Source organism: Streptomyces sp. NPDC043908, from assembly GCF_056435525.1.
On record NZ_JBWKEI010000008.1, the window covers coordinates 115,344 to 173,014 of the forward strand.

Genomic DNA, 57,671 nt, shown 5'->3' on the forward strand with positions numbered 1-57,671 from the left:
TCCTCGGCCAGCTCCTCCAGGACCCGCCGCCAGCGCCGCAGGACGAGCCCGATGCGGTCCCCGGCCTCCCGGTCCCGTACGCGCCGGACCAGCTCGGCGGCAGCCGGTTCACGGCCCCATGCCTCGCGCACCCGTTCGTCGGCGGCGGCTGCCGCGCAGGTGAGGAGTTCGGTGAGGCTCTCGCAGAGGGCGTCGAGGAGCTCGACGGAGCTGGCGTCCCGGGGGTACGCCCGCCAGCGGGTCAGCGCGTCCCCGGCGAGCACGCCCCCCGCCTGGAGCCTGCGCCGCACGCGCGCCCCTTCCCGCTCGTACGCCTCCTCCACCGCGCTCGTCATCCGTACGGCGGCGGCGTACTGGGCGGCGACGGCGGAGGCGAGCTCGGGCATACGGGCGTTGAGCGAGTCGATGACCCCGACGGCGGTACGGAAGACGGCCTGCTGGCGGGCGGCCGGGTCCTGGGCCCGGTGGGCGAGCCACTGGCCGAGCGCGGCCACCGCCGTGGCGGGCAGCAATCCACTCCCGCCCCCGGCCGATTCGGGCAGCTCGGGGATGGTGAAGCGGGGCACGTCACCGAGCCCGGCCTTGGTCAGGAGCGCCGCGTACTGCCGGGACACCTCGCCGATGACCTGGTGCGGCACCCGGTCGAGGACGGTGATCAGCATGGCGTCGTACTCCTTGGCGGTCCGCAGCAGGTGCCAGGGGACGGCGTCCGCGTACCGCGAGGCGGTCGTGACCATCACCCAGATGTCGGCGGCGCAGATCAGCCGGGCCGCGAGCAGACGGTTGCTGACGATCAGTGAGTCGATGTCGGGCGCGTCGAGCAGGGCGAGCCCGACGGGCAGGTTCCGCGAGGTCTCGACGCGCAGCGAGTTCTCCGCGTCGTTGCCCCCGATGCCCTCGTCGATGTCCGCCTCGTCGTTCTGCTGGGGCAGCCAGACGCGGGTGAGCTGGGGCAGGACGCGGATCTCGGTGAACCAGTGGTGGTCGTCGGGGTGGCAGACGAGTACGGGGGTGCGGGTCGTGGGCCGCAGCACACCGGCCTCACTGACCCGTCGCCCCACAAGGGAGTTGACGAGGGTGGACTTTCCGGCGCCGGTGGACCCGCCGACGACGGCGAGCAGCGGCGCCTCGGGATCTCTGAGCCGGGGCAGCAGATAGTCGTCGAGCTGTGCGAGGAGTTCGCCCCGGGTCTGCCGTGCGCGCGCCGCCCCCGGGAGGGGCAGCGGAAGACGCACGGCCGCGACCCTGTCGCGCAGGGCGGAGAGTGCGTCAATCAGCTGAGGCCGTACGTCCAAGGTCACCACATGCGAAGAATGCCCAATTTTGGCGGCTTTTTGAAGCGTATGGAGGCCTTCGCGCGCCGATCGGACACATGGGACAGACGGGAGGAGTGGGACGCAGGCATAACGAGTGCACAACACCCGGCCCCGCGAGCGTCAAAAGCGCTGCATGTTCCGCGCTCGCCTGCGATTATCGGTTCGCTTCACCGAACCTCCACATCGTGCCACGCAGGTGAAGCAACCGGGGCGAGGTGAGAGGAGCCCTATCCTTGTCCCCGGCAAGGTCACGGCCCGGAGCCGAACTCCGGATCACAGCCTTGCCCGCCCGGGGGCTCCAGGCCATCCGGCCCCCGTAGCTCAGTGGATAGAGCAGGCGCCTTCTAAGCGCTTGGCCGCAGGTTCGAGTCCTGCCGGGGGCGCTTCCGCCCATGCGGTATCCGGCCCTCCCCCTGGGAGGGCCTTTTTGCTGCTCGGCAGCACCGTAGCGAGGTGCCCGTAGAGACCGCGTAAGCCCCCGTCGCCAGCAGCCGGCCCGAGGCGTCCCGGCGTCGGCCGCACCACCGTCCCCGGGTTCTCAAGTGGCCGCGTGCCCGCAACCGGCCCCAGTCCAGCAGATACCACCTCATCCATCGGCGCACTGCCCCCGATCGGCGGCAACATATCGGGCGCGGACACGGCTCAAGATCCACCCTTCACGGGGACAAGTCACGAGTCGGCTCAGCCCATGGCGATGGCCGGTCGACGAGGGCGCTCGGCATACGAGGCAGTTCTCGGCACACTTCCTGCTGCCGAGATCATCGCGCGATTGGCCGATCATTCTGGACGCCAAAAACGAAAGGCGGATAAAGCCGCTGCGCTCATGAGTGGACAGGAGAAAGACGCCCACCGAGCAAGGGCAGAAGAGACTCTCACAACGTTTGACCTGTCGAGGCAAGACGCCGCCCAACCGAGCCAACTGCGCCCACCCCCAAGCCCGGAGGAGGCGGTACGCCGCCTGGAACTAACAGACATCAAGCGCATCCGGCAAGCGAGAAACAAGGCCGCAATTGTCGCAGAAATGGGATGCATTTACTTGCACGTCAGGGGGGGGTGTGGCTGACTTTGAGCCGATGGGTTCACGCGTCCTCGAAGCAAGTACCGAATACCTCATGGCGCACATGCTTCTTTATGCAGCTGCCCCGTTTATGCCACGCAGAAGTACCGCAAATGAAGAGCCGGGGCCACAGACGAACGCCTACTGCTGGAGCGGCTCGGTGGAGGACCAGAAATCCGAGTGCTCCCGTGGCCTGAGTTCCTCTTCCTTCGGTCCGCCCGGCTGCCCCGGTGTTCCCGGCGGGTATGTCATCGCCGAGTCCTTGGCGCAGCCGAAGCCCGCGCTGATGTGGACGTTGCCGATGCTGCCGACGCCCAGGTCGACTCCGAACCCGTCGGGGCTCTTGGCCCGGATGGAGGGCATGTCCTTGTCGGGGTTGACGCTTTCGACGGTGAAGCCCTGCCGTTCCCAGTAGCGCTGTACGACGCCCAGCAGGTTCCCGCGCCGTTGCGCTGAGATCACGGTGAGGACATGACGGGTGCGGTTGATGGTCGTAGTGCCGGTCGGCTCGTTGAGGCCGTTGCTGCAGGCCTCCCGCATGGGATAGCCGTAGGACCACTTCACGGGCGGCTGAATGGCCGCCAGCGTGCCGTCGAGGATCGCCTCCGCGCGCTCACCGGCCCGTTGCATGTCCATCGTCGGTACCTTCTCTTCCTTCTTCCCCTGGTCCTTCGTGCCGCTCTGCCCGCCAACGGCCCCGCAGCCGGCAAGCAATGCCACCAGGAGCATCCCGGTCAGCATCCGCACTGCCCCGCGTCGACGCGTCATCGCGGCGCCGCCTTTGTGATCTTGTTGCCGTGACCGGCGACCACCTTCACGATGTTCTCCAGGGAATCTCCACCCTCACGAGGGTCGAAGTAGAGCGAATGGGCCGGAAGGTCCCCGGTGACGAGCCCCGCCAGACCGGTGTCCTTGCCGGGGGCCACGCTGAAGCGATGGCCGCCGAAGTGGTCGTCGGCGGGGTCGGTCCCGAACCAGTTCTTCTTGGGACCGTACTCGCTCCCGGGCGCGAGGTACTCCAGCAGGTTGCCCGTGGGCAGGTTGGTCACCTGGTCGTTCTCGGCGGCTCCGACATAGACGTGGTCGGCGCCCACGCCGAGGTCGGAGGCCTTGTCGACGCCGGTTCCCGGGCTGCCGACGAGCACCACGTCGTCGGCCGGGATGCCACCGGGCCGCTGGGTGGCCTGGCCCACAGTCAAGGAGCCGTAGGAATGCCCGATGGCCGTCACATGCGGGGAACCTGACTCGTGGGTGGCCCGGATGCCGCTCAGGAAACGGTCGTACGCCGGGGCACCCGCCTTGGCGTCGTCGTCCCTCATGACGTCGGTGGCCGACCACGTGAAGCCGTCGAGCTGGGGTGCGTCGTAGCCGAGCCAGACGATGGACGCCGTGGTGGTGTCGGGGTAGTTCCGGTGCGCGACGTTGGCGACGTTCCAGGCCCGGTCGACGTCCTGCGACGCGAAGTGTCCGCTCAGCTTGGTGTTCAGGCCCGGCACATACGCGGAGACGTTCTTGGACGTGTCCGGATCCCCGAACGACACGATGGCCCGGCCGTGTCCCTCCGCGCCGATGCCGAGCAGATAGGGCCGGGGGTGGCGGTCCGTGGCCAGCTGCTGCTGGATGCCCTTCACCCCGTCGATCTTGTCCTTGAGCGCCTTCGCCTCGTCCCCGTCGGCCGCCGCGTAGTCCGCCTCAAGACTGTTGAGCAGCATGGGCAAATACACCCGGTTGGCCCGGTCGCGGTCGGCGGCCGGGATGCCGTCGCGGTTGCCGATCTGCTGCGCGTAGTCCTGGATCAACTCGGCCTGGAGGCTCGGGGAGAGTCCCGCCCACCATGTCCGGACCTCGCCGGGCGATCCCTTCTCGCCGGGCATGCCGAGCTCGGACAGCAGGTCGCGGTTGAGGCTGTTCGCCGTCGCCAGCTCCAGGAAGCCGGTGCGCCAGTCGCCCTTGGCGCACCGGCCGGCCGCGTCCGTGAAGAGCTTGACGGCCGCCGCGTACCGCTTGTCGGCGGCGTGCGCCGCGTGCAGGGCCGCCCCGATCCGGTCCGCGTAGTCCTGTGCACGGGTGGCCTGGTCCCGGTGCATCATCGCGACGTCACCCGGCGTCATGTGGGCGGTGTCGACGGTGGGCGCGGTGACCGTGCCGTCGTCGGCGACCTTGTACCCCGCCTCCGTGGCCTCGGCGACGGCGGCCTTGAGCCGGCCCTGCTCGGCGGCGAGTTCCTCACCACAGGCCCGGAGCACAGTGCCGACCCCATCGAGTTCCTGCTTGGCCACATTGAGGTCGCGCTGCATCCGGGCGAGCCTGTCCGCGGCGGACTCGGCGGCGAGCCCGCCCCAGTCCCCCTGCCCCAGGGGCCGGTGCAGGTACTTGCCACAGTCACCGGCATGCGTGCCGAACGCCTCTGCCAGCTTGTCCCAGGCGTCTCCGGCATCCGTGAGCAGCAGCGGCTTGGCGTCACGAAGTTGCGCGACCCGCATGCGTCAGCGCCCCCCGTTCACGCCGAACGGAAGGGGTACCCCCGCAGCGTACGGGCCGGAGGGGGCGGCGACGCCCGGCGCACAGGAGTCCATGTCTCGAGCCACGTTGCGCGCAGCTTCTCCCGCCCGCCGGACGTCACCCGGTCCGGTCCGGAACCCCCGCGTACCGCCGCCGATCGGCGTGGACATACCGCCGTCCCCTCACTCGCTGATCTTTCTCGCGGCAGGCTACCGGGCGGCTCGACCTCGGCCATGAGTACGCGTACTCACACGCGCCCCATCGTGGCGGCCGGTCGTCAAACATCCCCGTTGCGGCTCGCCCGCACCTGGGCGACCAGCTCCCTGGATTCCCTCCCCGGCCGGGCCGTCCCCCTCAGCCACCTGCACCCACCCCCGCCACCCGCGCCACCCGGACAGCCGCGGCCCCTACGACACGATGTCCTTCCTCTCGAACCCCCGGAACGCCAGCGCCACCAGCACCAGCGCGTACCCCACCGACACGCCCGCGCCCTGGGCCATGCCGCTCCACTCCAGGTGGGGCTGGAGCGCGTCCGCCCAGGCGAACTGCCAGTGGGCCGGGAGGGCCTTGCGCCAGTCGCCCAGGGCCGTGATCGCGTCCAGGACGTTGCCCACGATCGTCAGGCCCACCGCGCCGCCGACCGCGCCCAGCGGCGCGTCCGTCTTGGTGGAGAGCCAGAACGCGAGCCCGGCCGTGACCAGTTGGGAGACGAAGACGAACGCCACCGCGATGGCCAGGCGCGGCAAAGCCTCCCCGGCCCCGAGCGAGCCGCCGGTGGGGATCTCCAGCGGGCCCCAGCCGTACGCCGCCGTGCCCACCGCCAGGGCCACCAGCGGCAGCAGTACGATCGCCGCCGCGCTCAGGCCCAGCGCCACCACCAGCTTGCTCCACAGCAGCCGGGCCCGGGGCACGGGCGCGGCCAGCAGATAGCGCAGGGACGACCAGCCGGCCTCCGAGGCGACCGTGTCCCCGCAGAACAGCGCGACGGGCACCACGAGCAGGAAGCCCGCCGAGACGAACAGGGCGGTCGCCGCGAAGTTCGCCCCGGAGGCCGTCGCCGTGTCGATCAGGGTGATCCGGCCGTCCCGCCCGGACGGCGTGCCACCGATGGCGAACGCCGTGACCAGGATGAACGGCAGCGCGGCGAGGATACCGGCCATCACCAGGGTGCGCCTGCGGCGCAGTTGGCGCGCCGCCTCCACCCGCAGAGGCAGGGTGCGGCGCGGGCGGTAGCCCGGGGCGGTGGCCCTCAGGTCCGGCTCCCCGGCCCCGGTGTGCGTGGGCGCGCTCATGCCGGTCCTCCGATCAGGGTCAGGAAGGCGTCCTCCAGGCGGCGGTGCGGGCCCACGCCCGTCAACGGCACGTCGAGGCGGACCAGTTCGGCGATCAGACCGGTGGCCGAGGCACCCTCCAGGCGCACCAGCATGCCTTCGTCGGTGGGCGTCGCCGCCCCGACGCCGGGCAGCGCGGCCACCTTGTCGGCCAGCACCTCGGTGACCGGGCCGTCGACGGTGACCAGCAGCGTGTCGCTGCCGCCGGTGATCTCGGCGACCGGGCCCGCCTGGACGAGCCGGCCCCGGTCCATGACCACCAGATGCGTACAGGACTGCTCGACCTCGGAGAGCAGATGGCTGGAGACGATGACCGTGCGGCCGCCCTGGGCGTAGCGGATCATCACGTCCCGCATCTCGCGGATCTGCGGCGGATCGAGGCCGTTGGTCGGCTCGTCGAGGATCAGCAGGTCCGGCAGGCCGAGCATGGCCTGGGCGATGGCGAGGCGCTGGCGCATGCCCTGCGAGTACGTCCGCACGGCGCGCTGGAGCGCGTCGCCCAGGCCCGCGATCTCCAGCGCCTCCTCCATGTGGGAGTCCTCGGCGGGGCGGCCGGTGGCCTGCCAGTACAGCTCCAGGTTGGCGCGGCCGGACAGGTGCGGCAGGAAGCCCGCGCCCTCGACGAAGGCGCCGACCCGGGAGAGCACGGGCGCGCCGGGCCGGATGGCGTGGCCGAAGACGCGGATCTCGCCGCTGTCGGGGCGGATGAGGCCCATCAGCATGCGCAGGGTGGTGGTCTTGCCCGCGCCGTTGGGTCCGAGGAGGCCGAGCACCTGGCCCTTCTCGACGCGGAAGGAGAGGTCGCGGACCGCGTACCGGTCGGTCGACTTGGCGTACTTCTTCGTCAGGCCGGTGATCTGGAGCGGGACCTCGGCCAGCTCCGGGTCGGGGGCGGGGGCCGTGGCGCGGCGGGTGGCCAGCAGGCCGAGCGCGATCACCGCGCCCGCGAGCGGCAGCCCCCAGGCCCACCAGGGCACGCCGGCGGGCTCGGTCTTCACCCCGGGAGCCGTCGGCACCTTCAGCGAGCCGCCCACCAGCGCCACCTTGTACGTGCCGGGCGCGGCCGGGGAGGCGTAGCCGAGGTCGGTCGCGGCGACCACCAGGCGCAGCCGGTGGCCCGCCTCCACGTTGTGGTCGACGGCGGGCAGGGTGACCTCGACCTCCTTGCCCTCCTTGGCGCCGTCCACCCGGACGGGCGTGACCAGTTGGGCGGGGAGCACCTGCCGCTTGCCGTCGGGGCTCACGTCGTACACCTTCGCGAAGAGCACCGCGTCGTCGGCGCTGGAGGTGACCTTGAGCCGGACCGTGGGCGAGCCGGTGACGCGCAGGCCGGGCCTGAGCGGTTCGGAGTCGAAGCGCGCGTACTGCCCGGGGAAGTCGATGGACAGGCCGCCCACGCCGAGCGAGGACAGGCCCGCCAGTCCCCCGCCGACGCCGGGCACGGCCGAGATGGCGGGCGGGGCGGCGCCCGCCGGGTTCTCGAAGGTCTGCTCGCGGCCGGTGAGCCGCACCGCGCGCGTGCCGTCCGCCAGGCCCGGGTAGCTGCCGCTGGTGGCGCCGCGCAGCTGGGCGGCGCCGTCGGTGGAGCTGATGCCGCCGGTCCTGGTGACCCGGAAGGCGGGGCCGGTGGAGGCGTCCTCGTCGCCCTTGAGGTAGTGGTCGAACCAGGAGGTGATCCGGGGGGTGATCCGCCCGGACTCGCGGTCGCCGCCGTCGTGGCCGCCGGTGATCCAGTCGACCGCGACCGGGGCGCCGTTGGCGCGGATCCGGCGGGCCATGGCGTCGGCCTGGCCGAGCGGGAAGAGGGAGTCGCTCTGGCCCTGGACGATCAGCGCGGGCACCTTGATGCGGTCGCCCACGGCGGACGGGGAGCGGGCCGCCAGCAGGTCGCGCGCCTGGGCGTCCGGCCTGCCGCTGACCGCGACCCTCTCGTACATCTCGCAGAGCTGCTTCTCGAAGGTCTTGCAGCCGCCGCCGGTGGAGAAGAAGATCCCGGCCCAGAGCTTCTTGAAGACGCCGTCGGGGAAGAGGGCGTCCGCCAGGTTCCAGTACGTGATCTGGGGGGCGATCGCGTCGATCCGCTTGTCGTGTCCGGCGGCCAGGAGCGAGATCGCGCCTCCGTAGGACGCGCCGGTGACGCCGACGCGCGGGTCGCCCGCCGCGTCGAGCCGCACCTCCGGGCGCTTCGCCAGCCAGTCGACGAGCCGGGAGACGTCCTTCACCTCGAACGCCGGGTCGTTGAGCCCGATTTCGCCGGTGGAGGCGCCGAAGCCGCGCGCGGACCAGGTCAGCACCGCGTAACCCTCGCGCGCGAGGTCGCGCGCCTGGGCGCGGACGTCGTCCTTGCTGCCGCCGAAGCCGTGGCCCAGGAGGACGGCGGGGCGCTTCTTCTTGGCGTCCCCCGCCGTGAAGTACGACGTGTCGATCTTCGCCCCGGGCATCTCCATCATCCGGTCCTCCTGGTGCACCGCGGGCGCGCCGCCGGCGCCGGTGGCCGTCCACACGCCGGCACCGGCGAGCACCACGAGGGCGGCGGCCGCCCCGGCCGCCGCCCTCCCACGAGGTCTGCGCAGTCTCATGCCTCCACCGTAAGCGCCGGGTCCGACAACCGGACCTGCCGCCAGGTGGAGGCCGGGGTGTACTCGCGGCGTACGGGCGGCCGTTCCCGTACCGCGACGGCAGTACGGGCGCCGGGGCGGTGGCCCGGCGGGCGGTCAGCCGAAGGAGGCCCGCTCCAGCCAGAAGTCCAGGAGCGCGGCGTCGCCCAGGACCTCGACGCGGGGGCTGTCGGCGGGCAGCCTTCGGTAGAAGACGCTCAGGACGTCGGTGAGCGGGCCGCGCAGCGCCACCGTGGCCTTCTCGTGGGCGCGCCGCCAGCTCACCCCGTCCTCGCCGAGCTCGATCAGCCACTCGGCGCCGGGCGTGTCCGTGGCGTGCAGGTGGATGCTGCGGCCGGGGCCGCGCAGTTCGGCGGCGGCCGGGGCGAGCCTGGCGGCCTGGACGTACGTGACGATCTCCAGCCACTCGTCGATGGTGTCCGCGGCGACCTCCGGCGCGAGCACGTACTCCGCGCCCACGGTGAGCGCCGCGTCCGCGCGGTGGACCACCGTCTCGTGGGTCATCCGGCGCGCCCAGAACCCGGCGGTCGCGTCGCCCGTCCAGGACCAGGCGGCCTGGTCGGCGCCCGCGGTGCGCAGGACGTCGGCGCAGAGGGCCGCGCCCTCGCCCAACCAGGCGTCCAGCGCCTCCGGTTCGCCCTTCTCGGGGCCCTCGAAGGCGGGCACGCGCTCCTGCGGGACCGCGGCGGTGGACTTCGTACGGACGATCTCGGCGATCCAGCGGTGGGCGCCGCCGACGTGGACGGCGAGCTGGCCGAGGGTCCAGTCGGGGCAGGTCGGGACGGGAGTACGGAGATCGGCGCCGTCCAGGTGGGACCTCAGCGCGTCGGTCTGGCGCAGGATCTCGGCACAGTAGAAGTCGTGGTCGAGCGGCGTGGGCGCGGCAGTCATACCCCAAACCCTAGGCGCGGCCCGCCCGTTGCGTCCCGCGGACGGACCGCCGGATCCGGACAAGACCGCGCCCGCTGAGCCGCGGGCGCGGGTCTTGTCCGGATCCCGACGGCCCGGCCGCCGGGCCGCGTCAGGCCTGCTCGTCCTCCGGGATGCTCACCAGCCACCGCGTCTCGCGGCGCGGGCGCAGGTAGAGCGCCCAGTAGAGGGTGGCGACGGCCGTGATGCCGCCGGTCCACAGCAGGTACCGGGTCTCCTGCTGGGTGAGGATGTACGCGAGGACGGCGATCAGGACCACCGGGACGGCGGGCCACAGCGGCATCCGCCAGGCGGCGGTCTCCCGGTGCCCGCCGCGGCGGCTGAGCAGGGCGGCGACGGCGACCAGCAGGTACATGCCGGTGACCGAGACGCCGGTGACGCCGTACAGGGTGTCGAGGTTGACGAAGCAGAGGGCGGCGCCGGGGACGCCGACCAGGAGGGTGGCCACCCACGGGGAGCCGAAGCGGCCGAGGCGGGACAGGGCGCGGTTGACGGGCTCGGGCCAGGCCTTGTCGCGGGCCGAGGCGAACAGGACGCGGGAGTTCTGGATGACCATCACGATGCCCGCGTTGACGATGGCGAGGGCCACGCAGAGGCTGACGAAGGTGCCGACGGCCGAGTTGGACCAGGCGGTGACCATGCCGCTGATGTCGCCGGAGGTGAGCGCCGCGAGGTCGGGGGCGCCCACGGTGATGGCGACGACGGGGACGAGGATGACGGCGGTGGAGATGGCGAGGGTGGCGAGCACGGTCCGGGCCACGTTGCGGCGCGGGTGCTCCAGCTCCTCGGAGAGGTAGACGGCGGTCGAGAAGCCCTGGGTGATGAAGAGGGCGATGGCGAGGCCCGAGACGACCATCATCGCGGTGACCGTGGAGTGGCCGCCGCCGTCGGCGGCGACCGTGCCGTGCACGAGGGAGGAGCCGCCGCGCTCGCCGTGGGCGAAGCCGAGGACGGCGACCAGGGCCGCGGCGACGACTTCGAGGACCAGGAAGATCCCGGTGATCCAGGCGTTGGCCCGCAGGTCGAGCAGGCCGGCGAGGGTGGCGAGCAGCATCACGCCGCCGCCGGCCACGGGGGCGGGGATGTGGACGAGCGGCGCCAGGTAGTCGGCGGTGCCCATGGCGATGACCGGGGGGACGATCATCACGACGAGCAGGGAGAGGACGAAGACCAGCCAGCCCGCGAGCCGTCCGGCGAGGGTGGAGACCATCGCGTACTCGCCGCCCGCGCTGGGGATGAGGGTGCCCAGCTCCGAGTAGCAGAAGGCGACGCCGACGCAGAGCAGCGAGCCGATGGCGATGGTGAGCGCGGTGTAGGTGCCGAGGCTGGAGAACAGGTCGGGCACGACCACGAAGAGGGTGGAGGCGGGCGTCACGCAGGAGAGCGTCAGCAGGGTGCCGCCCACGACGCCGATGGAACGCTTGAGCTTCTTGGGGGCTTCGCCCGTGGCCGGGGAGAGGAGGTGGGGCGGGCTGAGCGTTTCGGTCATCGAGGTGCGTCCGATCGGCGGGATGGGGTTGTGAGCGGGGAGCGCTATCGACCTCCGGGTGGTGCTCCGGGGCCCGTCCGGCCCCGGTGGTGAGTGGTGGGTCGCTCCCGGGCCGCCATTTCAATCGCCACTCGATCCGCAGGTCAATAGGTGTTCACCTACGGAATTCGTCGCTCCGGCGCCCCTACGGCACTGATACGGCGTTAAGAGCGCAACAAAGGCGCAATGTTCGGCCGGTACGGGAACCGCAGCCGCCGCGCCGAAAAAGTTTGCCGGATCCCGCATACCGGAACGCCCTTGGCACCCCGTGCCAGGCCTGCGGTTACCCCCGGTCACCAGCCGGTGCCGGCCGGTGCGGCCCGCCGGGACCCGGCGGACGCTCGGCGGGCGCCCGGCGGGGGCCCGGCAGGCGCCCGGGCCGGGCCGGGCCGTACGGAAACGGCGGCGGCCCGCACGGTGGGGGAAACCGTACGGGCCGCTCGGAGGGCCGGACCGGGCCGGGGGCCGGCCGGGCCGTGGATCAGTGGTTGCGCGGGAAGCCCAGGTCGACGCCCGCGGGCGCGTCGGAGGGGTCCGGCCAGCGGGTGGTGACGACCTTGCCCCGGGTGTAGAAGTGCGTGCCGTCGTTGCCGTAGATGTGGTGGTCGCCGAAGAGCGAGTCCTTCCAGCCGCCGAAGGAGTGGTAGCCCACCGGCACCGGGATCGGCACGTTGACGCCGACCATGCCGGCCTCGACCTCCAGCTGGAAGCGGCGGGCCGCGCCGCCGTCGCGGGTGAAGATCGCGGTGCCGTTGCCGAACGGCGAGGCGTTGATGAGCGCCAGGCCCTCCTCGTACGACTCCACGCGCAGCACGCACAGCACCGGGCCGAAGATCTCGTCCCGGTAGGCGTCGGCGGACGTGGGCACCTTGTCGAGCAGCGAGAGGCCGATCCAGTGGCCGTCCTCGTAGCCCTCCACGGTGTACCCGGTGCCGTCGAGGACGACCTCGCAGCCCTGGGCCGCCGCGCCGGTGACGTAGGAGGCGACCTTGTCGCGGTGGGCGGCGGTGATCAGCGGGCCCATCTCGGAGGCCGGGTCGGTGCCCGGGCCGATCCTGATCTTCTCGGCGCGCTCACGGATCTTCGCGACCAGTTCGTCGCCGATGACGCCGACCGCCACGACCGCCGAGATGGCCATGCAGCGCTCGCCCGCCGAGCCGTACGCGGCCGAGACGGCGGCGTCGGCCGCCGCGTCCAGGTCGGCGTCCGGCAGGACCAGCATGTGGTTCTTGGCGCCGCCGAGCGCCTGGACGCGCTTGCCGTGGCCGGAGGCCGTGGCGTGGATGTGGCGGGCGATCGGGGTGGAGCCGACGAAGGAGACGGCGGCCACGTCCGGGTGTTCCAGGAGGCGGTCGACGGCGGCCTTGTCGCCGTGCACGACGTTGAAGACGCCGTCGGGCAGTCCGGCCTCGCTCAGCAGCTCCGCGATCTTCATCGAGGCCGAGGGGTCCTTCTCGGACGGCTTCAGGACGAAGGTGTTGCCGCAGGCGATGGCGAGCGGGAACATCCACATCGGCACCATGGCCGGGAAGTTGAACGGCGTGATGCCCGCGACGACGCCCAGCGGCTGGCGGATCGAGGCCACGTCCACCCGGCTGGCGACCTGCGTCGACAGCTCGCCCTTGAGCTGCACGCTGATGCCGCACGCCAGGTCGACGATCTCCAGGCCGCGCGCGACCTCGCCGAGCGCGTCGGAGTGCACCTTGCCGTGCTCGGCGGTGATCAGCTCCGCGATCGCGTCGCGGTTGGCGTCCAGCAGGGCGCGGAACGTGAAGAGCACCGCCGTCCGCTGAGCCAGCGAGGACTGGCCCCAGGTGGTGTACGCCTCGCGCGCGGCGGCGACCGCCGCGTCCACCTCCTCGACGGTCGCGTAGGCGACCCGTGTCGTCACGGCCCCGGTCGCGGGGTCGGTGACCTGGCCGTACGAACCGGAGGCGCCCGCAGCCCTCTCGACGGGCTTACCACCGATCCAGTGGTTGACGGTCTTCGTCATGGCAGGGAACTCCTTCAGAGATGGCGGCGTCGGGCTGCGACTTGCCGGTCGTACTCCTCGCGCGCCTCGACCGCCGACGAGCGGGTCGCGGTCTCGGCCACGGGAACATCCCACCACGCCTGCGCCGGGGGCGGGCCCGACACTGTGTCTGCCGTTTCGGTCTCGACGTAGACACATGTGGGACGGTCCGCCGCGCGGGCGCTCGCGAGGGCTTCACGCAGGTCACGAACGGTCTTGGGGCGCAGCACGGCCATGCCGAGGGAGGCCGCGTTGGCCGCCAGGTCGACCGGCAGGGGCTTGCCCGTGAAGCTTCCGTCGGGCGCCCGGAAGCGGTAGGCCGTCCCGTAGCGCTCGCCGCCCACCGACTCCGAGAGCCCGCCGATGGAGGCGTACCCGTGGTTCTGGAGGATCACCACCTTGATGGGGAGGTTCTCCTGCACCGCCGTGACGATCTCGGTGGGATTCATCAGATACGTCCCGTCGCCGACCAGCGCCCACACCGGCCGGCCGGGTGCGGCGAGCGCCACGCCGATCGCGGCCGGGATCTCGTAGCCCATGCAGGAGTAGCCGTACTCGACGTGGTACTGGTCGCGGGAGCGGGTGCGCCAGAGCTTGTGCAGATCGCCCGGGAGCGAGCCCGCCGCGTTGATCAGGATGTCGTCGCCGGTGACCAGGGCGTCGAGGACGCCGAGGACGTGGGCCTGGGTGGGGCGCGCGTCCTCGTCCCCGGCGGTGTAGGCGGCGGTGACGCGCTCCTCCCAGGCCGCCTTGGCCTCGCCGTAGGCGGCCGGGTACGCGGGCGCGACGCGGTGCCCGTCGAGGGCCCGTGTCAGGGCTTCGAGGCCGGCGCGGGCGTCCGCGACGAGCTGGAGCGCGCCGAGCTTGTGGGCGTCGGCGCCGTTCACATTGAGCCCGACGAACCGGACCGAGGGGTTCTGGAAGAGCGTCGAGGAGGCGGTGGTGAAGTCGGTCCAGCGGGTGCCGACGCCGAGGACGACGTCGGCCTCGCGGGCCAGCGCGTCGGCCGTGGCGGTGCCGGTGTGGCCGATGCCGCCCACGTCGCACGGGTGGTCGTGGGGCAGCGAGCCCTTGCCCGCCTGGGTGGCGGCGACCGGGATGCCTGTCTGCTCGGCGAAGCGGCGCAGCGCGTCCTCGGCGCGCGCGTGGTGGACCCCGCCGCCCGCGACGACCAGCGGCCGGCGGGCGCCGCGCAGCAGGCGGACGGTCGCGTCCAGCTCGTACGGGTCGGGCTCCTGGGCCCGTACGTGCCACACCCGTCGCCGGAAGAACTCCTCGGGCCAGTCGTACGCCTGCGCCTGCACGTCCTGCGGCAGCGCCAGGGTGACCGCGCCGGTCCTGGCCGGGTCGGTGAGCACGCTCATCGCGGCGAGCGCGGCCGGGATCAGCGCCTCGGGACGGGTGATCCGGTCGAAGTAGCGCGAGACGGGCCGCAGGCAGTCGTTGACCGACACGTCGCCCGCGTACGGGACTTCGAGCTGCTGGAGGACCGGATCGGCCGGGCGGGAGGCGAACACGTCGCCGGGCAGCAGCAGGACGGGCAGGTGGTTGACGGTCGCCAGGGCCGCCCCGGTGACGAGGTTGGTGGCGCCCGGCCCGATCGAGGTGGTCACCGCGTGGGCGGAGAGCCGGCCGGACTGGCGGGCGTAGCCGACGGCCGCGTGCACCATGGCCTGTTCGTTGCGGCCCTGGTGGTAGGGCAGGTCGCTGCCGGGCTCCAGGAGCGCCTGGCCGATCCCGGCGACGTTGCCGTGGCCGAAGATGCCCCAGGCGGCGGTGATCAGGCGCTGCTCGGTCCCGGCGCGGGAGGTGTACTGGCTTGCGAGGAAGGCGAGCAGCGCCTGCGCGGTGGTCAGACGCCTGGTCGTACCGCTCATCGGTAACCCTTCGCGTAGTCGGTGTGGCCCGGGTGGAAGCTGATGCGCCACGCGCGTTCCTCGCCCGGCCCCGCCATCACGTTCAGGTAGTACATGGGGTGTCCGGGGGCGGCGATGGAGGGCCCGTGCCAGCCGTCGGGGACGAGGACGGTGTCGCCGGTGCGGACCTCGGCGAGGACGTCGGCGCCGCCCGGGCGCGAGGGCGACACGCGCTGGTAGCCGAAGCCGTCCGGGCCCGCGAACTCGAAGTAGTAGATCTCCTCCAGCTCCGACTCCCGGCCGGGCACGTGCTCGTCGTGCTTGTGCGGCGGATAGGAGGACCAGTTGCCGCCCGGGGTGACCACCTCGACGGCGATGAGCCGGTCGCAGTCGAAGGCGTCGGCGGCGGCGAAGCCCCGGATCTCGCGGGCGGTGACGCCGGAGCCGCGCTGTTCGAGGGGTACCTCCGGCGCGGGGCCGCGGCGAGCGGGGAGTCGGCGCTCGCACCTCGCTCCTGCCAGGGCGAAGCGGCCTCCCGCGCCGGAGGCGATCTGGGCGTGGGCGTCACGCGGGAGGTACGCGAAGTCGGTGGCTCCGGCGAACACGCTCTCCCTGCCCCGCAGTTCCAGGGTCCGGTCTTCTACATGTACGGTACAGCCACCTTGCAGGGGCAGCAGGATCCACTCGCTGCCGCCGGTGGCGAGGGAGTGCTCCCCGCCCGGCGCCAGCTCCAGGATCCGCAGGCCCGAGTAGCCCCAGCCGGCCCGCTCGGGGCCGATGTCCAGGGCGTACGCCCCCGTGGAGGCGGATCCGGCCCGTACGAACAGCTCGTCCTTGTGCGCGTCCATGCCCGATCCCTACCCCTTCAGCAGCCCGGCCGCGATGTCGACCGCGCCCGCCACGTCGCCGTCGGCCGGATAGAGCAGGGTGCGCCCCGCCACCAGCCCCCGCACGGTGGGCAGACGCAGCGCGCCGCGCCACTTCTCGTACGCCGCCTCCTGTTCCCCCGGGGTCGTGCCGGTGTCCCCGCCGAGCAGCACGGCCGGCAGGGTGGTGGTCGCCATCACCCGGGCCATGTCGTCGGGTTCGTCGGTGACGGGCACCTTCAGCCAGGTGTACGCGGAGGTGCCGCCCAGGCCGGAGGCGATGGCGAGCGAACGCGTCACGGCGTCCGCGCCCAGATCGTTGCGCAGCCGTCCGTCGCGCCGGTGACAGATGAACGGCTCCACGAAGACGGGAAGCCGACGCTCCGCCATCGCGTCGATAGCGCGGGCCGCCGAGTGCAGGGTGTCGAGCGAGCCGGGGTCCTCGTAGTCGAGGCGCAGCAGCAGCTTGCCCGCGTCGAAGCCGAGCCGGGCGAGGTCCTGGGCGCGGTGGCCGGTGAAGCGGTCGTCCAGCTCGAAGGCGGACCCGGCGAGCCCGCCCCGGTTCATCGAGCCCATCACGACCTTGTCCTCCAGGGCCCCCAGGAGCAGCAGGTCCTCCAGGATGTCGGCGCTGGCGAGCACTCCGTCGACGCCGGGCCGCGACAGGGCGAGGCAGAGCCGTCCCAGCAGGACGGACCGGTCGGCCATGGCGAAGGCGTCGTCGCCGACGGCGAGCGCGCCCCGGGCGGGGTGGTCGGCAGCGATGATCAGCAGCCGCCCGGAGCCGCGGACGAGCGGGCGCCGGGCGCGCCGGGCCGCCGCCTCCGCGACGGCCTCGGGACTGCGGGCGCGGACCCGGGCGAGCTCGCCGGGGCTGACGTGGACGCTCACGGCGCTCCCCCCGCCAGGACGCGCTCGACCTCGGCCGGGTACGGCATCGCGGAGGAGCAGGCGAGACGGGCGGCGACGATCGCGCCGGCGGCGTTGGCGTACCGCATCAGCCGTCCGGTGTCCCAGCCCGCCAGCAGGCCGTGGCAGAGCGCCCCGCCGAACGCGTCCCCGGCGCCGAGCCCGTTGACCACCTCGACGGGGACGGGCGGCACCTCGGCGGCGCCGCCGTCTTGGTGGAGGGCGAGCACCCCCTCCGGTCCCCGTTTGACCACGGCGAGCTCGGCCCCGGCGGCGAGCAGCGCCCGGGCGGCGGCGTGCGGCTCGCTCTCGCCGGTGGCCACCGCGCACTCCTCCACGTTGCCGACGGCGACCGTCGCGTGCCGCAGCGCCTCGCGGTAGTACGGGCGCGCCTCCTCGGGGTCCGTCCAGAACATCGGCCGCCAGTCGAGGTCGAAGACCGTGGTGCCCGCGCGCGCCCGGGCGGCGAGCGCCGCCAGCGTGGTGGAGCGGCTCGGCTCGACGCTCAGGCCCGTGCCGGTGACCCAGAAGATCCGCGCCGCGCGGATCGCGTCCAGGTCGAGGTCCGCCTCGTACAGCTCCAGGTCGGGGGCCTTGGGGGCGCGGTAGAAGTACAGCGGGAAGTCGTCCGGCGGGAAGACCTCGCAGAAGGTGAGCGGGGTCGCCAGGCCCGGCACGCTCTTCACCCAGCGGGCGTCGACGCCGAACGCGCCCAGCTCCTCGCGGAGATACGCCCCGAAGGGGTCCTCGCCGGTACCGGTGACCACCGCCGTGCGGCGCCCGAGCCGGGCCGCCGCCACCGCCACGTTCGAGGGCGAGCCGCCGAGGAACTTGCCGAACGACGTCACCTTCGCGAGCGGCACGCCGGTCTGGAGGGGATAGAGGTCCACCCCGATCCGCCCCATGGTGATCACGTCGTACGGAACCGCCTCCATGCACGCCCCCTTCATCGGCGACCCTTGGGCCGTCCCAGGTCTAGCGGCCCCGGACCGGCCCTGTCAATCTTTTGTCCTGACATTCGGACGTAGCCTTGACACCGTTCCGGCGCCCCCGGAAGGCTGCTCCCATGACGACGGCCAAGACTCGTATCCGGATCGGCTCGGCCCCCGACTCCTGGGGCGTCTGGTTCCCCGACGACCCCCGCCAGGTCCCCTGGACCCGCTTCCTCGACGAGGTCGCCGGGGCCGGATACGGGTGGATCGAACTCGGACCGTACGGCTACCTCCCCACCGACCCGGCGCGCCTCGCCGACGAGACCGCGCGCCGGAACCTGCGCGTCTCGGCCGGGACCGTCTTCACCGGGCTGCACCACGGCCCCGCCGTGTGGGACACCACCTGGGAGCACGTCGCGGACGTGGCGGAGCTGACCCGGGCCACCGGCGCCGGCCACCTGGTGGTCATCCCCGCGTTCTGGCGGGACGACAGGACGGGCGAGGTGCTGGAGAGCTCCACGCTCAGCGCCACGCAGTGGCGCGACCTCGCCGGGCAGACCGAACGCCTCGCCCGCGAGGTGCGCGAGCGCTACGGGCTGCGGATCGTGGTGCACCCGCACGCCGACACCCACATCGACAGCGAGGAGAACGTGGCCCGCTTCCTCGACGCCACCGACCCCGACCTGGTGAACCTGTGCCTGGACACCGGGCACTACGCCTACTGCGGCGGCGACAGCGTCAAGCTCATCGAGACCTACGGGGAGCGCATCGGCTACCTCCACCTCAAGCAGGTCGACCCCGACGTCCTGGCCCAGGTGCACGCCGAGCGGCTGCCGTTCGGGCCCGCCGTCGCCCGGGGGGTGATGTGCGAGCCGCCCGCCGGGGTGCCCGCCCTCGAACCGGTCCTCGCCGCCGCCCAGGCGCTCGACGTGGACCTGTTCGCGATCGTGGAGCAGGACATGTACCCGTGCGACCCGGACCGCCCGCTGCCGATCGCCACGCGCACGCGCGCGTTCCTGCGCTCCTGCGGGGCGTGACGCGATGGCCTCCGCACCGCTCGGGATCGCCGTCATCGGCACCGGGAAGATGGGCGCCGACCATGTGCGCCGCCTCACCACCGTGACCGGCGGGGCCCGGGTCGCCGCCGTCGCGGACATCGACGGCGAGCGCGCCAAGGAGGTGGCCGGCCCGATCGAGGGCTGCTCCGCCCACACCGACCCGGTCGCCGCGATGGCCGCTCCGGGCGTCGAGGCGGTCCTGATCGCCTCCTCGGGGCCCGCCCACGAGAGCGCGCTCCTGGAGGCGTTCCGGCGCGGTCTTCCCGTGCTGTGCGAGAAGCCGCTCACCCCGGATCCGGAGGGGGCCCTGCGGGTCCTGGAGGCCGAGACCCGGCGGGGACGGCGGCTGGCGCAGGTGGGGTTCATGCGGCGCTACGACGCCGAGTTCACCCGTCTCAAGGCGCTGCTCGACGAGGGCGGGCTCGGGCGGCCGCTGTTCCTGCACTGCCGCCACCGCAACGCCGCCTCCCCCTCGTTCTTCACCACCGAGATGCTGATCCGCGACTCCGTCGTCCACGAGGTCGACGCGGCCCGCTGGCTGCTCGGCCAGGAACTCACCGCCGTCCAGGTGCTGCGCCCGCGCCCCTCGTCGTACGCGCCCGAGGGCCTGGGCGACCCGCAGCTCGTGCTCTTCGAGACGGCCGGGGGCGCGGTCGTCGACGTGGAGATCTTCGTCAACTGCGGCTTCGGGTACGAGGTGCGCTGCGAGGCGGTGTGCGAGCGCGGGGCCGCCTCCGTCGGCGACGGGAGCGGCCCGGTCGTGCGCTCCGGCGGGCGCTGGGGCGGCGAACTCCCGCAGGACTTCACGACCCGCTTCGCCGACGCGTACGACCGCGAGGTGCAGGCGTGGGTCGACGCCACCCGGCGGGGCCGCGTCGAGGGCCCCGGCACCTGGGACGGCTACATGGCGGCCGTGGCCTGCGAGGCGGGCGTACGGGCCCAGCACTCGGGCGAGCGGGTGCGCGTGGAACCGGCGCGGGAGATGCCGGAGCTGTACGCGTAGGACGGCGGGCCCCGAGGACGGGGGCGCGGCGGGCCCGGGGCCGGGGGGCGCGGCGGGCCCGATGGTCGGGGGGCGCGGCGGGCCCGGTGGTCGGGGGGCGCGGCGGGCCCGGTGGTCGGCGCGTGCGGGCCCGGGTGAGGGCGCTTGACGGCCCGAACCCGCCCCATTCGTCACCCCTGTCACAACCGTCCCTTTCCTGTCACACATGTCTCCATTACGCGGGTCTTGCGTCACAGAGGGTCGACAGCCGCACCCCAGCCTTCACTCTCCGTCGTTCAACGGGCACAGGCTGAGTGATCGTCAACTGTCCGCGCCCAGCTCCCCCGACGGCCGCCAGACCGCCGCTGCGGCGCACGCAGGGAGGTGTCCACCATGACCGACCGACGGCTCTGGTCGTACAAGGAGATCGCCGCGCACATCCGCGTCCAGCCGGACACGGTCCGCTCGTACCGCAAACACGGGCTGCTGCCCGCCCCCGACCTCGTCGAGAACGGCAAGCCCTTCTGGTACGCCGACACCATCCGCACCTGGGTCGCCCGCCGCCCCGGGAACCGTGGCCGCAAAGGCAACGACTGACTGGAGGTCCGCTGGCTGGAGGTCCGCGCGAAAGGTAGTGGATTTATACCCCCCAGGGGTATAACGTGGAGCCTGTCAGCGGGTCCCGGCCTTCTCGTGACCCCCTGGTGCACCATGGAATCCGTACCCCCGAAGAGGAGAAGTCCATGACCGCCGAGACCGAAGCCGCCGCCAGCACGACCGGCTCCTGCTGCTCGCCCGCCGGCTCCTGCCACAGCGAGGGCCCGGCCGACGTCCAGGCCGGCTCCGTCACCACCGTCTACCGGGTCTCCGGGATGACCTGCGGGCACTGCGAGGGCGCCGTGTCGGGCGAGATCGGCGAGATCGCCGGCGTCGGCTCGGTGAAGGCCGTCGCGGCGACCGGCGAGGTGACCGTCGTCTCGGCGGCGCCGCTGGACGACGAGGCCGTCCGCGCGGCGGTCGACGAGGCCGGCTTCGAGCTGGTCGGCCGGGCCTGAGCGGCCCGATCTTCCTCTTCCGGGCCGTACGACCAGCGCATCCGCGCCGTACGGCCCGGTCTCTTTTTCAGGAGTCCACGTGGAAACGAACACGGTCGAGCTGGCCATCGGCGGTATGACCTGCGCCTCGTGCGCCGCCCGTATCGAGAAGAAGCTGAACCGGATGGACGGGGTCGAGGCGAGCGTCAACTACGCGACCGAGAAGGCGAAGGTCGCCTTCGTCGACGGCGTCGAAGTGGCGGGCCTGGTCGCGACGGTCATCAAGATGGGGTACACCGCCGAGTCACTCGCGCCGCCCCCGCCTCCGCCCCCGCCGCCCACCCGGACCGGGCAGGACGCGCCCGCGCGGGCCGGGGCGCGGGAACCGGAACAGCCGCCCGCGCCCCGCGCCGACGCGGCGGACGCCGCCGAGAGCCGCACCGCGCGGGCGCTCGCCGCGCTGCGCCAGCGGCTCCAGGTCTCGGCCCTGCTCGCGGCGCCCGTCGTGCTGCTGGCCATGGTGCCCTCGCTCCAGTTCGACAACTGGCAGTGGCTGAGCCTCACCCTGGCCGCGCCCGTCGTGGTCTGGGGCGCGCTGCCCTTCCACCGGGCCGCCTGGGCCAATCTGCGCCACGGCTCGGCCACCATGGACACCCTCGTCTCGGTGGGCACCCTCGCCGCCTTCCTCTGGTCGCTGTGGGCGCTGTTCCTCGGTGACGCGGGGATGCCCGCGATGCGCCACGGCTTCGACGCCACCGTCAGCCGCGCGGACGGCGCGTCCACCATCTATCTGGAGGTCGCCGCCGGGGTCGTCACCTTCATCCTGCTCGGCCGCTATCTGGAGGCCCGCTCCAAGCGGAAGGCGGGCGCGGCCCTGCGGGCGCTGCTCGAACTCGGCGCCAAGGACGTCGCCGTACTGCGGGAGGGGCGCGAGGTGCGGCTGCCCATCGGCGAGCTGCGGGTCGGCGACCGGTTCGTGGTGCGGCCCGGCGAGACGGTCGCCACCGACGGCACGGTCGTGGAGGGCGCGTCCGCCGTGGACACGTCCATGCTGACCGGCGAGTCCGTCCCCGTGGACGTGAGCGCGGGCGACGGCGTCACCGGCGCCACCGTCAACGTCGGCGGCCGCCTCGTCGTCGAGGCGACCCGGATCGGCGCCGACACCCAGCTGGCCCGGATGGCGCGCCTGGTCGAGGACGCGCAGAACGGCAAGGCCGAGGTCCAGCGCCTCGCCGACCGGATCTCCGGCGTCTTCGTACCGGTCGTGCTGCTCGTCTCGCTCGGCACGCTGGTGGGCTGGCTGCTGGCCACCGACGACATCACCGCGTCCTTCACGGCCGCCGTCGCGGTCCTGATCATCGCCTGCCCCTGCGCCCTGGGACTCGCGACCCCGACCGCCCTGATGGTCGGCACCGGCCGGGGCGCCCAGCTCGGCATCCTCATCAAGGGCCCCGAGGTCCTGGAGTCCACCCGCCGCGTCGACACGGTCGTCCTCGACAAGACCGGCACGGTCACCACCGGCCGGATGAGCCTGTACGACGTGTACGCGGCGGAGGGCACCGACGACAAGGAACTCCTGCGGTACGCGGGCGCCCTGGAGCACGCCTCCGAGCACCCCATCGCCCGCGCGATCGCGGAGGGCGCGCTCGAACAGGCGGGAGAGCTGCCCGTCCCCGAGTCGTTCCGCAACCTGCCCGGGCGCGGGGTCGAGGGCGTGGTCGAGGGCCACACGGTCTTCGTGGGCCGGGGCGTCGAGCTGCCCGCCGCCCTCGCCGGCGCCAAGGCGGCCGCCGAGGCCGAGGGGCGTACGGCGGTCGTGGTGGCCTGGGACGGGGCCGCGCGGGGCGTGCTGACCGTCGCCGACGCGGTGAAGGAGACCAGCGCCGAGGCGGTGGCCATGCTGCGCGGCCTCGGGCTGCGGCCGGTGCTGCTGACCGGGGACAACCGGGCGGTGGCCGAGGCGGTGGCGGCCCGGGTCGGAATCGCCGCGGAGGACGTCCACGCCGAGGTGCTGCCCGAGGAGAAGGTCGACGTGGTCAAGCGGCTCCAGGCCGAGGGCCGTTCGGTGGCCATGGTGGGCGACGGCGTCAACGACGCGGCGGCCCTGGCCACCGCGGACCTGGGGCTCGCCATGGGCACCGGGACGGACGCGGCGATAGAGGCGTCCGACCTGACCCTCGTTCGGGGGGATCTGCGGGTCGCGGCCGACGCGATCCGGCTCTCCCGGCGGACCCTGTCGACCATCAAGGGCAACCTGTTCTGGGCCTTCGGCTACAACGTGGCCGCGGTTCCGCTCGCCGCGGCGGGCCTGCTGAACCCTATGATCGCGGGCGCGGCTATGGCGTTCTCCTCGGTCTTCGTGGTAACCAACAGCCTACGGTTGCGCTCCTTCACCTGATCTCCACAAAGAGAGCTAGATCACAGAGATTATGAGGTAACCATCGGACCGGTTCGGGAGTCTAAGTGGGCGATGCCGAGGACGTCTTGGGGGACGTCCATGGAATGTCTTGGGGGACGTTCCAGGCAGCGCGTTGGCCGGGGCACGTACCACGGGGAGCTTTGAGCGGCCCACCCGTGACGTACGTACCCCGGCAGACCGCAGGGCTCCCGGCCGGATCCCGTGGGGGGAATCCGCACCGGGTATAGGGGAAGCGCCCCGCCCGCCAACCCGTGGGGGGATTGGTGGGCGGGGCGCTTCTGTATGTTTTTTGGGGCGCTACGCGCCCCCATTAGGGGCGCGGGGAACTGCGCGACCAGCCACGCACGGTCCGCAGCCGAAGACCCGTGCTCCTCGCGGAGCGACTAGCGGGCCTCGACCGGGACGAAGTCGCGCAGGACCTCGCCCGTGTAGATCTGGCGCGGGCGGCCGATGCGGGAGCCGGGCTCCTTGATCATCTCGTGCCACTGGGCGATCCAGCCCGGCAGCCGGCCGAGCGCGAACAGCACCGTGAACATCTCGGTCGGGAAGCCCATCGCGCGGTAGATCAGACCCGTGTAGAAGTCCACGTTCGGGTACAGGTTGCGCGAGACGAAGTAGTCGTCGGAGAGCGCGTGCTCCTCCAGCTTCAGCGCGATGTCGAGCAGCTCGTCGGACTTGCCGAGGGCCGACAGGACGTCGTGCGCGGCAGCCTTGATGATCTTCGCGCGCGGGTCGAAGCTCTTGTAGACCCGGTGGCCGAAGCCCATGAGCCGGACGCCGTCCTCCTTGTTCTTCACCTTGCGGATGAAGGAGTCGACGTCGCCGCCGTTGGCCTGGATGCCTTCCAGCATCTCCAGGACCGACTGGTTGGCGCCACCGTGCAGGGGGCCCCACAGGGCGCTGATGCCGGCGGAGATCGAGGCGAACATGTTCGCCTGCGAGGAGCCGACCAGGCGCACGGTGGAGGTGGAGCAGTTCTGCTCGTGGTCCGCGTGCAGGATGAGCAGCTTGTCGAGCGCCGAGACGACGACCGGGTCCAGCTCGTACTCCTGCGCCGGGACCGAGAACGTCATCCGCAGGAAGTTCTCGACGTAGCCGAGGTCGTTGCGCGGGTAGACGAACGGGTGGCCGATCGACTTCTTGTACGCGTACGCCGCGATCGTCGGAAGCTTGGCGAGCAGCCGGATCGTCGAGAGGTGGCGCTGCTTCTCGTCGAACGGGTTGTGGCTGTCCTGGTAGAACGTCGACAGCGCGGAGACGACCGAGGACAGCATGGCCATCGGGTGGGCGTCGCGCGGGAAGCCGTCGAAGAAGCGCTTGACGTCCTCGTGCAGCAGCGTGTGCTGGGTGATCTCGCTCTTGAACGTCGACTGCTGGTCGACCGTCGGCAGCTCGCCGTTGATGAGGAGGTACGCGACCTCCAGGAAGGTCGAGCGCTCGGCGAGCTGCTCGATCGGGTATCCGCGGTAGCGCAGGATGCCCTGCTCGCCGTCGAGGTAGGTGATGGCGGATTTATAGGCGGCAGTGTTGCCGTATCCGCTGTCCAGGGTCACGAGACCGGTCTGGGCCCGGAGCTTCCCGATGTCGAAGCCCTTGTCGCCGACGGTGCTGTCGATCACCGGGTAGGTGTACTCGCCATCGCCGAACCGCAGTACTACAGCGTTGTTAGCGTTCTCGCTCACGTCATCCCTCACCGACGTAGTGCCTCTTCTTCGAGGTGCCCTGACTGTCTCTACCATCCCCCATTTGGCTCAGCAGAGTGCACTCGGGGTCGCCCATTGGGCTTATTAGCGGCACTCAGTGCCGTCAACCTGCTCATCCTGCCCCCTTCGCCCCGGTTCTGGAAGCCCTAGGTGATGTTTCCCACCAAGGGCCCTCCTGACAGCCGATGAGCGAGTGCGGTAAAGCGTCTGCCTGCGGAAACCGTACGCACTGCCTGGCCGATCGCCTTGCGGGACCCCACCAGGACGACGAGTTTTCTGGCGCGGGTGACCGCCGTGTAGAGCAGGTTCCGCTGGAGCATCATCCACGCGCCGGTGGTGACCGGGATCACCACCGCCGGATACTCGCTGCCCTGGGAGCGGTGGATGGTCACCGCGTACGCGTGGGACAGCTCGTCCAGTTCGTCGAAGTCGTACCCCACCTCCTCGTCCTCGTCCGTCAGCACCGTCAGCCGCTGTTCGTCCAGGTCGAGCGCGGTCACCACGCCGACGGTGCCGTTGAAGACACCGTTCTCGCCCTTCTCGTAATTGTTCCGGATCTGGGTGACCTTGTCGCCGACCCGGAACACCCTTCCGCCGAACCGCTTCTCGGGCAGATCGGGGCGGGCCGGGGTGATGGCCTGCTGGAGGAGGCCGTTGAGGGTGCCCGCGCCCGCCGGGCCGCGGTGCATCGGGGCGAGCACCTGCACGTCGCGCCGGGGGTCGAGGCCGAACTTGGCGGGGATGCGGCGCGCGGCCACGTCCACCGTGAGCCGCCCGGCGTCCTCGGTCTCCTCCTCCACGAAGTGGAAGAAGTCGCTGAGGCCCTGGGTGAGCGGGGGGACCCCGGAGTTGATGCGGTGGGCGTTGGTGACCACGCCGGACTGCTGGGCCTGCCGGAAGATCCTGGTGAGCCGCACCCGCGGCACCGGTCCGCCCTCGGCGAGCAGGTCCCGCAGCACCTCGCCGGCGCCGACGGAGGGCAGCTGGTCCACGTCCCCGACCATCAGCAGGTGCGCGCCCGGGGCGACGGCCTTCACCAGCTTGTTGGCGAGCAGCAGGTCGAGCATCGAGGCCTCGTCGACCACGACCAGGTCGGCGTCGAGCGGGCGGTCCTTGTCGTATGCCGCGTCGCCGCCCGGCTTCAGTTCAAGGAGGCGGTGGACGGTGGACGCCTCGGCGCCGGTCAGTTCGGCGAGCCGCTTGGCGGCGCGGCCGGTGGGGGCGGCGAGCACCACCTTGGCCTTCTTGGCGCGGGCCAGCTCCACGATCGAGCGCACCGTGAAGGACTTGCCGCAGCCGGGGCCGCCGGTGAGCACCGCGACCTTGCTGGTCAGGGCGAGCCGCACGGCCTCCTGCTGCTCGGGGGCGAGCTCGGCGCCGGTGCGCCCGGCGAGCCAGGACAGGGCCCGCTCCCAGTCCACGTCCTGGAAGCCGGGCATCCGGTCCTCGCCGGTGCGCAGGAGCCGGACGACCTGGGCGGCCAGGGAGAGCTCGGCGCGGTGGAAGGGGACGAGATAGACGGCGTTGACCCGCTCGGCCCCGCCCTGCGGTCCGGGGACCGGCTCGCGGACGACGCCCTCCTCGGCGACCAGCTCGCCCAGGCAGTCGATCACCAGCCCGGTGTCGACCTGGAGGAGCTTCACCGAGTCCGCGATCAGCTGCTCCTCGGGCAGGAAGCAGTGGCCCTGGTCGGTGGACTGGGACAGGGCGTACTGAAGGCCGGCCTTGACGCGCTCGGGGCTGTCGTGCGGGATGCCGACGGCCTGGGCGATGCGGTCGGCGGTGAGGAAGCCGATGCCCCACACGTCGGCGGCCAGCCGGTAGGGCTGGTTCTTCACCACGGAGATCGAGGCGTCCTCGTACTTCTTGTAGATGCGCACGGCGATGGAGGTGGAGACGCCGACGCCCTGGAGGAAGACCATGACTTCCTTGATGGCCTTCTGCTCCTCCCAGGCGGCCCCGATCAGTTTGGTGCGCTTGGGGCCGAGGCCGGGCACCTCCACCAGGCGCTGGGGCTGCTGCTCGATGATGTCGAGCGTGTCCGTGCCGAAGTGCTCCACGATGCGGTCGGCGATGCGGGGGCCGATGCCCTTGATCAGGCCGGAGCCGAGGTAGCGCCGGATGCCCTGGATGGTGGCGGGCAGGACCGTCGTGTAGTTCTCCACGGTGAACTGCTTGCCGTACTGCGGGTGGGAGCCCCAGCGGCCCTCCATCCGCAGGGATTCGCCGGGCTGCGCGCCGAGGAGCGACCCCACCACCGTGAGGAGGTCGCCGCCGCCGCGCCCGGTGTCGACCCGGGCGACCGTGTAGCCGTTCTCCTCGTTGGCATAGGTGATCCGCTCCAGGACCCCTTCGAGCACCGCGAGATTGGACATGATCCGACGCTACCCGTGGCCTCGGACACCCGGGGACGCCTGTGGACAACTTTCCCGGGCCGGCCGGGGGTTCGCCCGGGGGCCGGGAACGCACGGGAATTCAAGGGGGCCCGGTCCGTATGACCGGGCCCCTCGATTCCCTCCCCATTCCCTCCCCTGCCGGCGCCCGCTCAGGACCCCCCCGGATCCCTCCCCCGGAACACCGACGCCAACTAAGACACCCGTCACGCCAGAAGGGTTGTACAACTGCGGGCAGTTATTTTTCCGGAATCCCGAGATACCGGCAAAGGAGGACAAGCGGGGAGGTTTTGCCTCTGCCCGGTCCTCATGCCGCCTTCAGGTAGCCCCCGTCCACCACGAGGTCCGCCCCGGTGGTGCTGCCCGACCGCGGCGAGGCCAGCAGGGCCACCGCGTCGGCCACCTCCTGCGGGGTCACCAGGCGGCCGGTGGACATGTTCATCATCTGCGGGGCCAGGGAGTCCATCACCGTGTCGCGGTCCGAACCCGCCATGGCCGCGATCACGTCGGCGGCGCCGCCCTCCTCGGTCCACCACGCGGTCCGTACCGCCCCGGGCGAGACGGTGTTGAAGCGGACGCCCCGGGGGGCGTACTCCTCCGACAGGACCTTGGTGAGGTGGTTCAGGGCCGACTTGGCCGCGCCGTACTCGGCGTTGCCGACCGAGGGCTGGCGGGCCAGGGCCGTCGAGACGGTGACGACCGCGCCGCCGCCGTCGGCGAGCAGGTGCGGCAGGGCGGCGCGGACCGTCCGCACCGCCGAGAACAGGTTGAACTCGAAGATCGCGGACCAGTCCGGGTCGTCCGCGTCCAGGAACGAGGTGCGCGGCAGGGACACGCCCGGCGGCGGCCCGCCCGCGTTGTTGACCAGGACGTCCAGCCCGCCGAACTCCTCGACGGTACGGGCCACCACGCGCGCGGGGGAGTCGTGGTCCATGAGGTCGGCCGGTACGTGGACCAGTCCGGGGCGGGCCAGCTTCTCCAGCTCCGGGCTGGTGCGGCGGGAGACGGCGACCACGCGGGCGCCCTCGTCCAGCAGGGTGCTCACCACGGCGAGGCCGATGCCCTTCGAGGCGCCGGTGACGAGCGCGGTGCGGCCGGAGAGGTGCAGGTCCATGGGGTGTCTCCTCGGGGTCGCGGCCTTGCCCCGAAGGGGGCGAACGGGAGGCCGTGCCCACGATCCTGCTCGGCCGCGCCCGCATCGGCTGGCGGGAATCCGTCGGCGAACTCCGCCCCGGACGCGACCCCTCCAGCCCTCTCCGGCTGCCGCTACGCGCGCGTACGTCCCGGGCCGCCGCGGAGAGCCGCCCGCCGCGTCACCGCTCCCGCTACGCGCGCGTGCGTCCCGTCGAGCCCCGGACCATCAACTCCGCGTGCACCGTGGCGATCCCGCCCGGCGGCACCGGCTCCTTGCCCATCGCCAGCCGGCCCGCCCGGGCCCCCGCCTCGTACAGCGGCAGCCGTACGGTCGTCAGGGCCGGGACCGCGTCCGTGCTGAACGGCAGGTCGTCGAAGCCCGCCACCGAAACGTCGTCCGGGACGGACAGGCCCCGGTCCCGCAGGGCCGCGCAGGCGCCCAGCGCGACGGTGTCGTTGGCGGCCACGACGGCGGTCAACGACGCGTCCCGGCGCAGGAGTTCGTTGGTGGCGTCGTAGCCGGAGCGGCGGTCGTACGAGCCGTGGACGAGCGGTCCCGGTGCCACGCCCGCGTCCGCGAGCGCCGCGAGGTGGCCCTCGACGCGGTGCCGGGTGGTGGTGCGCTCCTCGGGGCCCGCCACGTAGCCGATGCGGCGGTGGCCCAGGGCGAGCAGATGCTCCGTCAGGCGGCGGCTGCCGCCCCGGTTGTCGAAGGTGAGCGTCGCCGCGTCCGGCCCGGCGCTCCTTGCCCCGCCGCCGGGCCCGGTGAGCGCCAGCGGGGGCCGTCCGCACAGCACGATCCGCGCTCCCGCCTCCGCCAGCCGTCCCAGCTTGGCCGCGACCGCCGCCGCGTGCCCGGGGTCCTCCAGGGCGCCTCCGGTGAGGATGACGGCTGCGGCGCGCTGGCGCTGGAGCAGGGTGAGGTAGGTGAGTTCGCGCTCGGGCGAGCCGCCGGTGTTGCAGACCACCGCCAGCTTCTCGCGCGCGCCGGGGTTGCCGCCGATCTCGGACTGGGCGGCGCCCGCCATGATCCCGAAGAAGGGGTCGGCGATGTCGTTGACGAGTATGCCGACCAGGTCGGAGGTGGCGGCGGCGAGGGAGCTGGCGGGCCCGTTCAGGACGTAGTCCAGCTCGTCCACGGCCCGCAGGACGCGTTCGCGGGTGGCCGCGGCGACCGGGTAGTTGCCGTTGAGCACCCGCGAGACGGTCGCCGGGGACACCCGGGCGCGCGCCGCCACATCCGCCAGGGTCGCTGTCATCTCTGCCTCCGGGCACGTCTCGTGGGCACTTGGGGTGGTCCGCCGCGCGCCTCTTGTCGGCGGCGCTGTGCGCAGGCTAGCGTCCCCCTCGATAGAAAGCGCTTGCTACGCCTGTTACCAGTAGATCGCCGCTGGATCACCGAGCCCCGCCGCCCCGAGGGGCGGGGCCGATGGGATGAAGGGGACCTCGATGACACCGACGTCTGCCCACCCGACGCCACCGGCGTCCGCAAGTCCGGCGCCACCGGCGCCCGCACGCCCGGCGCCACCGGAGTCCGCGCGCCGGACCGTGCGGATCGCCATGAACGGCGTCACCGGCCGGATGGGCTACCGCCAGCACCTCGTACGCTCCCTGCTCGCCCTGCGCGACCAGGGCGGCCTCGACCTCGGCGACGGCACGGTCCTGTGGCCCGAGCCGGTCCTGGTGGGCCGCCGGGAGTCCGCGCTGCGGGACATCGCCGGGCGCCACGGCCTCACCCACTGGTCCACGGACCTGGACGCCGTGCTCGCCGACGAATCCGTGGAGATCTACTTCGACGCCCAGGTCACCTCCGCCCGCGAGGAGGCCCTGGCCAGGGCGATCGGCGCGGGCAAGCACGTCTACACCGAGAAGCCCACCTCGACGGGCCTGTCCGGCGCCCTGGAGCTGGCCAGGCTCGCCCGGGACGCCGGGATCCGGCACGGCGTCGTCCAGGACAAGCTCTTCCTGCCGGGCCTGCTGAAGCTGAAGCGGCTCATCGACGGCGGCTTCTTCGGGCGGATCCTGTCGGTGCGCGGCGAGTTCGGCTACTGGGTCTTCGAGGGCGACTGGCAGGAGGCCCAGCGCCCCTCGTGGAACTACCGCGCCCAGGACGGCGGCGGCATCGTCGTCGACATGTTCCCGCACTGGGAGTACGTCCTGCACGAGCTCTTCGGCCGCGTCACCTCCGTCCAGGCGCTGGCGGCCACGCACATCCCGCGGCGCTGGGACGAGAGCGGCAAGCCCTACGACGCGACGGCCGACGACGCCGCCTACGGGATCTTCCAGCTGGAGGGCGGCGCGGTCGCCCAGATCAACTCCTCCTGGGCGGTCCGGGTGCACCGCGACGAACTCGTGGAGTTCCAGGTGGACGGCACCGAGGGCTCGGCGGTGGCGGGGCTGCGCAGCTGCCGCGTCCAGCACCGCGCCGCCACCCCCAAGCCGGTGTGGAACCCGGACCTGCCCGCGACCGAGGAGTTCCGCGAGCAGTGGCAGCGGGTGCCGGACAACGCCGGTTTCGACAACGGCTTCAAGGCGCAGTGGGAGCTGTTCCTGCGCCATGTGGCGCTCGGCACCCCCTATCGCTGGGACCTGCTGGCGGGCGCGCGCGGGGTGCAGCTCGCCGAGCTGGGGCTGCGGTCCTCCGCCGAGGGCCGCCGGGTCGAGGTGCCGGAGATCGTGCTGTGAGCCTGCTGCTGCCGCGCGCGGACGGCACGCTCGTCCGGTACGAGCCGCGCCGGGACCCGGCCGCCGTCGCCCCGGGCGGCCCGCCGCTGTCCCGCACGGTCTTCTCGGCCGCGCACGTGGTCGCCGACCCGTACGCCGAGACCGTGCCCGGAGGCCCCGCCGCCCTTGACTGGGAGGCCACGCTCGCCTTCCGCCGCCATCTGTGGGCGCACGGGCTCGCCGTCGCGGAGGCCATGGACACCGCGCAGCGCGGGATGGGCCTGGACTGGCCCACGGCCGCCGAGCTGATCCGGCGCTCGGCCGCCGAGGCCAGCGCGGCCGGCGGGCGCATCGCCTGCGGGGCGGGCACCGACCAACTGGCGGGGGCGGCCTCCCTGGACGAGGTGACGGCCGCGTACGAGGAGCAGCTCGCCGTCGTCGAGGGGGCCGGCGCCCAGGCGATCCTGATGGCCTCGCGCGCGCTGGCGGCGGTGGCGCGCGGCCCGGAGGACTACCGGGCCGTGTACGGGCGGCTGCTGGAGCAGACCGGGCGGCCGGTGATCCTGCACTGGCTCGGCCCGATGTTCGACCCGGCGCTGGCCGGCTACTGGGGCTCGGCCGACCTCGACGCGGCCACCGAGACGTTCCTGGCGATCGTCTGCGCCCACGCGGCGAGGATCGACGGGGTGAAGGTGTCGCTGCTCGACGCGGGCCGCGAGGTGGCGCTGCGACGGCGGCTGCCGGACGGGGTGAAGTGCTACACCGGGGACGACTTCCACTACCCCGAGCTGATCGAGGGCGACGACCGTGGCTTCAGCCACGCCCTGCTGGGGATCTTCGACCCGCTGGGCCCGCTCGCGGCGGACGCGGTACGGGCGCTGGACGCGGCCGATCCGGCGGGCTTCCGCAAGCGCCTGGACCCCACGGTCGGGCTCGCCCGCCACCTCTTCGGGGCGCCGACCCGCTTCTACAAGACGGGCGTGGTCCTGCTCGCGTGGCTCGCGGGCCACCAGGAGCACTTCACCATGGTGGGCGGCCTCCAGTCGGCCCGCTCGCTGCCGCATCTGGCGCGGGCCTACGAACTGGCCGACGGTCTCGGCCTGTTCCCCGATCCGGAGGCGGCCGCCTCCCGGATGCGCGCCCTGCTCACGGTCCACGGAGTCGCCTCATGAACCCCGCGGCGCTGTCCCGGCTGAGCATCAACCAGATGACCGTGAAGCAGCTCCCGCTGCCCGAGCTGGTCCGCGCCTGCGCGGACGCGGGCGTGCCGGGCGTCGGGCTGTGGCGCGAGCCCGTGCGGGCGTACGGCGTCGGGGCCGCCGCGCGGCTGGTGCGGGACGCCGGGCTGCGCGTCACCACGCTGTGCCGGGGCGGCTTCTTCACGGCGGAGGAGCCCCTCGCGCGCGCGAGGGCGCTGGACGACAACCGGGCCGCGCTCGACGAGGCGGCGGAGCTGGGCACCGACACCCTGGTGCTGGTCTCGGGCGGACTGCCCGAGGGCGACCGGGACCTGGCCGGGGCGCGCGTGCGGGTGGCCGACGCGCTGGCCGAGCTGGCTCCGTACGCGCGCGCCCGGGGCGTACGCCTGGCGATCGAGCCGCTGCACCCGATGTACGCGTCGGACCGCTGTGTCGTCTCCACCCTCGGCCAGGCCCTGAGGCTCGCGGAGCGGTTCCCGGCGCGGGAGGTGGGGGTGGTCGTGGACACCTACCACCTGTGGTGGGACGACCTGGCCCCGGCGGCGGTGGCCCGGGCCGGGGCGGTCGGCCGGATCCACTCCTTCCAACTGGCCGACTGGATCACCCCGTTGCCCGCCGGGGTCCTGACCGGGCGGGGCCAGCTCGGGGACGGGGTGATCGACCTCGGGGCATGGTGCGACCGGGTGGCCGCGGCGGGCTACACCGGTCCGGTGGAGGTCGAGCTGTTCAACGAGGAGCTGTGGGAACGTGACGGGGTGGCGGTGCTGAAGGAGACGGTGGAGCGGTTCGCGGCGGTGGTGCGGGCGGACGCGGCGCCCCTCGGCGCGCGGCCCGGCCCGGCGGGCCGATGAACGGGCGGACGCGGTACGCGTTCTCCACCCTCGGGGTCCCGGGCCTGCCCGTCGCCGAGGTGGTGCGCCTCGCCGTGGCGCACGGCTATGACGGCGTGGAGCTGCGCGCCCATCCGGAGGAGCCGGTCCACCCCGGCATCGGCGCCCGGCAACGGGCGGAGGTGGCCGCGGAGTTCGCGGCACACGGCGTGGGCGTGCTCACCGTCGCCGGCTACGCGCGCGTGGCGGACCCCGGCGACACCGAGCCGGTCGAGGCGCTGGTGGACCTCGCGCACGACCTCGGCGCCCCGTACGTACGGGTCTTCCCCGGCGGCCGGGGCGGCCCGGACGACGACGGGACCGCGGTGCGGCGGCTGCGGTCGGTGTGCGCGTTCGCCGCCGGGCGGGGGGTGCGCGTCCTGCTGGAGACGCACGACTCGCACCGCACGGGCGCGGCCGTCGCGCGCGTCCTCGACCGGGTCGGCTCGCCTTCGGCGGGCGCCCTGTGGGACGTGATGCACACCTGGCTCGGCGGCGAGAGCCCCGCCGATTCGTACGCGGCGCTCGCCCCGCACCTGGGGTACGTCCAGGTCAAGGACATCGCCTCGGCCGAGGACACCGCGCCGCTGCCGCTCGGGACCGGGGTGCTGCCGCTGGCGGACGCGCTGGCGCCGCTCGGGGCCGGGGGCTGGCTGTGCTGGGAGTACGAGAAGCGCTGGTATCCGGAGGCGGCCGCGCTGCCGGGGCTGCTGACCGCCGGGCGGGAGCGGCTGGCCGCCCTGGTCCGCTCCTGATCCACCCGGGCCGGCCGCTCCGGCGGCCTCCCGCTCCCCGCCCCTCCTCCGCCTTCCCCCGCCGATCCGGGCCCGGCGGTGCGCGCCCCCTTGACCGGCAATAACTTTCCGGTTATCCGTTCGGTTTGGAAGTTTCTTCCAGCCTAGGGATGGAGTGCCCGTGTCGTACCGCACCTCCAGACGCACCCTCCTCACCACCGCCGCCGCGACGGCCGCCACGGCCGCCGTGGGGCCCGCGCTCCCCGCGTACGCCGACGCGCCGCGCGCCCCCTCCGCCCGGCTGCGCCGGCTGGTCTCCCGGATGTCCCTGGCGGAGAAGGTCGGCCAGCTCTTCGTGACGCGGGTGTACGGACACTCCGCGACCGCGCCCGACCAGGCCGACATCGACGCCAACCTCAGCGAGCTCGGCGTCCGCACCGCCGCCGAGCTGATCGCCAGGTACCACGTCGGCGGCATCATCTACTTCACCTGGGCCCACAACACCCGCGACCCGCACCAGATCGCCGGCCTCTCCAACGGCATCCAGCGGGCGGGCCTGTCCCAGCCCACGCCCGTACCGCTGCTCATCGCCACCGACCAGGAACACGGCATCGTGTGCCGGGTCGGCCGCCCCGCCACCCTCTTCCCGGGCGCGATGGCGCTCGGCGCCGGGGGATCGGCGCGCGACGCCCGCACGCTCGGGCGCGTCGCCGGGGCCGAGCTGCGCGCGCTGGGCATCCGGCAGAACTACTCCCCCGACGCCGACGTGAACGTCAACCCGGCCAACCCCGTCATCGGGGTGCGCTCCTTCGGCGCCGACCCGGCGGCGGTGGCCCGTCTGGCCGCCGCCGAGGTGCGCGGCTACCAGGAGGCGGGCGTCGCGGCGACCGCCAAGCACTTCCCCGGGCACGGCGACACCACGGTCGACAGCCACACCGGTATCCCGGTGATCACCCACACCCGCCGGCAGTGGGAGGAGCTGGACGCGCCGCCGTTCCGGGCCGCCGTCGCCGCCGGGATCGACTCGATCATGACCGCGCACATCCAGTTCCCGGCGCTCGACGCGACCAACGACCCGGCGACGCTGTCGCACCCGATCCTCACCGGCATCCTGCGCGAGGAGCTCGGCTACCGCGGGGTCATCGTCACCGACTCGCTGGGCATGCAGGGCGTCCGGGACAAGTACGGCGACGACCGGGTCCCGGTGCTCGCCCTGAAGGCCGGGGCCGACCAGCTGCTCAACCCGCCGGACCTCGCGGTGGCGTGGAACGGTGTGATGGCGGCGGTCACCAGCGGCGAGATCAGCGAGGCCCGGTTGGACGAATCGATCCTGCGGGTGCTCGAACTCAAGGAGCGCCGGGGCCTGTTCAGCCATCCGTACGTCTCCCACGACGCCGTGGACCGGGTGGTCGGCACCCGGACGCACCTCGCCGCCGCCGACGCGGTGGCCGAGCGCACCACGACCCTGCTCGCCAACACGGGCGAACTGCTCCCGCTCTCCCGCCGCGGCCACCGCGACGTCCTGGTCGTGGGCCCCGACCCGGCCTCCCCCTCCGGGACGACCGGGCCGCCGACCACCGTCCTGGCCGGGGCCCTGGCCGAACTGGGCTTCCGCGCGAGCGCCCTGCCGACCGGCACCCTGCCCTCGCAGGCGCAGATCGACGCGGCGGTGGCGGCGGCGCGCGGCAAGGACGTGGTGGTCGTGGGCACCTACAACGCGGGGCCGGGCGGGGCGCAGGCCCGGCTGGTGGCGGCGCTCGGCGCGAGCGGTGTGCCGGTGGTGCACCTCGCGATCCGCAACCCGTACGACATCGCGCACCTCAGCGGGTACACGGCCTCGCTCGCCACCTACTCCTGGACCGATGTCGAACTGCGCGCCGCGGTACGGGTCATGGCGGGCCGGGCCGAGCCCGTCGGGCGGCTGCCGGTGGCGGTGCCGCGCGGGGACGATCCGGCGCGGGTGCTGTACCCGATCGGCTACGGGCTGTCGTACCGGAGATAACCCCCGGGCCCTCTGGCGTGTTCTCGGCGTGAGAGGTCACGCTGGAGCGGGGGGTCGGACATGTACGAGTACGGTGCCACAAGACTGGTTCGGGCCGTTTCGGCCGCGTTCTGCGCCGGGACGCTGCTCCTGACGGGCTGCCGGCAGGATCCGGGAGCCGCGGCCGTCCCCGACTCGCCCGTCCCGCCGTCCTACGGCGCCACCTTCCTCGGGAACGGGGACTGCGCGGCGCGCGGGCGCACGTTCCGCGAGGTGCCGTGCACCAGCGAGCGGGCGGTGGCCCGGGTCCTGGTGCGCCGGGAGGGGACGCGGACGGCCGGGGCCGCGGGCTGCCCGCCGGACACCGACTTCGTGCTGTACATCGGGGGCGAGGGCGCCTCCGGCTACGCCTGTATGCGCAACCTGGAGGCGCCCCACCCGGGCGACCCGGGGATGGGCGGCGGCCCCTACACGGTGGTGGGCGACTGCGTGTACCACGCGGGGTCGGACCTGGTGAAGGAGACGCCGTGCGACGGGTCGGGCCCCAACGCCGCCGAGTTCGAGGTCACTTCGGCGGTGCCGCGCCGCCCCGACTGCCCCGCGTCGACGGCGCTGTACGTGCAGCTGCCGGGGGGCGGGGACAGGGTGGGGTGCGCGCGGCGGCTGTGAGCCGTGGCGCTACGGCCGCAGCGTCGGCTCGCGCTCCACGGACGGGCGGTCGAGCCGGGCGTCGAAGGCCGCCAGCGGCCTGGCCTTGGCCGCGGTCGCCGCCGGCACGCCCGCCCAGCGCAGGATCGCCGAGGTCGCCGTCGCCTTCTCCCCGGCCGCGAGCCCCGCGACCTTGGAGCCGTGGTTGCCGCCCGCGACCGTGAACACGTACGAGTCGCGCGCCCCGTGCCCGAGGCGGAAGCGCTCCGCGCCCCACGGGTCGTTCTGGCCGTACACGTACAGCATGTGGTCGGCGTGGTGGCGCACCCAGGTGTCCACGCGCGCCATCGCCGTCGGCTGGAAGCGCATCGGGATGGAGCGCGGGACGAAGTGGCGCGGCGGCTGGTAGCCGTAGCGGCTCAGACCGCGCAGCCAGGGCTGCTCGATGGCGGGCGAGCCGAGCTGCGTACCGGCCTGGTAGTAGTACGGCGTGTACGGCTCCAGGCCCTGGTCGGTGTAGAACGAGAAGCCGGAGATGGTGTCGACCGTGTCCCAGATCGCCTGGTCGGTGGCGTGCGGGGCGTCCGCCGGGATGGTCGCGCAGTCGGCCAGCAGGCTGTACTGCCAGAACGCCCACACGTAGTCGAGCACGACCGCCTCGTACGACTTGTCGAGGGAGCCGGTCGTGGTGAAGGTGTAGCCGTTGGCCTTGGCGTACTCGGCGTACTTGGCCTCCAGCGGCTTGCGGCGCACCAGCGCCTCGCGCTGCACGGCCTGGAGCTTGTCGCGGCACTCCTTGGTGCCGACCGTCCGGAAGAACCGGTCGTACGCGGAGTCCTCGTCGTTGACGACGTCGTTGGGGGCGACGTACGCCACCACGCCGTCCATGTCGCGGGGGTAGAAGCGCTTGTAGTACGTCGCCGTCATGCCGCCCTTGGAGCCGCCCGTGGTCAGCCAGTTCTTGCTGTAGACGGGCTTGAGGGCCTGGAAGACGCGGTGCTGGTCGCTGGCCGCCTGCCAGATGTCCAGCTTGCTCCAGTCCGCCGGCGCGGGCCGGGACGGGGTGAAGTAGCGGTACTCGACCGATACCTGGTTGCCGTCCACGATCTGGGTGGGCTCGCTGCGGCCGGGGTTGGTCGAGACGTTGTAGCCGCTGGTGTACATGACGGTCGGGCGGCCGGTGTCCTTGTGCAGCAGGGTGATCCGCTGCTGGAAGGTGCCCGCCTTCGGATGGTGGTGGTCCACGGGCTGGGTGAAGCCGAGGACGAAGTAGCGGTAGCCCGCGTAGGGCTTCTCCTCGATGAGGCTCATCCCGGGTATCGCCAGGATGCGGTCCTTGATGTCCGGCACGGCGAGGTCCGGCTCGGCGGCGGTGGCCGCCCCTGCCGTGGCTCCCGCCACGCTCACCGTGCCTATGAGCACGACGAGTGAAAGAAGCCATCTGAGCGTCTTGCGCATGCACTCTCCCCTGGGGTCACGACGTGACGCGATCGTCGTGAACCTAGCGGGGGCAACACCAGTGCGACCAGACCCAGTTGTGCCACCCTGCCCCATGGCAGCGTTGTCATCCCGTCCTCAGGGCCGTCTCAGCACAGGATCCAGCCCGTGGAGCCACCCCTGCCCGCCACCGAGCCCGAGGCCCGTACACAGCGGTTGATGGCGTGCACCGTGACCGGGCCCGCCTGCCGGGTGAACCGGCCGCTGTCGGAGACCGGGCCGCCGCCGCGCGCCTGGATCGTCACCGACATCTGCCGTCGGGCGCCGGGCGACTTGGCCACGGCCACCGCGCACGCGTAGCCGTGCGTCTTGTAGACCCGCAGCTCGCCGGTGGCGAACGTGACCGTCCTGACCTGCCGTCCGCCGCACGAGGACGCCGCTTCGGCGCTGCCCGCGCCCGGTCCGAGCACGGCGAGGCCGGCCGTCGCGAGGAGCACCGCCAGCCCCGGTCCCGCCCGGTCCCGCAGCCCCCGCCTACCCCCACCGAACACGCTTGCCCCCTTCCGTCACATGAGCGTATGTGAGTACGGACGCGCGGAGGCTACCCGCGGTTGCGCCGCGGGCCGGGGCCGCCGGTCAGCCGTTGCTGCCGATCATCGCCACGAAGGCGACCTCGGCGAGGATCTGGATCCACAGGCCCGCCGCCCGCATCTCCTCGGCGCGCCGGGCGCGGTCGGGCACGGCCAGGACGAGGACGAAGGCGAGACCGGCCGCCCACAGGGCCCAGCTCATCTGCGTGGCGCTCGCCCCGTGGGAGGCGCAGTCCGTGTAGTAGTCGCCGTAGGTCAGGCACCGGGAGAAGCGCTCGGAGCTGGCCACGGCCAGTCCGACCAGGACGACGGCCGGGATCATCCCGAACGCCGAGAGCACGGCGGCCGTACGCATCCGGGTCCGGGAGTTCTTCGGGACGGGGGCGGGCGTGAACGCGGTCTTCGTGGTCATGCCCCGATCCAACCGGGGACGGCCCGCCGCGCGGACCGTCCCCGGTACTCATTCGTCTGTGTGCGCGTACTCAGACGCTCATACCGCCGCGGGCTCGTCCTCGCCGATGAAGGTGCGCCACAGGCTCGCGTAGCGCCCGTCCCGGGCGAGGAGTTCGTCGTGGGTGCCGTCCTCGACGACCCGGCCGTGGTCCATCACCACGACCCGGTCCGCGCGGGCGGCCGTGGTGAGGCGGTGGGCGACCACCAGCGTGGTGCGGCGGCCGGTGAGCCGGTCGGTGGCCTGGTTGACCTGGGCCTCGGTGGCCAGGTCCAGGGCGGCGGTGGCCTCGTCGAGGAGCAGGACGTCCGGGTCGACGAGTTCGGCGCGGGCCAGCGCGATCAGCTGGCGCTGTCCGGCCGAGAGGTTGCGGCCGCGCTCGGCCACCTCGTGGAGGTAGCCGCCGTCCAGCGTGGCGATCATGTCGTGGGCGCCGACCGCGCGGGCGGCGGCCTCCACCTGGGCGTCCGTGGCGTCGGGCCGCCCGTAGGCGATGGCGTCCCGGACGGTCCCGGCGAACAGGTACGCCTCCTGCGGGACGACGCCGAGGCGGTGGCGGTAGGCGGTGAGGTCGAGGTCGCGCAGGTCGGTGCCGTCGGCGGTGACCCGGCCGCCGGTGGGGTCGTAGAACCGCGCGACCAGCTTGACCAGCGTGGACTTGCCCGCGCCCGTCTCGCCGACGAAGGCGACGGTCTGCCCGGCCGGGATGCGCAGGTTCACGCCCGACAGGGCCTCCTCCTCGTCCCCGTACCGGAAGTCGACGTTCTCGAAGGCGATCTCGCCGCGCAGCGAGGCGACTTCCCTCGGCTCGCCGGCCGCGGCGGTGGAGGTCGGCTCGCGCAGCAGCTCCTGGATGCGCTTGAGGGAGACGGCCGCCTGCTGGTAGCCGTCGAAGACCTGCGAGAGCTGCTGGACGGGGGCGAAGAACAGGTCGATGTAGAGGAGGTAGGCGACGAGCGCGCCGGTGGTCAGGGTGCCCGCGTCGACCCGGTGGGCGCCCACGATCAGCACCGCGGCGGCGGCGACCGACGACAGGAGCTGGACGAACGGGAAGTACACCGAGATCAGCCACTGGCCGCGGATACGGGCCGTGCGGTAGTCGGCACTGCGGGCGGTGAAGCGGGCGGCGCCGTCGCGCTCGCGGCCGAAGGCCTGCACGATCCGCAGTCCGCTCACCGACTCCTGGAGGTCGGCGTTGACCCCGGCGACCCGCTCGCGGGCCAGTTCGTACGCCTTCACGCTCTGCTTGCGGAAGAAGTAGGTGCCCAGGACCAGCGGGGGCAGGGTGGCGAAGACGACGAGTGCCAGCTGGAGGTCGATGACCAGCAGCGCCAGCATGATGCCGAAGAAGGTGACGACGGCGACGAAGGCGGTGACCAGGCCGGTCTGGAGGAAGGTGGCCAGCGCGTCCACGTCCGTGGTCATCCGGGTCATGATCCGGCCGGTCAGCTCGCGCTCGTAGTAGTCCAGGCCCAGCCGCTGGAGCTGGGCGAAGATCTTCAGCCGGAGGCTGTAGAGGACGCGCTCGCCGGTGCGCCCGGTCATCCGGGTCTCGCCGAACTGCGCGGCCCACTGGATCACCACGGTCAGCAGCGCCAGACCCGCCGCCGCCCACACCGCGCCGAGCGCCAGCTTGGTGACGCCCTGGTCGATGCCGTGCCGGATCAGCACCGGCAGCAGCAGCGACATGCCCGCGTCCACGGCGACCAGCGCCAGGCTGACGCAGAGCGGCCGGCCGAAGCCCTTGAGCAGCCGGCGCAGCCCGTAGGACGTCTCGGGCCGCACGGCCCTGGCCTCGTCGATGCCGGGGGTGTCGGTGGCCGGGGGCAGCGCCTGGACCTGGGCCAGCAGCTCGGGGGTGGCGGGCATCCCGCCGGGCGCGGCCGCGACCGGCTTGTCCTCGCGGATCCACAGCGGGGGCGTGATGCCCCGCTCGGCGTCGAACTCAGCGTCCAGCTCCTCCCGTACGGTGTGGTCCTCCACCGCCCCGGCCGCGACGACGTGGCCGGGCGAGACCGCGCCCAGCTCGTCCGGGTCGGTCAGCAGGCGGCGGTAGAGCGCCGAGTCGCGCTGGAGCTCCTCATGGGTCCCCAGCGCCGCCAGGCGGCCCTCGTCGAGGACGGCGATGCGGTCGGCGAGGTTGAGGGTGGAGCGGCGGTGGGCGATGAGCAGCGTGGTGCGCCCGGCCATCACCGACTTGAGGGCTTCGTGGATCTCGTGCTCCACGCGCGCGTCCACGGCCGAGGTGGCGTCGTCCAGGACAAGCAGGCGCGGGTCGGTGAGGATGGCGCGGGCGAGCGCCACGCGCTGGCGCTGGCCGCCGGAGAGGGTCAGGCCGTGCTCGCCGACCGTGGTGTCGTAGCCCTCGGGCAGGTCGGCGATGAACCGGTCCGCCTGGGCCGCGCGCGCGGCGGCCTCGATCTCCTCCTGGGTGGCGTCGGGCCTGCCGTACGCGATGTTGGCGCGCACGGTGTCGGAGAAGAGGAAGCTGTCCTCCGGGACCAGGCCGATGGCGGCGCGCAGCGAGGCCAGGGTCAGCTCGCGCACGTCGTGGCCGCCGACCAGGACCGCGCCGTGGGTGACGTCGTAGAAGCGCGGCAGCAGCAGCGAGACGGTGGACTTGCCCGAGCCCGAGGCGCCGACCACGGCGACGGTCTCCCCGGGCATGATCTCCAGGGAGAAGCCGTCCAGGACCGGGCGCCCGTCCTCGTACGCGAAGCTCACGTCGTCGAACTCGACCGTGGCGGGCGCGTCGGCGGGCAGCTCCTTGGTGCCGTCCGCGATCGACGGTTCGGTGTCGATCAGCTCCAGGACCCGCTCGACGCCCGCCCGGGCCTGCTGGCCGACGGTGAGGACCATGGCCAGCATCCGCACCGGCCCGACGAGCTGCGCCAGATACGTGGAGAACGCGACGAACGTACCGAGGGTGATCTCGCCCCGGGTGGCCAGCCAGCCGCCGAGGGCCAGCATGGCGACCTGGCCGAGCGCGGGGACGGCCTGGAGGGCGGGGGTGTAGCGGGAGTTCAGCTTGATCGTGCGCAGCCGGCCCGCGAAGAGCCTGCGGCCGACCTCGCGGAGCTTGCCGGTCTCCTGCTCCTCCTGGCCGAACCCCTTGACCACCCGGACGCCGGAGACGGCACCGTCGACGACGCCCGCGACGGCCGCCGCCTGGCCCTGGGCGTACCAGGTGGCCGGGAAGAGCCGGTCGCGGCTGTGCTTGGCGATGAACCACAGCGCGGGCGCCACGGCCAGCGCCACCAGCGTGAGCAGCGGCGAGAGCCAGGCCATGACCGCCAGGGAGATCACGAAGAGCAGGATGTTGCCGATGGTCATCGGCAGCATGAAGAGCAGGCCCTGGATGAGCTGGAGGTCGCTGGTGGCGCGGCCGACGACCTGGCCGGTGGAGAGCTCGTCCTGGCGCCGCCCGTCGAGCCGGGTGATCGTCGCGTACATCTCGGTCCGCAGGTCGTGCTGGACGTCGAGGGCGAGGCGGCCGCCGTAGTAGCGGCGGATGTACGTCAGGACGTACACGACCACGGCCGCGGCTATCAGCAGGCCGGTCCATACGGCCAGGGACCGGGTGTGCGCCCCGATCACGTCGTCGATGATCACCTTGGTGACCAGCGGGACCAGGGCCATCACCGCCATGCCGCCGAGCGACGACCCGAGCGCCAGCACGACGTCCCGCCGGTACCGCCAGGCGTACCCGGTGAGCCGTCGTGCCCACCCCTGCTCTGCCGCCGCCACTGGTTGCCTCCCGTAAGTACGCCCCGACCGTCCGGTCCACCGCAACGCACCAACGCCGTCACCGGCGGATTTCATCCCGCCGCAACAGTCGGCGACACAAAACCCGCCGCGGGTCCTGGACCCGCGGCGGGTTTTTGCGGTGCGCAGTACGGGCGCGTCAGCGGCTCGGGACGACCGAGACGAGGTCGCGGCCCGCGGGGGCCTCCGGCACCGGCGGGATGGCCTCGCTCGCCACCGAGGGCCGCGTCGGCCTGTGCCAGGGCCTGCCGCCCTCGGCCGGGCGGCCGAGGTCCGCGTGGACGGCGCGGGCGACGGCCTCGATGGTGCTGATGCCCTGGCTCATCGTGCTGTTGTCCTCGGTGAGGACGGCCAGGCCGTAGTCGTGGCCGCCGTCGGTGAAGGCACCGATGCTGTGCACCCGCCAGCCGTGCGTGGCGCGCGGCAGCCAGCCGTTCTTCACGTGCACGGTCGTCCCGCCCTGGACACCCGCGGGGGTGCCCCAGCGCTGGTCCGAGCGGACGCGGTTCATCAGGCCCAGCTCGTACTCGCGGGCGTCGTCGCTGAGCACCGAGTTGCGGGAGGTCAGCAGCGCGAGCAGCTTGGCCTGGTCGCGGGCGCTGATCCGGGTCAGGCCCCAGTAGCCGTCGGAGCCCGGCGTCGTCTGGGTCATCCCGGCGGCCTTGAGGAACGCCGACACCTTGGAGGTGCCGAGCTGCTTCCACAGCGCGGTCGTGGAGTCGTTGTCCGACTCGGTGATCATCTTCGTGGCCAGCGCGCGCTCGTTCGAGGTGAGCGAGCGGTGGTGGTTGCCGGCGTCCCACAGCAGCGTCGCCAGCACGGTGGCCTTGACCACGCTCGCGGAGTCGAAGGTGTCGGTCGCGCGCAGCTCGCACTTGGTGCCGGTCGAGCGGTCGTACAGCGCCACGGCCGTCAGCGACGCGCGGCCGCTGAGCGCGGAGGTGATGTCCTTGGACAGCTTGGCGGCGAGACCGGCCTTGGCGGAGGTGCAGCTCACCGTCGCCGCGGCGGCGGCCGGCGTCGCGGTGAGGGCCACCGGAGCGAGCACGCCCGCGGCGACGGCCACCGAGAGCGCGCCGCGGCGCGCCCGGCGGGATATGCGGGAGGTGAGGAGGTGTCTGGGCAAAGCGATTCCGTCCCCTGGAGATCGTCAGGTGGGCGCACCCCCGTGGTGCGCCCACCTGAGATGACTCGTCGAGGACGGGATAGTTGCCCGGCAACGGCGCCGAACTCTGTCACAGCTCTGTCACCGGCGGCCGTCTATCGCCCCAAACCGGACAGGTGCGCGGCGGAAGGATCGTCAGAGGTGGGTCGGGGCGAACATGCGGGGCGCGGCGGGGAGCACCACGACCGAGGGACCGGGCGCGGCCAGGGCCTTGCCGAGGTCCCCGGCCAGGCCCTGCGGCGTGGTGCGGACGGCCGGTACGCCGAAGGACTCGGCCAGGGCCACGAAGTCGGGGCCGGTCAGCTCGGTGCCGGTGGCGGCGCCGAAGGCGTCGCTCATATAGGCGCGCAGGATGCCGTAGCCGCCGTCGTCGACGACGAGCCAGGTGACGTCCAGGCCGTGCTGGCGGGCGGTGGCCAGTTCGGCGACCGAGTACATGGCGCCGCCGTCGCCGGAGACCGCGAGGACGGGGGTGCCCGGCTCGGCGACGGCCGCGCCGAGGGCGGCGGGGAAGGCGTAGCCGAGGCCGCCCGCGCCCTGGGCGGAGTGCATGAGGCCCGGGTGCCCGGCGTCGAAGGCGGACCAGGCCCAGTAGCCGAGGACGGTCATGTCCCAGAACGACGGGGAGCGGGGCGGCAGCGCGGAGCGGATCGAGGCCAGCAGGGACTGCTCCAGCTCCAGGTCCTGGCCGGCCAGGCGGGCCCCGATCTCGTCGAGGACGAGCCGTACCCGGGCCGGGGCGTACGGGTCGGGGCGCTCGCCGACGGTCTCCAGCAGGGCCTGGAGGGCGAGCCGGGCGTCGGCGTGGATGCCGAGGGCGGGGTGGTTGGACTCCAGCTTCCCGAGGTCGGCCTCGATCTGGACGACCCGGCCGCCGGGGAGGAACGTGTGGTAGTTCGAGGACAGCTCGCCCAGGCCCGAGCCGACGACGAGGAGGACGTCGGCGTCCTCCAGGAAGTCGGTCATGTGCCGGTCCTCCAGCCAGGACTGGAGCGACAGCGGGTGGTTCCAGGGGAAGGCGCCCTTGCCGCCGAAGGTGGTGACGACGGGGGCGTTCAGACGCTCGGCGAGCTGCCGGAGCTTGCCGGCCGCGTCCGACCGGACGACTCCGCCGCCCGCGATGATCACGGGCCGGACGGCGGTCTCCAGCCAGTGGGCCGCGAGGGCGGTCAGCTCCGGGCGCGGCGCGAGCTCGCGCGGGGTCGCGTCGATGCCTGTGACCTCGGGGAGCACGGTCTCGGCGAGGAGGACGTCCTCGGGGATCTCCACCCAGACCGGCCCGTGCGGGGCGGTCAGCGCCGACTCCCAGGCGGCGGCGAGGGCCGAGGGGATCTGGGACTGGCTGCGGACGGGGTGCACGGACTTCACCACGTCCCGGAAGGACGCCGTCTGGTCGCGCAGCTCGTGCAGATGGCCGCGGCGGGCGCCGCCCAGGCCCGCGGTGGGCACCTGACTGGAGATGGCGACCACGGGGGCGCTGGCCGCGGCTGCCTCCTGGAGGGCGGGCAGCGAGGCGAGGGCGCCCGGGCCGGTGGAGAGCAGCAGCGGGGCCGCCTCGCCGGTGATCCGCCCGTAGGCGTCGGCGGCGAAGCCCGCGTTGCCCTCCGTCCGCAGCCCGATCAGGCGCAGGTCGGAGCGGCCCACGGCGTCGAAGAGAGCGAGCGCGTGCTGACCGGGGAGCCCGAAGACGGTGGTGGCGCCGAGCCCCCGGAGGGTCTCGACGACGAGGTCGCCGCCGGTGCGGCCGGGCGGCGGGCTGAGGGCCGCCTCGGTCTGCCGCGGCGTGGGCCGGAGCACCGGTTCGTGGTGGTCGTGGGTCACTGCGCGTCCTCTTCCGGGAGCGGGGCCCGTCGCCGGGCGGCCGGCGGGGCGGCCGCCCGGCGACGCGGATACGTCACTTGCCGGTCTGTCCAGCGCCCCCGGCGCGGCCCGCCGCGATCTGCCGGGACATGATCGTCGTGAGCTCGTACGCGGTGTGCGAGGCCGCGACCGAGGTGATCTCGGCGTGGTCGTACGCCGGGGCGACCTCGACGACGTCGGCCGAGACCAGGTTGCAGGAGGCCAGGCCGCGCAGGATCTCCAGGAGCTCGCGGGAGGTCATGCCGCCCGCCTCCGGGGTGCCGGTGCCGGGGGCGTGCGCCGGGTCGAGGCAGTCGATGTCGATGGAGATGTAGAGCGGGCGGTCGCCGATGCGCTGGCGCAGCTGGTCGGCGACCTCGTCGGCGCCGCGGCGGTAGACGTCGGCCGAGGTGACGATGCCGAAGCCCATCTTCTCGTCGTCGGTGAGGTCCTGCTTGCCGTAGAGCGGGCCGCGGGTGCCGACGTGGGAGAGCGCCTCGGTGTCGAGGATGCCCTCCTCGACCGCGCGGCGGAACGGGGTGCCGTGGGTGTACTCGGCGCCGAAGTAGGTGTCCCAGGTGTCCAGGTGCGCGTCGAAGTGGAGCAGCGCGACCGGGCCGTGCTTCTTGGCGACGCTCCTGAGCAGGGGCAGCGCGATGGTGTGGTCGCCACCGAGCGTCATCAGACGGGCGCCGGTGCCGAGCAGGTCGTCGGCGGCGGCCTCGATGGTGTCCACGGCCTCGTTGATGTTGAACGGGTTCACCGCGATGTCGCCGCCGTCCGCGACCTGGGCGAGCGCGAAGGGCGAGGCGTCCTGGGCCGGGTTGTACGGGCGCAGCAGACGGGAGGCCTCGCGGATCGCGTTGCCGCCGAAGCGGGCGCCGGGCCGGTAGGAGACACCGCTGTCGAAGGGCACGCCGACCACGGCGACGTCGGCGGTGCCGACCTCGTCGAGACGGGGCAGCCGGGCGAAGGTCGCGGGACCGGCGTACCGCGGGACGCGGGACGAGTCGATCGGACCGCGCGGCGTTTCGTTGCTGCTCATGGGAAGGGGCCCTTCGTTTCGGCGATTCGTGCGTTCTGCGCTGTTCGCGCACTTCACACGGTTCATGCGGTTCACCACGACGATAGGTCGCCGGACACCGACACTGAAGTGTACGTTTCCTCCACTCCCGACGCCGATGATGGAGGGATCATCCACCATGGCGGACACCTCCGTCCCTCCCACCACTCCCGTCCCGCTCTCGGCGCTGCTGACCCGCGCCGACCTGGGCCTGCGGCGGATCGCGGGGCCGCCGGAGGCCGATGTGCACTGGGTGCACACCTCGGAGATGGCCGACCCGTATCCGTACCTGCTGGGCGGGGAGCTGCTGCTGACCGCGGGCGTGCAGCTCACCGACCCGGAGCGGTACGCGGCCCGGGTCGCCGAGGCGGGCGCGGCGGCGCTCGGCTTCGGCGTCACCCCGGTGTACGACACGGTCCCGGCGGCGCTGGTCGACGCCTGCGAGCGGCACGGGCTGCCGCTGCTCGAAGTGCCGCCCACCACCACGTTCACCGCGGTGGCCCGCGCGGTGTGGGGCCTGATGACCCGGGCCCGCCACCACGAGCTGCGCCGGGTCGCCCGGGCCCAGCAGGGGCTCGCCGCGGCGGCGGCCCGCCCGGACCCGGTCCCGGCGGTCCTGCACCAGCTCGCGGTCCGGCTCGGCGGCTGGGCGGGGCTGCTCGGCCCCGGGGGCGACGTCCTGCGGGCGGCCGGCCCGGAGCCGTCCCCGGGCGCGGCGGCGGCGCTGCGCCGGCTGGCGGCGGTGGTGGCCCCGGGCACCCCCGGCTCCCCCGCGTCCGCCACCGACACCGGCGCGGGCCCGCACCTGGCCGCGTACGCCCTGACCGGACCGCGGCGGCTGGTGCTCGCCACCGCGGCCGAGAAGCGCGAGGCGGGCGACCACACCGTCGCCGGGGTCGCCTCCGTGCTGCTCTCGCTGCTCACCGCGGACCGGCAGGGCGCGGGCGAGTCGGCCCGGTCGGCGGCGCTGGTGCGGCTGCTGCTCGGCGAGGCCCCGGCCGAGGTCGCGCCGCTGCTCGGCGAGGCGCCCTGGACCGTCGTCCACGCGCGCGGGGAGGGCGATCCGCCCGACCTCGGCAGCCCGCTGGTGGAGGCGGGCGACGGCTACGCGCGCGTGGTCGTCCCCGGAGGGCGGGAGGTCGCCGCGCGCCCCGGCTGGACGCTCGGCGTGAGCGCGCCCGCCGCGCCCGGGGAGCTGGCCGCGGCCGACGCCCAGGCGGCGCGGGCCCTGCGCCGGGCCGAGGCCGCACGGTCGGCGCTGGTGCGCCACCGCAGCGGCGGCTACGCCTCGCTGGTGGACCCGCAGGAGGCCGCCGCGTACGCCCGCGCGCTGCTCGCCCCGCTCTCCGAGCCGCTGGTGACGACCCTGCGCGCCTGGCTCTCGCTGCACGGCGGCTGGGACCGGACGGCCGCGGCCCTGGGGGTGCACCGCAACACCGTGCGCCAGCGCGTGGCCCGCTGCGCGGCGCTGCTGGACGCGGACCTGGACGACATGGACGTCCGTACGGAGCTGTGGCTCGCGCTACGGAGTGCGCCGGGACGTGCTGAGCCTCACTCTGGACAGTGCGAGTGACCGCCGGGTAACTTCGTCTTTCCAGCTCTGAGCAAGCGCTTAGCCAAGTCGCCGCCACCGTCAGAAGGAGAGCGTCCGTGCGCCGCACCGTATTCAACGAGGACCACGAGGCGTTCCGGGACACCATCCGGGCCTTCATCGAGGCCGAGGTCGTCCCGGTCTACGACGAGTGGTTCGCCGCCGGCCAGGCGCCGCGCGACTTCTACTACAAGCTCGCCGAGCTCGGCGTCTTCGGCATCCGCGTCGACGAGGAGTTCGGCGGCGCCGGCATCGACTCGTACAAGTTCGAGGCAGTCATGTACGAGGAGACGGCCCGCGCGGGCGTCCAGTTCGGCGGCTCCGGTGTGCACGTGCTGCTGGGCCTGCCGTACATCAAGATGCTCGCCAGCGACGAGCAGAAGAAGCGCTTCCTGCCCAAGTTCGTCTCGGGTGAGGAGATGTGGGCGCTGGCGATGACCGAGCCGGGCACCGGCTCCGACCTCGCGGGCATGAAGACCACCGCCAAGCTCTCCGAGGACGGCACGCACTACGTCCTCAACGGCGCCAAGACCTTCATCACCGGCGGCGTCCACGCCGACCGCGTGATCGTCTGCGCCCGCACCGCCGCGCCCACCGCCGAGGACCGCCGCCACGGCATCTCGCTGTTCGCCGTCGACACCAGGTCCGAGGGCTACTCCGTCGGCCGCAAGCTCGACAAGCTCGGCCTGCGCACCTCCGACACCGCCGAGCTGGCGTTCGTCGACGTGAAGGTCCCCGTCGAGGACCTCCTCGGCGAGGAGAACAAGGGCTTCTACTACCTCGGCCACAACCTCGCCTCCGAGCGCTGGGGCATCGCCTTCGGCGCCTACGCGCAGGCCAAGGCCGCCGTCCGGTTCGCCAAGCAGTACGTCCAGGAGCGCACCGTCTTCGGCAAGCCGGTCGCGCACTTCCAGAACACCAAGTTCGAACTGGCCGCCTGCCAGGCCGAGGTGGACGCCGCCGAGGCGGTCGCCGACCGCGCCCTCGAAGCCCTCGACGCGGGCGAGCTGACCCCGGCCGAGGCCGCCTCCGCCAAGCTGTTCTGCACCGAGGTCGCCCACCGCGTCATCGACCGCTGCCTCCAGCTGCACGGCGGCTACGGCTTCATGAACGAGTACCCGATCGCCCGTCTCTACGCCGACAACCGCGTCAACCGCATCTACGGCGGCACCAGCGAGATCATGAAGTCGATCATCGCCAAGGACATGGGTCTGTGACCGAGGCTCTGGATGCCCTGCTCGATCTGCTCGACCTGGAGCAGATCGAGCAGGACTACTTCCGGGGCCGCTCCCGCTCGGCGCTCGTCCCGCGCGTCTTCGGCGGACAGGTCGCGGCCCAGGCGCTGGTCGCCGCGGGCCGCACCGTCCCCGCCGGCCTTCCCTCCGCTCCCGGCTCCGCGCGAGCGGGGGAGACCCCGACGCCGCACTCCCTGCACGCGTACTTCCTGCGCGCCGGGGACCCGGGCGCGCCGATCGTCTACCTGGTCGACCGCATCCGCGACGGCCGCTCCTTCACCACCCGCAGGGTCGTCGCGGTCCAGCACGGCCAGCCGATCTTCCACCTCTCGGCGTCCTTCCAGACGTACGAGGAGGGGCTTGAGCACCAGGCGGACATGCCGCCCGCGCCGGACCCGGAGTCACTGCCGACCGCGGCCGAGATGTTGCCGCGCCATCTGCCCGCCGACGTCGCCGAGCGCCTGATCGAGGCGCGCGCGGCCGTCGACCTGCGTTACGCGGACGCGCCGCCGTGGGCCAGCGCCGGCACCCCGCGCGAGCCGCGCTCGCAGGTCTGGTTCCGTACGAACGGCAAGCTCGCGGACGACCCCCTGCTGCACATCGCGCTGGCCACCTACGTCTCCGACATGACGCTGCTCGACTCGGTGCTGCTCGCGCACGGCCGGGGCGGCTGGGCGGTCGGGGACGTGGTGGGCGCGTCCCTGGACCACGCGATGTGGTTCCACCGCCCGTTCCGGGCCGACGAGTGGCTCCTGTACGACCAGGAGTCCCCGTCGGCCTCGGCGGGCCGGGGCCTGGGCCAGGCCCGCATCTACACCCAGGACGGCCGCCTGGCGGTGACGGTGGTCCAGGAGGGCGTGGTCAGGGTCCCGCGGTAGGCCCGGGAGCCCGCGACGGCCCCGGCCCCGCAGCCCCGGCCCCGCGGCGCCGCCTCAGACCAGTTCGGCCGCGCCCAGCAGGTACTCGGTCATCGGCTCGTAGAACCGGGGGTCGACCACGTGGTCGTCCAGGGGCACGGCGACCTGGAGCGTCCCCTCCGCCTCCGCCAGGAACAGCGCGGGGTCGTTGCAGTCGGCGTACCCCACCGCGTCGATCCCGCGCTGGGCGGCGCACCCGGCCCAGCCGTGGTCCGCGACGACCAGGTCCGGCAGTGCCCGCCCGTCGCGCTCCAGCGCGTCCAGGATCGCCGCCATGGGCGCGGGCGAGTGCGTGTGCCACAGGGACGCGCCCCGCTCGTACAGCGCGACGTCCGCGAACTGCACCACACAGCCCTCGTCGGCCGTCACCCCGTCCGGGATCCGCACGATCTCGCACCCGGCCGCGCGCAGCGCCGACGCGGTCCTGCTGTGCACGTCGATGAGCGCCCCGGGGTGACCGGTGGCGAAGAGCACCCGCTGCTTGCCGGCCACGGCCTTCCGCAGCCTGGCCGCCATCCGCTCCAGCGCGTCGACCGTCAGCTCCGGGTCGATGGTGTCCTGGCCGGTGCGGTGCCCGGGGTCGTCGACGACGCCGCAGCGCTCGGCCATCACGGCGAGCACGTCCTGTTCGTCGCTCCAGCGCTCGCCCAGCTCCAGGCCCAGCCAGTAGTGGCGGTCGCCGTTGGCGAGCTTGCGGTAGTGGGAGAGGTTGTTGTCGCGGGGGGTGGCGACGTCTCCGGCGATACGGGTGCGGACGAGGTGGTCGACGAGAGCGGCACGGCTGGGTATCGGCATGCGCCCCATTCTGCCCCCGCGCGCGGCGCCGGGCGCCGTCGTCCGCGCAGTGGACGTACGTCCACGGGCGCGTGGACGCACCCGTCACGCGCGCGGTGACGCGCGCGTGGGCGCTCAGTTCGCGAGCGCCGCGAACGCCCCGTGCGCCAGGCGCCGCAGCAGCGCCTCGGTGGCGGCGCGCCCCGGCAGCCCCGCCCCGTACGAGCCGAGGTGCGGGGTCGAGTTGAGCAGGCCGAAGACCGCGTGGACGGCGGCGCGGACCTCGGCCTCGGAGCCGTGCGGGTACAGCTCGCGGACGACCGCGACCCACAGCTCCACGTACTGCCGCTGGAGCTGGCGCACCAGCTTGCGGTCGCTGTCGCGCAGCCGGTCCAGCTCCCGGTCGTGGAGGGTGATGAGCGCCCGGTCGTCGAGGGCGAAGTCGATGTGGCCGTCGATGAGCGAGCCGAGGACCGCCTCGGGGCCCCCGTCCGCGGCGGCCACCCGCTTGCGCCCGCCGTCGTAGAGCCGGCCGCTGATCCCGACCAGCAGCTCCGCCAGCATCGCGTCCTTGCCGGCGAAGTGCCGGTAGAGGCCGGGGCCGCTGATGCCGACGGCCGCGCCTATCTCGTCGACGCCCACGCCGTGGAAGCCGCGCTCGGCGAAGAGGCGCGCGGCCTCGCGCAGGATCTGCTCGCGGCGGGTGGGGGCATCGGTCCGGGTGCTCATGGGAATTCATTCTAGACAACGCGGTTAGCGCTCGTTAACCTGGTGGAAATGAGTTAACGGTCATTAACATCCGGCCGGGGATCTCACCGGAGGACTCCGCGTGACGGCTCCGCCGGAGACTTCGTACGGGCAAGGGGGCTCGACACGATGCAGCAGGCACCGGTCCTTGGGAGCGCGGCCGATCCCGCGTCCGAGGCATGGCGGGCCAACGAGGAGGCGCACCGCGCCCTCGGCGAGGAGCTGCGCGCCAGACTGGCCGCGGCCCGTCTCGGCGGCGGCGAGCGGGCCCGCGAGCGCCATGTCGCGCGCGGCAAGCTGCTGCCGCGCGACCGGGTCGACACCCTGCTCGACCCCGGCTCGCCCTTCCTGGAGCTGGCACCGCTCGCGGCCGACGGGATGTACGGGGGCCAGGCCCCCGCCGCCGGGGTGATCGCCGGAATCGGGCGGGTCAGCGGCCGCGAGTGCGTGATCGTGGCCAACGACGCCACGGTCAAGGGCGGCACGTACTACCCGATGACCGTCAAGAAGCACCTGCGTGCCCAGGAGGTGGCCCTGGAGAACCGGCTGCCGTGTCTGTACCTGGTGGACTCCGGCGGCGCCTTCCTGCCGATGCAGGACGAGGTCTTCCCCGACCGGGACCACTTCGGGCGGATCTTCTACAACCAGGCCCGGATGTCCGGCGCCGGGATCCCGCAGATCGCGGCGGTCCTCGGCTCCTGCACGGCCGGCGGGGCCTACGTCCCGGCGATGAGCGACGAGGCCGTGATCGTCCGCAACCAGGGCACGATCTTCCTCGGCGGCCCGCCGCTGGTGAAGGCCGCCACCGGCGAGGTCGTCACCGCCGAGGAGCTCGGCGGCGGCGAGGTCCACTCGCGCACCTCCGGCGTCACCGACCACCTCGCCGAGGACGACGCGCACGCGCTGCGGATCGTGCGCACCATCGTGGCCACCCTCCCCGCGCGCGGGGAGCTCCCCTGGAGCGTGGAACCGGTGGAGGAGCCGAAGGTCGACCCCTTCGGGCTGTACGGGGCGGTCCCGGTCGACTCGCGCACGCCGTACGACGTCCGCGAGGTCATCGCGCGCGTGGTCGACGGCTCGCGCTTCCAGGAGTTCAAGTCCGAGTTCGGGCAGACGCTGGTGACCGGCTTCGCCCGGATCCACGGCCACCCGGTCGGCATCGTCGCCAACAACGGCATCCTGTTCTCCGAGTCCGCCCAGAAGGGCGCCCACTTCATCGAGCTGTGCGACCAGCGCGGCATCCCGCTGGTCTTCCTCCAGAACATCTCGGGCTTCATGGTCGGCCGGGACTACGAGGCGGGAGGCATCGCCAAGCACGGCGCCAAGATGGTCACCGCCGTCGCCTGCACCCGCGTCCCGAAGCTGACGGTCGTGGTCGGCGGGTCGTACGGGGCGGGGAACTACTCGATGTGCGGCCGGGCCTACTCGCCGCGCTTCCTGTGGATGTGGCCCAACGCCAAGATCTCGGTGATGGGCGGTGAGCAGGCCGCCTCGGTGCTCGCCACCGTCAAGCGCGACCAGTTGGAGGCGCGCGGCGAGTCCTGGCCCGCCGAGGACGAGGAGTCCTTCAAGGACCCCATCCGCGCGCAGTACGAACAGCAGGGCAACGCCTACTACGCGTCGGCCCGGCTGTGGGACGACGGGGTCATCGACCCGATGGAGACCCGCCAGGTCCTCGGGCTCGCCCTGACGGCCTGTGCCAACGCCCCCCTCCCCCAGCGGGACTACTCGGCGCCCGGCTTCGGCGTCTTCCGGATGTGAGGCGGACCATGACGATGTTCGACACAGTCCTCGTCGCCAACCGGGGCGAGATCGCCGTCCGCGTCATCCGCACCCTGCGCGCCCTCGGGGTGCGCTCGGTCGCGGTGTTCAGCGACGCGGACGCGGACGCCCGCCATGTGCGCGAGGCCGACACGGCCGTGCGGATCGGCCCGGCGGCGGCCTCCGAGAGCTACCTCCGCATCGACCGCCTCCTGGAGGCGGCCGCGAGGAGCGGCGCCCAGGCCGTCCACCCGGGCTACGGCTTCCTCGCCGAGAACGCGGCCTTCGCCCGCGCGTGCGCCGAGGCCGGCCTGGTCTTCATCGGCCCCCCGGCGGACGCCATCGCGCTGATGGGCGACAAGATCCGCGCCAAGGAGACCGTGAAGGCGGCCGGCGTCCCGGTCGTGCCCGGCTCCTCCGGCAGCGGCCTCACCGACGGCCAGCTCGCCGACGCGGCCCGCGAGATCGGCATGCCGGTGCTGCTGAAGCCCAGCGCGGGCGGCGGTGGCAAGGGCATGCGGCTGGTCCGCGACGAGGCGGCGCTCGCCGACGAGATCGCGGCCGCCCGGCGCGAGGCCCGCGCCTCCTTCGGCGACGACACGCTCCTGGTGGAGCGGTGGATCGACCGCCCCCGCCACATCGAGATCCAGGTCCTCGCGGACGGCCACGGCAACGTGGTGCACCTCGGCGAGCGCGAGTGCTCCCTCCAGCGCCGCCACCAGAAGATCATCGAGGAGGCACCCTCGGTCCTGCTCGACGAGGAGACCCGGGCCGCCATGGGCGAGGCGGCGGTCCAGGCCGCCCGCTCCTGCGGCTACGCGGGCGCGGGCACGGTCGAGTTCATCGTCCCGGGCAGCGACCCCTCCTCGTACTACTTCATGGAGATGAACACCCGCCTCCAGGTCGAGCACCCGGTCACCGAGCTGATCACGGGCCTCGACCTGGTGGAGTGGCAGGTCCGGGTCGCCTCGGGCGAACAGCTGCCGTTCGGGCAGCGGGACATCACCCTGACCGGCCACGCCGTCGAGGCCCGGGTCTGCGCCGAGGACCCCTCCCGGGGCTTCCTGCCCTCGGGGGGCACGGTCCTGACGCTGCGCGAGCCCCAGAGTGACGGGGTGCGCACGGACTCCGGCCTGAGCGAGGGCACGGAGGTCGGCAGCCTCTACGACCCGATGCTCTCCAAGGTCATCGCGTACGGACCGGACCGCGCCACCGCGCTGCGCCGGCTGCGTGCCGCGCTGGCCGACACGGTCACCCTGGGCGTGCCCACCAACGCGGGCTTCCTGCGCCGGCTGCTCGCCCATCCGGCCGTGGTCGCGGGCGACCTCGACACGGGCCTGGTCGAGCGCGAGGCCGACACCCTGGTCCCGGACGGCGTCCCGGACGAGGTGTACGCGGCGGCGGCGCTGGTGCGGCAGGAGGGGTTGCGGCCGCCCGCCACGGGCGCGTGGCGGGACCCGTTCGCGGTGCCCAGCGGCTGGCGCATGGGCGGCGAACCGGCGCCCCTGTCCTTCCCGTTCCGAGTACCGGGACTCGAACCCGTTACTCACACGGTTCGCGGCACGGCCGCCGGGCGGGTCTCCCCCGGCCAGGTCTCGGTGGAGCTCGACGGCGTCACCCACACCTTCACCACCGCCGCCTCCCCGGAGGGGACCTGGCTCGGGCGGGACGGGGACAGCTGGCATGTGCTGGACCACGACCCGGTCGCGGCGAGCCTCGGCGGCGCCGCGCGCGGCGGCGCGGACACCCTGGCCGCCCCGATGCCCGGCACCGTCACCGTCGTGAAGGTGGCCGTCGGGGACGAGGTCGCGGCGGGCCAGAGCCTGCTGGTGGTCGAGGCGATGAAGATGGAGCACGTCATCTCCGCCCCGCACGCCGGCACCGTCACCGAGCTGGACGTCTCCCCCGGCTCGACCGTCGCCATGGACCAGGTCCTGGCCGTGGTGACCCCCAAGGAGGAGGACCAGTGACGCTCCCCATGGTCGTACCGGCGCCGGACCTGCCCGCCTCGGTGCGCATCCACGAGGTCGGGGCCCGAGACGGGCTCCAGAACGAGAAGGCCGTCGTCCCCACCGAGGTCAAGGCCGAGTTCGTGCGCCGCCTCGCGGACGCGGGTCTGACCACCATCGAGGCGACCAGCTTCGTGCACCCCAAGTGGGTGCCCCAACTGGCCGACGCCGAGCGGCTGTTCCCGATGCTCGGGGACATCGCGGGCGTGGCGCTGCCGGTCCTGGTGCCCAACGAGCGCGGCCTGGACCGGGCGCTCGCGCTCGGCGCCGACCGGATCGCGGTCTTCGCCAGTGCCACGGAGTCCTTCGCCAAGGCCAATCTGAACCGTACGGTGGACGAGTCGCTGGCGATGTTCGCGCCGGTCGTGGCCCGCGCGAAGGAGCGGCGGGTCCATGTCCGGGGCTATCTGTCGATGTGCTTCGGCGACCCGTGGGAGGGAGCCGTCCCCGTCCAGCAGGTCGTCCGCACCGCCAAGTCCCTCATGGACCTGGGCTGCGACGAGCTGAGCCTAGGGGACACGATCGGGGTCGCGACCCCGGCCCACGTCCGGAGCCTGCTGACGGCGCTGAACGAGCAGGGCGTGGCGACCTCCGCGATCGGGGTGCACTTCCACGACACCTACGGCCAGGCGCTCGCCAACACCCTCGCGGCCCTCCAGCACGGCGTCACCACGGTCGACGCCTCGGCGGGCGGCCTGGGCGGCTGCCCGTACGCCAAGTCCGCCACCGGAAACCTCGCCACCGAAGACCTCGTGTGGATGCTCCAGGGCCTCGGTATCGACACCGGGGTCGACCTCGGCCGGCTCACCGCCACCAGCGTGTGGATGGCCGAGCAGCTGGGACGGCCGAGCCCGTCCCGCACCGTCCGCGCCCTCTCCCCCGACTCCCACAAGGAGTGACCCCCATGTCCCTTGACCACCGGCTCTCCGACGAGCACGAAGAACTCCGCCGTACGGTCGAGGAGTTCGCGCACGACGTCGTCGCCCCCAAGATCGGCGACTTCTACGAGCGCCACGAGTTCCCGTACGAGATCGTCCGCGAGATGGGCCGCATGGGCCTGTTCGGGCTGCCCTTCCCCGAGGAGTACGGGGGCATGGGCGGCGACTACCTGGCGCTGGGCATCGCCCTGGAGGAGCTGGCGCGGGTCGACTCCTCGGTGGCCATCACCCTGGAGGCGGGCGTCTCCCTCGGGGCGATGCCGGTGTTCCGGTTCGGTACGGAGGAGCAGAAGCGGGAGTGGCTGCCGAAGCTGTGCTCCGGCGAGATGCTGGGCGCGTTCGGCCTGACCGAGCCCGACTGCGGCTCGGACGCGGGGGGCACGCGGACGACGGCGGTGCGCGACGGTGACGAGTGGGTCATCAACGGCACCAAGTGCTTCATCACCAACTCCGGTACGGACGTCACGGGCCTGGTGACGGTCACGGCGGTGACCGGCCGCAAGTCCGACGGACGCCCGCTGATCTCCTCCATCATCGTCCCCTCCGGCACGCCGGGCTTCACGGTGGCCGCGCCGTACTCGAAGGTGGGGTGGAACGCCTCGGACACCCGCGAGCTGTCCTTCGCGGACGTCCGCGTCCCGGCGGCCAACCTCCTGGGCGAGGAGGGCCGGGGCTACGCGCAGTTTTTGCGCATCCTCGACGAGGGCCGCGTCGC

At 73.1% G+C, this 57,671-nt stretch carries 43 protein-coding genes and 1 tRNA gene (2 of these 44 cut by a window edge); 19 read left to right on the forward strand and 25 right to left on the reverse strand.

All coding sequences use genetic code 11. The annotated features are described in order from the left end of the window. Positions 1 to 1,295 carry the 5' portion of a dynamin family protein gene (locus tag AC069K_RS19090; RefSeq protein ID WP_478618106.1) on the reverse strand. 304 nt of this gene lie to the left of the window's left edge, so the window shows 1,295 of its 1,599 coding nt (coding positions 1-1,295); the start codon lies at positions 1,293 to 1,295; its stop codon lies beyond the left edge, outside the window. Positions 1,296 to 1,626: 331 nt separating this feature from the next. Between AC069K_RS19090 and AC069K_RS19095 the strand changes: the two genes are divergently transcribed. Then, a tRNA-Arg gene (locus tag AC069K_RS19095) sits at positions 1,627 to 1,699 on the forward strand. A gap of 815 nt (positions 1,700 to 2,514) precedes the next feature. Here AC069K_RS19095 and AC069K_RS19100 read toward each other — a convergent pair. From AC069K_RS19100 to iolC, 11 genes are all read right to left on the reverse strand, one after another. Next, positions 2,515 to 3,141 carry a hypothetical protein gene (locus AC069K_RS19100; protein WP_478617679.1) on the reverse strand — a complete coding sequence of 209 codons (627 nt, stop codon included), beginning with the start codon at positions 3,139 to 3,141 and terminating at the stop codon, positions 2,515 to 2,517. Then, positions 3,138 to 4,856, reverse strand: coding sequence for an alpha/beta hydrolase (locus AC069K_RS19105; protein WP_478617681.1), 1,719 nt, complete (start codon positions 4,854 to 4,856; stop codon positions 3,138 to 3,140). Before AC069K_RS19105 ends, AC069K_RS19100 begins: the two co-directional genes overlap by 4 nt. Positions 4,857 to 5,282: 426 nt before the next feature. After that, positions 5,283 to 6,167, reverse strand: coding sequence for an ABC transporter permease (locus AC069K_RS19110; protein ID WP_365101163.1), 885 nt, complete (start codon positions 6,165 to 6,167; stop codon positions 5,283 to 5,285). Beyond that, positions 6,164 to 8,785 (reverse strand): alpha/beta fold hydrolase, encoded by a 2,622-nt coding sequence (locus tag AC069K_RS19115; RefSeq protein ID WP_478617685.1) that lies wholly within the window; start codon positions 8,783 to 8,785, stop codon positions 6,164 to 6,166. The genes AC069K_RS19110 and AC069K_RS19115 overlap by 4 nt, the downstream gene beginning before the upstream one ends. Before the next feature lie 135 nt (positions 8,786 to 8,920). After that, complete coding sequence (locus tag AC069K_RS19120; RefSeq protein WP_478617687.1) at positions 8,921 to 9,715, reverse strand: maleylpyruvate isomerase family mycothiol-dependent enzyme; 795 nt, start codon at positions 9,713 to 9,715, stop codon at positions 8,921 to 8,923. A 130-nt stretch (positions 9,716 to 9,845) separates the two neighbouring features. Beyond that, on the reverse strand, positions 9,846 to 11,243 hold the full coding sequence (locus AC069K_RS19125) for an APC family permease (RefSeq protein ID WP_478617690.1): 1,398 nt from the start codon (positions 11,241 to 11,243) through the stop codon (positions 9,846 to 9,848). A 520-nt stretch (positions 11,244 to 11,763) separates the two neighbouring features. Further along, positions 11,764 to 13,275 (reverse strand): CoA-acylating methylmalonate-semialdehyde dehydrogenase, encoded by a 1,512-nt coding sequence (mmsA, locus tag AC069K_RS19130; RefSeq protein WP_478617693.1) that lies wholly within the window; start codon positions 13,273 to 13,275, stop codon positions 11,764 to 11,766. 14 nt (positions 13,276 to 13,289) lie between these two features. Further along, positions 13,290 to 15,170 carry a 3D-(3,5/4)-trihydroxycyclohexane-1,2-dione acylhydrolase (decyclizing) gene (gene iolD / locus AC069K_RS19135; RefSeq protein ID WP_478617696.1) on the reverse strand — a complete coding sequence of 627 codons (1,881 nt, stop codon included), beginning with the start codon at positions 15,168 to 15,170 and terminating at the stop codon, positions 13,290 to 13,292. Continuing rightward, a complete protein-coding gene (gene iolB, locus AC069K_RS19140) occupies positions 15,167 to 15,997 on the reverse strand; it encodes a 5-deoxy-glucuronate isomerase (RefSeq protein ID WP_478617699.1) in 831 nt (276 codons plus the stop codon). Before iolB ends, iolD begins: the two co-directional genes overlap by 4 nt. A 9-nt stretch (positions 15,998 to 16,006) precedes the next feature. Beyond that, a complete protein-coding gene (locus AC069K_RS19145; protein ID WP_365101177.1) occupies positions 16,007 to 16,906 on the reverse strand; it encodes a Cgl0159 family (beta/alpha)8-fold protein in 900 nt (299 codons plus the stop codon). Next, positions 16,903 to 17,859, reverse strand: coding sequence for a 5-dehydro-2-deoxygluconokinase (iolC, locus tag AC069K_RS19150; RefSeq protein ID WP_365101179.1), 957 nt, complete (start codon positions 17,857 to 17,859; stop codon positions 16,903 to 16,905). Before iolC ends, AC069K_RS19145 begins: the two co-directional genes overlap by 4 nt. Positions 17,860 to 17,990: 131 nt before the next feature. Between iolC and AC069K_RS19155 the strand changes: the two genes are divergently transcribed. The 5 genes from AC069K_RS19155 to AC069K_RS19175 all read left to right on the forward strand — a co-directional run bounded on the left by AC069K_RS19155 (position 17,991) and on the right by AC069K_RS19175 (position 23,328). Then, the gene (locus tag AC069K_RS19155) at positions 17,991 to 18,893 is read left to right on the forward strand and encodes a sugar phosphate isomerase/epimerase family protein (RefSeq protein WP_478617705.1); all 903 of its coding nucleotides are present in this window, start codon (positions 17,991 to 17,993) and stop codon (positions 18,891 to 18,893) included. A 4-nt stretch (positions 18,894 to 18,897) separates the two neighbouring features. Beyond that, positions 18,898 to 19,917, forward strand: a complete 1,020-nt coding sequence (locus AC069K_RS19160) for a Gfo/Idh/MocA family protein (RefSeq protein WP_365101183.1) — start codon at positions 18,898 to 18,900, stop codon at positions 19,915 to 19,917. Positions 19,918 to 20,289: 372 nt separating this feature from the next. Next, positions 20,290 to 20,493 carry a helix-turn-helix transcriptional regulator gene (locus tag AC069K_RS19165; RefSeq protein ID WP_358832178.1) on the forward strand — a complete coding sequence of 68 codons (204 nt, stop codon included), beginning with the start codon at positions 20,290 to 20,292 and terminating at the stop codon, positions 20,491 to 20,493. 146 nt (positions 20,494 to 20,639) lie between these two features. Then, a complete protein-coding gene (locus tag AC069K_RS19170) occupies positions 20,640 to 20,951 on the forward strand; it encodes a heavy-metal-associated domain-containing protein (RefSeq protein WP_478617710.1) in 312 nt (103 codons plus the stop codon). Between the two features lie 115 nt (positions 20,952 to 21,066). Further along, a complete protein-coding gene (locus tag AC069K_RS19175) occupies positions 21,067 to 23,328 on the forward strand; it encodes a heavy metal translocating P-type ATPase (protein ID WP_478618109.1) in 2,262 nt (753 codons plus the stop codon). Positions 23,329 to 23,732: 404 nt separating this feature from the next. On the opposite strand, the gene AC069K_RS19180 is transcribed toward AC069K_RS19175, so the two are convergent. The 4 genes from AC069K_RS19180 to AC069K_RS19195 form a co-directional block, all read right to left on the reverse strand. Further along, entirely contained in the window at positions 23,733 to 25,031 is a 1,299-nt protein-coding gene (locus tag AC069K_RS19180) for a citrate synthase (protein WP_101388377.1), read from the reverse strand. Between the two features lie 167 nt (positions 25,032 to 25,198). Beyond that, a complete protein-coding gene (recD2, locus tag AC069K_RS19185; RefSeq protein ID WP_365101188.1) occupies positions 25,199 to 27,427 on the reverse strand; it encodes an SF1B family DNA helicase RecD2 in 2,229 nt (742 codons plus the stop codon). Between the two features lie 325 nt (positions 27,428 to 27,752). Further along, the gene (locus tag AC069K_RS19190) at positions 27,753 to 28,559 is read right to left on the reverse strand and encodes an SDR family NAD(P)-dependent oxidoreductase (RefSeq protein ID WP_478617716.1); all 807 of its coding nucleotides are present in this window, start codon (positions 28,557 to 28,559) and stop codon (positions 27,753 to 27,755) included. Positions 28,560 to 28,770: 211 nt separating this feature from the next. Then, positions 28,771 to 29,838: a LacI family DNA-binding transcriptional regulator gene (locus AC069K_RS19195; RefSeq protein ID WP_478617719.1), complete on the reverse strand. Its 1,068-nt coding sequence runs from the start codon at positions 29,836 to 29,838 to the stop codon at positions 28,771 to 28,773. A 301-nt stretch (positions 29,839 to 30,139) separates the two neighbouring features. Here AC069K_RS19195 and AC069K_RS19200 point away from each other — a divergent pair, with 301 nt between their 5' ends. From AC069K_RS19200 to AC069K_RS19225, 6 genes are all read left to right on the forward strand, one after another. Further along, entirely contained in the window at positions 30,140 to 31,264 is a 1,125-nt protein-coding gene (locus AC069K_RS19200) for a Gfo/Idh/MocA family protein (protein ID WP_478617722.1), read from the forward strand. Then, positions 31,261 to 32,415 (forward strand): dihydrodipicolinate synthase family protein, encoded by a 1,155-nt coding sequence (locus AC069K_RS19205; protein ID WP_478617725.1) that lies wholly within the window; start codon positions 31,261 to 31,263, stop codon positions 32,413 to 32,415. The genes AC069K_RS19200 and AC069K_RS19205 overlap by 4 nt, the downstream gene beginning before the upstream one ends. Next, positions 32,412 to 33,293: a sugar phosphate isomerase/epimerase family protein gene (locus AC069K_RS19210; RefSeq protein ID WP_478617728.1), complete on the forward strand. Its 882-nt coding sequence runs from the start codon at positions 32,412 to 32,414 to the stop codon at positions 33,291 to 33,293. The genes AC069K_RS19205 and AC069K_RS19210 overlap by 4 nt, the downstream gene beginning before the upstream one ends. Then, on the forward strand, positions 33,290 to 34,066 hold the full coding sequence (locus AC069K_RS19215) for a sugar phosphate isomerase/epimerase family protein (RefSeq protein WP_478617731.1): 777 nt from the start codon (positions 33,290 to 33,292) through the stop codon (positions 34,064 to 34,066). Before AC069K_RS19210 ends, AC069K_RS19215 begins: the two co-directional genes overlap by 4 nt. 160 nt (positions 34,067 to 34,226) lie before the next feature. Then, entirely contained in the window at positions 34,227 to 36,047 is a 1,821-nt protein-coding gene (locus tag AC069K_RS19220; protein ID WP_478617734.1) for a glycoside hydrolase family 3 protein, read from the forward strand. A gap of 60 nt (positions 36,048 to 36,107) precedes the next feature. Continuing rightward, entirely contained in the window at positions 36,108 to 36,695 is a 588-nt protein-coding gene (locus tag AC069K_RS19225) for a hypothetical protein (protein ID WP_478617737.1), read from the forward strand. A 9-nt stretch (positions 36,696 to 36,704) separates the two neighbouring features. On the opposite strand, the gene AC069K_RS19230 is transcribed toward AC069K_RS19225, so the two are convergent. The 7 genes from AC069K_RS19230 to speB form a co-directional block, all read right to left on the reverse strand. Next, on the reverse strand, positions 36,705 to 38,132 hold the full coding sequence (locus AC069K_RS19230) for a S28 family serine protease (protein WP_478617740.1): 1,428 nt from the start codon (positions 38,130 to 38,132) through the stop codon (positions 36,705 to 36,707). Between the two features lie 128 nt (positions 38,133 to 38,260). Next, entirely contained in the window at positions 38,261 to 38,662 is a 402-nt protein-coding gene (locus AC069K_RS19235; protein ID WP_365101204.1) for a hypothetical protein, read from the reverse strand. Between the two features lie 85 nt (positions 38,663 to 38,747). Next, positions 38,748 to 39,113 (reverse strand): hypothetical protein, encoded by a 366-nt coding sequence (locus tag AC069K_RS19240; RefSeq protein ID WP_365101206.1) that lies wholly within the window; start codon positions 39,111 to 39,113, stop codon positions 38,748 to 38,750. Positions 39,114 to 39,191: 78 nt separating this feature from the next. Next, a complete protein-coding gene (locus AC069K_RS19245; protein ID WP_478617743.1) occupies positions 39,192 to 42,899 on the reverse strand; it encodes an ABC transporter ATP-binding protein in 3,708 nt (1,235 codons plus the stop codon). A 157-nt stretch (positions 42,900 to 43,056) separates the two neighbouring features. Next, a complete protein-coding gene (locus AC069K_RS19250) occupies positions 43,057 to 44,043 on the reverse strand; it encodes a serine hydrolase (protein WP_365101210.1) in 987 nt (328 codons plus the stop codon). 174 nt (positions 44,044 to 44,217) lie between these two features. Then, a complete protein-coding gene (locus tag AC069K_RS19255; RefSeq protein WP_478617746.1) occupies positions 44,218 to 45,903 on the reverse strand; it encodes a thiamine pyrophosphate-binding protein in 1,686 nt (561 codons plus the stop codon). Positions 45,904 to 45,976: 73 nt separating this feature from the next. Continuing rightward, positions 45,977 to 46,966 (reverse strand): agmatinase, encoded by a 990-nt coding sequence (gene speB / locus AC069K_RS19260; protein ID WP_358837896.1) that lies wholly within the window; start codon positions 46,964 to 46,966, stop codon positions 45,977 to 45,979. 157 nt (positions 46,967 to 47,123) lie between these two features. Between speB and AC069K_RS19265 the strand changes: the two genes are divergently transcribed. The 3 genes from AC069K_RS19265 to AC069K_RS19275 all read left to right on the forward strand — a co-directional run bounded on the left by AC069K_RS19265 (position 47,124) and on the right by AC069K_RS19275 (position 50,688). Then, positions 47,124 to 48,557, forward strand: coding sequence for a PucR family transcriptional regulator (locus AC069K_RS19265; protein ID WP_478617750.1), 1,434 nt, complete (start codon positions 47,124 to 47,126; stop codon positions 48,555 to 48,557). A gap of 77 nt (positions 48,558 to 48,634) precedes the next feature. Further along, positions 48,635 to 49,792 (forward strand): acyl-CoA dehydrogenase family protein, encoded by a 1,158-nt coding sequence (locus AC069K_RS19270; RefSeq protein ID WP_365101216.1) that lies wholly within the window; start codon positions 48,635 to 48,637, stop codon positions 49,790 to 49,792. After that, positions 49,789 to 50,688, forward strand: coding sequence for an acyl-CoA thioesterase (locus tag AC069K_RS19275; RefSeq protein ID WP_478617753.1), 900 nt, complete (start codon positions 49,789 to 49,791; stop codon positions 50,686 to 50,688). The genes AC069K_RS19270 and AC069K_RS19275 overlap by 4 nt, the downstream gene beginning before the upstream one ends. Before the next feature lie 54 nt (positions 50,689 to 50,742). Here AC069K_RS19275 and AC069K_RS19280 read toward each other — a convergent pair whose 3' ends face one another. Together AC069K_RS19280 and AC069K_RS19285 are read right to left on the reverse strand one after the other, a co-directional pair. Next, a complete protein-coding gene (locus AC069K_RS19280) occupies positions 50,743 to 51,522 on the reverse strand; it encodes a phosphatase (RefSeq protein WP_478617756.1) in 780 nt (259 codons plus the stop codon). A gap of 114 nt (positions 51,523 to 51,636) precedes the next feature. Continuing rightward, positions 51,637 to 52,230, reverse strand: a complete 594-nt coding sequence (locus AC069K_RS19285; RefSeq protein WP_358836358.1) for an SACE_7040 family transcriptional regulator — start codon at positions 52,228 to 52,230, stop codon at positions 51,637 to 51,639. A gap of 147 nt (positions 52,231 to 52,377) precedes the next feature. On the opposite strand from AC069K_RS19285, the gene AC069K_RS19290 reads away from it, so the two are divergent. The 4 genes in view from AC069K_RS19290 to AC069K_RS19305 are tightly spaced (at most 14 nt apart) and all read left to right on the forward strand, a layout consistent with a single transcriptional unit that may run on beyond the window. Then, positions 52,378 to 54,009 (forward strand): carboxyl transferase domain-containing protein, encoded by a 1,632-nt coding sequence (locus AC069K_RS19290; RefSeq protein WP_365101223.1) that lies wholly within the window; start codon positions 52,378 to 52,380, stop codon positions 54,007 to 54,009. 14 nt (positions 54,010 to 54,023) lie between these two features. Further along, positions 54,024 to 55,979, forward strand: a complete 1,956-nt coding sequence (locus AC069K_RS19295; protein WP_478618112.1) for an acetyl/propionyl/methylcrotonyl-CoA carboxylase subunit alpha — start codon at positions 54,024 to 54,026, stop codon at positions 55,977 to 55,979. An 8-nt stretch (positions 55,980 to 55,987) separates the two neighbouring features. After that, on the forward strand, positions 55,988 to 56,917 hold the full coding sequence (locus AC069K_RS19300) for a hydroxymethylglutaryl-CoA lyase (RefSeq protein WP_365101282.1): 930 nt from the start codon (positions 55,988 to 55,990) through the stop codon (positions 56,915 to 56,917). Between the two features lie 5 nt (positions 56,918 to 56,922). After that, positions 56,923 to 57,671, forward strand: partial view of an acyl-CoA dehydrogenase family protein gene (locus AC069K_RS19305; RefSeq protein ID WP_478617759.1) — the 5' portion only. Its footprint extends 412 nt past the window's final position; 749 of the gene's 1,161 nt are visible here — the first part of the coding sequence; its start codon is at positions 56,923 to 56,925; the stop codon falls past the right edge of the window.

Excerpts from the sequence above, each read along its gene's own strand:
- AC069K_RS19280 (WP_478617756.1), bottom strand. The coding sequence starts at position 51,522 with ATGCCGATACCCAGCCGTGCCGCTCTCGTCGACCACCTCGTCCGCACC.
- speB (WP_358837896.1), bottom strand. The coding sequence starts at position 46,966 with ATGAGCAGCAACGAAACGCCGCGCGGTCCGATCGACTCGTCCCGCGTC.
- AC069K_RS19290 (WP_365101223.1), top strand. The coding sequence starts at position 52,378 with ATGCAGCAGGCACCGGTCCTTGGGAGCGCGGCCGATCCCGCGTCCGAG.
- AC069K_RS19210 (WP_478617728.1), top strand. The coding sequence starts at position 32,412 with ATGAACCCCGCGGCGCTGTCCCGGCTGAGCATCAACCAGATGACCGTG.
- AC069K_RS19230 (WP_478617740.1), bottom strand. The coding sequence starts at position 38,132 with ATGCGCAAGACGCTCAGATGGCTTCTTTCACTCGTCGTGCTCATAGGC.
- AC069K_RS19295 (WP_478618112.1), top strand. The coding sequence starts at position 54,024 with ATGTTCGACACAGTCCTCGTCGCCAACCGGGGCGAGATCGCCGTCCGC.
- AC069K_RS19115 (WP_478617685.1), bottom strand. The coding sequence starts at position 8,785 with ATGAGACTGCGCAGACCTCGTGGGAGGGCGGCGGCCGGGGCGGCCGCC.
- AC069K_RS19165 (WP_358832178.1), top strand. The coding sequence starts at position 20,290 with ATGACCGACCGACGGCTCTGGTCGTACAAGGAGATCGCCGCGCACATC.
- AC069K_RS19170 (WP_478617710.1), top strand. The coding sequence starts at position 20,640 with ATGACCGCCGAGACCGAAGCCGCCGCCAGCACGACCGGCTCCTGCTGC.
- AC069K_RS19190 (WP_478617716.1), bottom strand. The coding sequence starts at position 28,559 with ATGGACCTGCACCTCTCCGGCCGCACCGCGCTCGTCACCGGCGCCTCG.
- AC069K_RS19120 (WP_478617687.1), bottom strand. The coding sequence starts at position 9,715 with ATGACTGCCGCGCCCACGCCGCTCGACCACGACTTCTACTGTGCCGAG.
- iolD (WP_478617696.1), bottom strand. The coding sequence starts at position 15,170 with ATGAGCGGTACGACCAGGCGTCTGACCACCGCGCAGGCGCTGCTCGCC.
- AC069K_RS19175 (WP_478618109.1), top strand. The coding sequence starts at position 21,067 with ATGACCTGCGCCTCGTGCGCCGCCCGTATCGAGAAGAAGCTGAACCGG.
- AC069K_RS19105 (WP_478617681.1), bottom strand. The coding sequence starts at position 4,856 with ATGCGGGTCGCGCAACTTCGTGACGCCAAGCCGCTGCTGCTCACGGAT.
- AC069K_RS19300 (WP_365101282.1), top strand. The coding sequence starts at position 55,988 with ATGGTCGTACCGGCGCCGGACCTGCCCGCCTCGGTGCGCATCCACGAG.
- recD2 (WP_365101188.1), bottom strand. The coding sequence starts at position 27,427 with ATGTCCAATCTCGCGGTGCTCGAAGGGGTCCTGGAGCGGATCACCTAT.
- AC069K_RS19155 (WP_478617705.1), top strand. The coding sequence starts at position 17,991 with ATGACGACGGCCAAGACTCGTATCCGGATCGGCTCGGCCCCCGACTCC.
- AC069K_RS19125 (WP_478617690.1), bottom strand. The coding sequence starts at position 11,243 with ATGACCGAAACGCTCAGCCCGCCCCACCTCCTCTCCCCGGCCACGGGC.
- AC069K_RS19215 (WP_478617731.1), top strand. The coding sequence starts at position 33,290 with ATGAACGGGCGGACGCGGTACGCGTTCTCCACCCTCGGGGTCCCGGGC.
- iolC (WP_365101179.1), bottom strand. The coding sequence starts at position 17,859 with ATGGAGGCGGTTCCGTACGACGTGATCACCATGGGGCGGATCGGGGTG.
- AC069K_RS19265 (WP_478617750.1), top strand. The coding sequence starts at position 47,124 with ATGGCGGACACCTCCGTCCCTCCCACCACTCCCGTCCCGCTCTCGGCG.
- AC069K_RS19160 (WP_365101183.1), top strand. The coding sequence starts at position 18,898 with ATGGCCTCCGCACCGCTCGGGATCGCCGTCATCGGCACCGGGAAGATG.
- iolB (WP_478617699.1), bottom strand. The coding sequence starts at position 15,997 with ATGGACGCGCACAAGGACGAGCTGTTCGTACGGGCCGGATCCGCCTCC.
- AC069K_RS19100 (WP_478617679.1), bottom strand. The coding sequence starts at position 3,141 with ATGACGCGTCGACGCGGGGCAGTGCGGATGCTGACCGGGATGCTCCTG.
- AC069K_RS19110 (WP_365101163.1), bottom strand. The coding sequence starts at position 6,167 with ATGAGCGCGCCCACGCACACCGGGGCCGGGGAGCCGGACCTGAGGGCC.
- AC069K_RS19200 (WP_478617722.1), top strand. The coding sequence starts at position 30,140 with ATGAACGGCGTCACCGGCCGGATGGGCTACCGCCAGCACCTCGTACGC.
- AC069K_RS19285 (WP_358836358.1), bottom strand. The coding sequence starts at position 52,230 with ATGAGCACCCGGACCGATGCCCCCACCCGCCGCGAGCAGATCCTGCGC.
- AC069K_RS19195 (WP_478617719.1), bottom strand. The coding sequence starts at position 29,838 with ATGACAGCGACCCTGGCGGATGTGGCGGCGCGCGCCCGGGTGTCCCCG.
- AC069K_RS19225 (WP_478617737.1), top strand. The coding sequence starts at position 36,108 with ATGTACGAGTACGGTGCCACAAGACTGGTTCGGGCCGTTTCGGCCGCG.
- mmsA (WP_478617693.1), bottom strand. The coding sequence starts at position 13,275 with ATGACGAAGACCGTCAACCACTGGATCGGTGGTAAGCCCGTCGAGAGG.
- AC069K_RS19240 (WP_365101206.1), bottom strand. The coding sequence starts at position 39,113 with ATGACCACGAAGACCGCGTTCACGCCCGCCCCCGTCCCGAAGAACTCC.